This is a genomic window from Nocardia thraciensis (assembly GCF_054782435.1).
In genome coordinates, this window is sequence record NZ_BAAGSM010000050.1 from 56,117 (window position 1) to 113,787 (window position 57,671).

General features: G+C 70.4%; 50 protein-coding genes (2 of these 50 running past the window's edge). 21 read left to right on the forward strand and 29 right to left on the reverse strand.

The window, feature by feature from the left end; genetic code table 11:
* The 3 genes from ACYVLQ_RS30025 to ACYVLQ_RS30035 form a co-directional block, all read right to left on the reverse strand.
* Window positions 1–52: the 5' end (the start) of a hypothetical protein gene (locus ACYVLQ_RS30025; protein WP_460700905.1), read on the reverse strand. The gene continues 152 nt to the left of window position 1, outside the view; the window shows 52 of its 204 coding nt (coding positions 1–52); it begins with the start codon at window positions 50–52; its stop codon lies beyond the left edge, outside the window.
* Entirely contained in the window at window positions 49–840 is a 792-nt protein-coding gene (locus ACYVLQ_RS30030) for a metallophosphoesterase family protein (protein ID WP_460700906.1), read from the reverse strand. The genes ACYVLQ_RS30025 and ACYVLQ_RS30030 overlap by 4 nt, the downstream gene beginning before the upstream one ends.
* 541 nt (window positions 841–1,381) lie before the next feature.
* A complete protein-coding gene (locus tag ACYVLQ_RS30035; protein ID WP_460701022.1) occupies window positions 1,382–2,137 on the reverse strand; it encodes an NAD(P)H-dependent oxidoreductase in 756 nt (251 codons plus the stop codon).
* Between the two features lie 191 nt (window positions 2,138–2,328).
* Here ACYVLQ_RS30035 and ACYVLQ_RS30040 point away from each other — a divergent pair, with 191 nt between their 5' ends.
* Window positions 2,329–3,756 (forward strand): lipase family protein, encoded by a 1,428-nt coding sequence (locus ACYVLQ_RS30040; RefSeq protein WP_460700907.1) that lies wholly within the window; start codon window positions 2,329–2,331, stop codon window positions 3,754–3,756.
* A 9-nt stretch (window positions 3,757–3,765) separates the two neighbouring features.
* On the opposite strand, the gene ACYVLQ_RS30045 is transcribed toward ACYVLQ_RS30040, so the two are convergent.
* On the reverse strand, window positions 3,766–4,875 hold the full coding sequence (locus ACYVLQ_RS30045; RefSeq protein ID WP_460700908.1) for a DUF4185 domain-containing protein: 1,110 nt from the start codon (window positions 4,873–4,875) through the stop codon (window positions 3,766–3,768).
* A gap of 161 nt (window positions 4,876–5,036) precedes the next feature.
* On the reverse strand, window positions 5,037–7,220 hold the full coding sequence (locus tag ACYVLQ_RS30050; protein ID WP_460700909.1) for a malate synthase G: 2,184 nt from the start codon (window positions 7,218–7,220) through the stop codon (window positions 5,037–5,039).
* A gap of 146 nt (window positions 7,221–7,366) precedes the next feature.
* Here ACYVLQ_RS30050 and ACYVLQ_RS30055 point away from each other — a divergent pair, with 146 nt between their 5' ends.
* The 3 genes from ACYVLQ_RS30055 to ACYVLQ_RS30065 all read left to right on the forward strand — a co-directional run bounded on the left by ACYVLQ_RS30055 (window position 7,367) and on the right by ACYVLQ_RS30065 (window position 10,189).
* Window positions 7,367–8,113, forward strand: a complete 747-nt coding sequence (locus ACYVLQ_RS30055; RefSeq protein ID WP_460700910.1) for an SDR family NAD(P)-dependent oxidoreductase — start codon at window positions 7,367–7,369, stop codon at window positions 8,111–8,113.
* Window positions 8,114–8,180: 67 nt separating this feature from the next.
* Window positions 8,181–8,894, forward strand: a complete 714-nt coding sequence (locus ACYVLQ_RS30060; RefSeq protein WP_460700911.1) for a TetR/AcrR family transcriptional regulator — start codon at window positions 8,181–8,183, stop codon at window positions 8,892–8,894.
* Window positions 8,895–8,896: 2 nt separating this feature from the next.
* The gene (locus ACYVLQ_RS30065; protein ID WP_460700912.1) at window positions 8,897–10,189 is read left to right on the forward strand and encodes an acyl-CoA dehydrogenase family protein; all 1,293 of its coding nucleotides are present in this window, start codon (window positions 8,897–8,899) and stop codon (window positions 10,187–10,189) included.
* Window positions 10,190–10,510: 321 nt separating this feature from the next.
* Here ACYVLQ_RS30065 and ACYVLQ_RS30070 read toward each other — a convergent pair whose 3' ends face one another.
* From ACYVLQ_RS30070 to ACYVLQ_RS30080, 3 genes are all read right to left on the reverse strand, one after another.
* Window positions 10,511–12,409 carry a vWA domain-containing protein gene (locus ACYVLQ_RS30070; protein WP_460700913.1) on the reverse strand — a complete coding sequence of 633 codons (1,899 nt, stop codon included), beginning with the start codon at window positions 12,407–12,409 and terminating at the stop codon, window positions 10,511–10,513.
* Between the two features lie 222 nt (window positions 12,410–12,631).
* Complete coding sequence (locus tag ACYVLQ_RS30075; protein WP_460700914.1) at window positions 12,632–13,345, reverse strand: PaaI family thioesterase; 714 nt, start codon at window positions 13,343–13,345, stop codon at window positions 12,632–12,634.
* Between the two features lie 53 nt (window positions 13,346–13,398).
* A complete protein-coding gene (locus ACYVLQ_RS30080; protein WP_460700915.1) occupies window positions 13,399–15,075 on the reverse strand; it encodes an FAD-dependent oxidoreductase in 1,677 nt (558 codons plus the stop codon).
* A 123-nt stretch (window positions 15,076–15,198) separates the two neighbouring features.
* Between ACYVLQ_RS30080 and ACYVLQ_RS30085 the strand changes: the two genes are divergently transcribed.
* Window positions 15,199–15,840, forward strand: a complete 642-nt coding sequence (locus ACYVLQ_RS30085; protein ID WP_460700916.1) for a TetR family transcriptional regulator — start codon at window positions 15,199–15,201, stop codon at window positions 15,838–15,840.
* Window positions 15,841–15,855: 15 nt separating this feature from the next.
* Here the strand turns inward: ACYVLQ_RS30085 and ACYVLQ_RS30090 are convergent, their stop codons facing one another.
* The 13 genes from ACYVLQ_RS30090 to ACYVLQ_RS30150 all read right to left on the reverse strand — a co-directional run bounded on the left by ACYVLQ_RS30090 (window position 15,856) and on the right by ACYVLQ_RS30150 (window position 29,975).
* Complete coding sequence (locus ACYVLQ_RS30090; RefSeq protein ID WP_460701023.1) at window positions 15,856–16,503, reverse strand: DUF305 domain-containing protein; 648 nt, start codon at window positions 16,501–16,503, stop codon at window positions 15,856–15,858.
* The gene (locus tag ACYVLQ_RS30095) at window positions 16,503–18,041 is read right to left on the reverse strand and encodes an LVIVD repeat-containing protein (protein ID WP_460701024.1); all 1,539 of its coding nucleotides are present in this window, start codon (window positions 18,039–18,041) and stop codon (window positions 16,503–16,505) included. Before ACYVLQ_RS30095 ends, ACYVLQ_RS30090 begins: the two co-directional genes overlap by 1 nt.
* Window positions 18,042–18,287: 246 nt before the next feature.
* A complete protein-coding gene (locus tag ACYVLQ_RS30100) occupies window positions 18,288–19,178 on the reverse strand; it encodes a 3-methyladenine DNA glycosylase (RefSeq protein WP_460701025.1) in 891 nt (296 codons plus the stop codon).
* A gap of 32 nt (window positions 19,179–19,210) precedes the next feature.
* Entirely contained in the window at window positions 19,211–20,275 is a 1,065-nt protein-coding gene (locus tag ACYVLQ_RS30105) for a hemolysin family protein (protein WP_460700917.1), read from the reverse strand.
* Window positions 20,268–21,638: a hemolysin family protein gene (locus ACYVLQ_RS30110; protein WP_460701026.1), complete on the reverse strand. Its 1,371-nt coding sequence runs from the start codon at window positions 21,636–21,638 to the stop codon at window positions 20,268–20,270. Before ACYVLQ_RS30110 ends, ACYVLQ_RS30105 begins: the two co-directional genes overlap by 8 nt.
* A gap of 269 nt (window positions 21,639–21,907) precedes the next feature.
* Complete coding sequence (locus tag ACYVLQ_RS30115; protein WP_460700918.1) at window positions 21,908–23,344, reverse strand: GuaB1 family IMP dehydrogenase-related protein; 1,437 nt, start codon at window positions 23,342–23,344, stop codon at window positions 21,908–21,910.
* 124 nt (window positions 23,345–23,468) lie between these two features.
* On the reverse strand, window positions 23,469–23,957 hold the full coding sequence (locus tag ACYVLQ_RS30120) for a DnaJ family domain-containing protein (protein ID WP_460700919.1): 489 nt from the start codon (window positions 23,955–23,957) through the stop codon (window positions 23,469–23,471).
* A gap of 94 nt (window positions 23,958–24,051) precedes the next feature.
* Complete coding sequence (locus ACYVLQ_RS30125; protein WP_460700920.1) at window positions 24,052–25,485, reverse strand: DEAD/DEAH box helicase; 1,434 nt, start codon at window positions 25,483–25,485, stop codon at window positions 24,052–24,054.
* A complete protein-coding gene (locus ACYVLQ_RS30130; RefSeq protein ID WP_460700921.1) occupies window positions 25,475–26,422 on the reverse strand; it encodes a M56 family metallopeptidase in 948 nt (315 codons plus the stop codon). The genes ACYVLQ_RS30125 and ACYVLQ_RS30130 overlap by 11 nt, the downstream gene beginning before the upstream one ends.
* Window positions 26,423–26,517: 95 nt before the next feature.
* Window positions 26,518–26,934: a BlaI/MecI/CopY family transcriptional regulator gene (locus ACYVLQ_RS30135; protein ID WP_460700922.1), complete on the reverse strand. Its 417-nt coding sequence runs from the start codon at window positions 26,932–26,934 to the stop codon at window positions 26,518–26,520.
* Between the two features lie 100 nt (window positions 26,935–27,034).
* Window positions 27,035–27,856 carry an ABC transporter ATP-binding protein gene (locus ACYVLQ_RS30140; RefSeq protein WP_460700923.1) on the reverse strand — a complete coding sequence of 274 codons (822 nt, stop codon included), beginning with the start codon at window positions 27,854–27,856 and terminating at the stop codon, window positions 27,035–27,037.
* Window positions 27,853–28,941 carry a FecCD family ABC transporter permease gene (locus ACYVLQ_RS30145; RefSeq protein WP_460700924.1) on the reverse strand — a complete coding sequence of 363 codons (1,089 nt, stop codon included), beginning with the start codon at window positions 28,939–28,941 and terminating at the stop codon, window positions 27,853–27,855. Before ACYVLQ_RS30145 ends, ACYVLQ_RS30140 begins: the two co-directional genes overlap by 4 nt.
* Entirely contained in the window at window positions 28,938–29,975 is a 1,038-nt protein-coding gene (locus ACYVLQ_RS30150) for a FecCD family ABC transporter permease (RefSeq protein ID WP_460700925.1), read from the reverse strand. The genes ACYVLQ_RS30145 and ACYVLQ_RS30150 overlap by 4 nt, the downstream gene beginning before the upstream one ends.
* A 106-nt stretch (window positions 29,976–30,081) precedes the next feature.
* Between ACYVLQ_RS30150 and ACYVLQ_RS30155 the strand changes: the two genes are divergently transcribed.
* From ACYVLQ_RS30155 to ACYVLQ_RS30185, 7 genes are all read left to right on the forward strand, one after another.
* Window positions 30,082–30,789 (forward strand): hypothetical protein, encoded by a 708-nt coding sequence (locus ACYVLQ_RS30155; RefSeq protein ID WP_460700926.1) that lies wholly within the window; start codon window positions 30,082–30,084, stop codon window positions 30,787–30,789.
* A 197-nt stretch (window positions 30,790–30,986) separates the two neighbouring features.
* Window positions 30,987–31,379, forward strand: coding sequence for a PaaI family thioesterase (locus ACYVLQ_RS30160; RefSeq protein WP_460701027.1), 393 nt, complete (start codon window positions 30,987–30,989; stop codon window positions 31,377–31,379).
* Window positions 31,380–31,519: 140 nt separating this feature from the next.
* On the forward strand, window positions 31,520–31,822 hold the full coding sequence (locus ACYVLQ_RS30165) for an urease subunit gamma (RefSeq protein WP_460700927.1): 303 nt from the start codon (window positions 31,520–31,522) through the stop codon (window positions 31,820–31,822).
* Between the two features lie 28 nt (window positions 31,823–31,850).
* A complete protein-coding gene (locus ACYVLQ_RS30170; RefSeq protein ID WP_460701028.1) occupies window positions 31,851–32,210 on the forward strand; it encodes an urease subunit beta in 360 nt (119 codons plus the stop codon).
* Window positions 32,203–33,924 (forward strand): urease subunit alpha, encoded by a 1,722-nt coding sequence (locus ACYVLQ_RS30175; RefSeq protein ID WP_460700928.1) that lies wholly within the window; start codon window positions 32,203–32,205, stop codon window positions 33,922–33,924. The genes ACYVLQ_RS30170 and ACYVLQ_RS30175 overlap by 8 nt, the downstream gene beginning before the upstream one ends.
* 61 nt (window positions 33,925–33,985) lie before the next feature.
* On the forward strand, window positions 33,986–34,612 hold the full coding sequence (locus tag ACYVLQ_RS30180; protein ID WP_460700929.1) for a LysE family translocator: 627 nt from the start codon (window positions 33,986–33,988) through the stop codon (window positions 34,610–34,612).
* Between the two features lie 19 nt (window positions 34,613–34,631).
* Window positions 34,632–35,294 (forward strand): O-methyltransferase, encoded by a 663-nt coding sequence (locus ACYVLQ_RS30185; RefSeq protein WP_460700930.1) that lies wholly within the window; start codon window positions 34,632–34,634, stop codon window positions 35,292–35,294.
* A gap of 9 nt (window positions 35,295–35,303) precedes the next feature.
* Here ACYVLQ_RS30185 and ACYVLQ_RS30190 read toward each other — a convergent pair whose 3' ends face one another.
* Both ACYVLQ_RS30190 and ACYVLQ_RS30195 read right to left on the reverse strand, forming a co-directional pair.
* Window positions 35,304–36,086: a VOC family protein gene (locus tag ACYVLQ_RS30190; protein WP_460700931.1), complete on the reverse strand. Its 783-nt coding sequence runs from the start codon at window positions 36,084–36,086 to the stop codon at window positions 35,304–35,306.
* Between the two features lie 114 nt (window positions 36,087–36,200).
* Complete coding sequence (locus tag ACYVLQ_RS30195) at window positions 36,201–36,860, reverse strand: TetR/AcrR family transcriptional regulator (protein WP_460700932.1); 660 nt, start codon at window positions 36,858–36,860, stop codon at window positions 36,201–36,203.
* Window positions 36,861–36,949: 89 nt separating this feature from the next.
* Between ACYVLQ_RS30195 and ACYVLQ_RS30200 the strand changes: the two genes are divergently transcribed.
* Entirely contained in the window at window positions 36,950–38,464 is a 1,515-nt protein-coding gene (locus tag ACYVLQ_RS30200; RefSeq protein WP_460700933.1) for an MFS transporter, read from the forward strand.
* Between the two features lie 159 nt (window positions 38,465–38,623).
* Window positions 38,624–39,487, forward strand: a complete 864-nt coding sequence (locus tag ACYVLQ_RS30205; RefSeq protein ID WP_460700934.1) for an SDR family NAD(P)-dependent oxidoreductase — start codon at window positions 38,624–38,626, stop codon at window positions 39,485–39,487.
* A gap of 11 nt (window positions 39,488–39,498) precedes the next feature.
* Here ACYVLQ_RS30205 and ACYVLQ_RS30210 read toward each other — a convergent pair whose 3' ends face one another.
* Window positions 39,499–40,485, reverse strand: a complete 987-nt coding sequence (locus ACYVLQ_RS30210; RefSeq protein WP_460700935.1) for a zinc-binding dehydrogenase — start codon at window positions 40,483–40,485, stop codon at window positions 39,499–39,501.
* A gap of 120 nt (window positions 40,486–40,605) precedes the next feature.
* On the opposite strand from ACYVLQ_RS30210, the gene ACYVLQ_RS30215 reads away from it, so the two are divergent.
* The 4 genes from ACYVLQ_RS30215 to ACYVLQ_RS30230 all read left to right on the forward strand — a co-directional run bounded on the left by ACYVLQ_RS30215 (window position 40,606) and on the right by ACYVLQ_RS30230 (window position 44,523).
* Window positions 40,606–41,238, forward strand: coding sequence for an urease accessory protein UreF (locus ACYVLQ_RS30215; protein WP_460700936.1), 633 nt, complete (start codon window positions 40,606–40,608; stop codon window positions 41,236–41,238).
* A gap of 111 nt (window positions 41,239–41,349) precedes the next feature.
* Window positions 41,350–42,054, forward strand: coding sequence for an urease accessory protein UreG (gene ureG / locus ACYVLQ_RS30220; protein ID WP_460700937.1), 705 nt, complete (start codon window positions 41,350–41,352; stop codon window positions 42,052–42,054).
* On the forward strand, window positions 42,044–42,733 hold the full coding sequence (locus tag ACYVLQ_RS30225; RefSeq protein WP_460700938.1) for an urease accessory protein UreD: 690 nt from the start codon (window positions 42,044–42,046) through the stop codon (window positions 42,731–42,733). Before ureG ends, ACYVLQ_RS30225 begins: the two co-directional genes overlap by 11 nt.
* A 71-nt stretch (window positions 42,734–42,804) precedes the next feature.
* A complete protein-coding gene (locus ACYVLQ_RS30230; protein WP_460700939.1) occupies window positions 42,805–44,523 on the forward strand; it encodes a tetratricopeptide repeat protein in 1,719 nt (572 codons plus the stop codon).
* Window positions 44,524–44,829: 306 nt separating this feature from the next.
* Here the strand turns inward: ACYVLQ_RS30230 and ACYVLQ_RS30235 are convergent, their stop codons facing one another.
* The 3 genes from ACYVLQ_RS30235 to ACYVLQ_RS30245 form a co-directional block, all read right to left on the reverse strand.
* The gene (locus ACYVLQ_RS30235; RefSeq protein ID WP_460700940.1) at window positions 44,830–45,603 is read right to left on the reverse strand and encodes a hypothetical protein; all 774 of its coding nucleotides are present in this window, start codon (window positions 45,601–45,603) and stop codon (window positions 44,830–44,832) included.
* Window positions 45,604–45,832: 229 nt separating this feature from the next.
* Entirely contained in the window at window positions 45,833–47,272 is a 1,440-nt protein-coding gene (locus tag ACYVLQ_RS30240; protein ID WP_460700941.1) for an NAD(P)/FAD-dependent oxidoreductase, read from the reverse strand.
* A 64-nt stretch (window positions 47,273–47,336) separates the two neighbouring features.
* Window positions 47,337–48,029, reverse strand: a complete 693-nt coding sequence (locus ACYVLQ_RS30245; RefSeq protein WP_460700942.1) for a TetR/AcrR family transcriptional regulator — start codon at window positions 48,027–48,029, stop codon at window positions 47,337–47,339.
* A 53-nt stretch (window positions 48,030–48,082) separates the two neighbouring features.
* Here ACYVLQ_RS30245 and ACYVLQ_RS30250 point away from each other — a divergent pair, with 53 nt between their 5' ends.
* Window positions 48,083–49,546, forward strand: coding sequence for a cytochrome P450 (locus ACYVLQ_RS30250; protein WP_460700943.1), 1,464 nt, complete (start codon window positions 48,083–48,085; stop codon window positions 49,544–49,546).
* Here ACYVLQ_RS30250 and ACYVLQ_RS30255 read toward each other — a convergent pair.
* The gene (locus ACYVLQ_RS30255; RefSeq protein WP_460700944.1) at window positions 49,543–50,418 is read right to left on the reverse strand and encodes a serine hydrolase; all 876 of its coding nucleotides are present in this window, start codon (window positions 50,416–50,418) and stop codon (window positions 49,543–49,545) included. The genes ACYVLQ_RS30250 and ACYVLQ_RS30255 overlap by 4 nt on opposite strands.
* Before the next feature lie 110 nt (window positions 50,419–50,528).
* Entirely contained in the window at window positions 50,529–50,735 is a 207-nt protein-coding gene (locus ACYVLQ_RS30260) for a hypothetical protein (RefSeq protein ID WP_460700945.1), read from the reverse strand.
* Between the two features lie 356 nt (window positions 50,736–51,091).
* Between ACYVLQ_RS30260 and recC the strand changes: the two genes are divergently transcribed.
* The gene (gene recC / locus ACYVLQ_RS30265; protein WP_460700946.1) at window positions 51,092–54,502 is read left to right on the forward strand and encodes an exodeoxyribonuclease V subunit gamma; all 3,411 of its coding nucleotides are present in this window, start codon (window positions 51,092–51,094) and stop codon (window positions 54,500–54,502) included.
* Window positions 54,499–57,671, forward strand: the 5' portion of a protein-coding gene (locus ACYVLQ_RS30270) for a UvrD-helicase domain-containing protein (RefSeq protein WP_460700947.1). It continues 622 nt past the right edge of the window; 3,173 of the gene's 3,795 nt are visible here — the first part of the coding sequence; its start codon is at window positions 54,499–54,501; its stop codon lies beyond the right edge, outside the window. The genes recC and ACYVLQ_RS30270 overlap by 4 nt, the downstream gene beginning before the upstream one ends.

Consider the following 57,671-nt stretch of genomic DNA (forward strand, 5'->3'; position numbering starts at 1 on the left):
GGGTCTTGTAGAAGTTGGCCATGTAGCCGCCCTCGTGAATGCGCAGCATCATATAGCCGCCCGGATACTCCTTGACCGCGCCGACCTCGAGAAATTCGACGGCGATACCGGAGTCGGGGCGGCCGAGGCGGTTCGGTGCGTATGCCCGCTGTGATGCAGGAAGACGCCGGGCGCGCGACGGTAGAGCGCGTGCAGCGCGGCCCCGCTCGCGCGGTCGAGCACGAAGCCGGGCCCGCACGGATTGCTCACCGCCGCCGACGAAGTCGCCGGATGATGTCCGAAAACCAGAGTGGGACGGTCCGGTTCGGCGGTCAACCGCTCGCGCAGCCGTGCGACCTGCGCGGTGGCGAGGGTGCCGCCGGAACCGCGGGGCCGGGTGGTGTCGAGCCCGATGAACCGCAGTCCGTCGGCGGTATGGCTGGTCAGCTGCTGATGGTCGTGGAACACCGCGCCCCAGTGGTCGTGCTCGCGCGGTGCGTCGTGATTGCCGCGGCAGGCGAAATAGTCGCTGCCCAACTCGCCCCACGCGTCGAGGCGGGCGCGGACCGCGCGCGACTGCGGCAGGGTTCCGGAATCGGTGAGGTCGCCCGCCAGGACCAGGTGGTCGGCCGCCCGATCGGGGCGGCGCAGATCCTCGAGCAGGGCGTCCAGCATGACGGTGGCGTGATTGTCGGTGTCGTGCCGCAAGCCGGTCGGCAGGCCCGGGAGCAGCAGGCCGCTGATCCGCTCGCCGACATGGACGTCGTTGGCGAGCGCGACGGTGCGCAGCAACCGGCCCGGCGGCGGCGTCAGCGTCGTGAAGACTCCGGTGCACTCCGGCGCCTCCCGCCCGCGTGTCACCAGGGTGCGGGGCGGGCGTGGCGCGGCGGCCGTCGGAGTACGCCTCGAACCGGTACGCGCGTCCCGGCTCCAGGCCGCCGATCTCGGCGTGGTGAAAGGGCGTCCGCGGGGTGTCGAGGTAGCGCGGCCGAGGGGTGGCGCGGCCGTCGGCGGCGGCGATCCGGACCTCGGTGTCGGCCGCGACCGGCCGCGGTATCCCGGCGCGGTCGCCGGCCCGGGTCGTCCAGGTGAGTCCCACCGACCGGTCGGTGACGGTGACCACCTCGAGCTCGGACGCCACCATCGAATGCCGAAGTGTCCGAACGCGGCCGGAGCGGTGCACGGCGAACACCGACGGCGCACGCGCCGTCGTGCCCACCGCCACGGCCCCGGCCGCGACGTTGACCAGCCACCGACTGCGCAGTCCCGCATCGAGCATGGCGACCTCCGCCCGAGTTCCAGCGTCGTCCCCCCGACGGTAAACACGCAGGTTGAACACCCCGGTGCCGGTGTATGACGAATCAGCCGACGGGGCCGGACATCTCGGCGACGGGAGCGCGGCTCAGGCGAGGTGCAGGTCGAAACCTCTCGAGCCCGGACGTTCCAGGCCCTCGCGCAGGCGCAGGGTGCGGTCGTAGTCGCCGCCCGCCTGGGGGCGGTAGCCGATCGGCTCGGTCTTGTCGATTTCCGAAAGGCGTTGCCGGAGGGCGTCGGCGGTCTCCTCGAAGCGCTCGTCGTCGACGCGCAGCGTGCCGTAGACGGGGAAGGGCGGGAGTACGTCCATCCCCGGGTAGTACAGGATGCCGTGGTTGATGGGATAGAGCAGGTCGTCGATGTGGCCGTTGATGCCGCGGTCGGAGTACGAGGGCTCGCGGCCGCCGATCGAGACGACCAGCATGGCGCGTTTGCCGCTGAGCACGCCCGCGCCGTAGCGGGGGATGGCCGTTCCGCCCGCGCCATAGGCGAATCCGCAGGTGAACACGCGGTCCACCCAGCCCTTCAGAATCGCGGGCATGGAGAACCACCACAGCGGGAAATGCAGCAGCACGGCATCGGCCCACAGCAGTTTCTCCTGTTCGGCGCGGATGTCGGCGGTGAGCGTCCCGTTGTCGAAGGCCTCGCCCGAGGCGAGCATGAAATTGGTCTCCGCGACCTCGCCGAAGTCGTCGGGGTCCGCGTGTGCCTTCCAGCCCATCGCGTACAGGTCGCTCACGGCGACCTCGTGTCCATCGGACCGGAGTTGTTGCACGGCAACGTCCTTCAGGGCGCCGGTGAGGGAGTCTGGTTTCGGGTGCGCGTACACGATCAGAATGTTCACATCCGATGCCAACGAAGCGTCATATCGAAGTATTCCGAAGTATAGGTTCGAAAGTGTGTTCTCGGTGATGGCGAACAATGAGACGGCGTCACAGTTGTGCCACTACACTATGGAAGCTCAAGCCGCGGTTGGTGTCTCGGGGTTGGTCGCGCACGACGCCACGGTCGGATCGGTTCAGGTGATCGTGGGGTATGCCCATGTGGGCGTGGCGTTTTGTCGTTGCGGTGCTGCTCGTCGCCGGGGGATCGGTCGTGGTCGCGCGCGCCGATCCGCCCCCGGAGGTCTCCGGCTCCGGTCCGGCGGCGCCGCCCGTCGGCCTGAATCTGCCCGACCTGCAACGGTGGATCGATGCGGTGGTGCCTCGACCGGCGATCCCGGCCGCACCGGCGGAGGCGGCAGGGTCCGGGGAGTCCGGGGGTCGCGCGCTGGCGGGACTTCCGGCGGAGACCGCGGCGCTGCGGGCGGCGGTACTGCCCGACGATGTCGGCGATCCGCTGTTCGATGTCTGGCCCCCGTGGCTGGAGGTCCTGCGCCCCGGCGACATCGTCGAGACCCGCGATGTCACCCCGGCGGCCGCGCCGCTGTTCGCGATGCCGCTGTCGCTGCCGCCCCGGCAGGTGCTGCAACTGAAGTACCGCACCTCGGACTCGCACGGCGCACCCTCCTTTGCCACCGCCTCGCTCGTGCTCCCGGCGGTACCGTGGGCGGGCGGGGGCGCTCGCCCAGTGCTGGTGAACAATCTCGCGATCGACGGTCTGGGCCGCCGGTGCACCCCGAGCTACACACTGGCGCACGGATACTCGGACACCACCAACTCGGCGGACTTCTTCCCACCGCTGAGCCAGCTGGCGCTGCTGCGCGGTTACGCGGTGCTGATTCCCGATCACGAGGGCCCGCAGATGGCCTACGCCGAACCGTATGTGGCCGGTCACGCGGTTCTGGACGCGGTGCGGGCCACGCGCGGGCTGCTCCCGGGCGAGCTCGGCGACAGCGGCTACGTCATGGCCGGATACTCCGGTGGTGCCATCGCGACCCGCGCTGCCGCGGCGCTGATCGATTCCTACGCACCGGATTTGGCGAACTCGATCACCGGCGCCGCGGTCGGCGGCGTGCCCGCCGATTTCCGCATGCTGGCGAACACCATGAACGCCAACCTCGCATCGGGTGTCTTCATGGCGGCGGTATTCGGCATCGCCCGCGAGCGGCCCGAAATCCTCACGCGGATGAACAATCTCGCCCAGCAGGTCACCACCTCGCCGTTGAAGAACGCGTGCATGAATCTGATCGAGCTGCCTGGCGCCGTACTGGCGCCGATCGATATCGTCGCCAACACGCCCGATCCGCTGCGCAGTCCCGTCGCCGAGCAGGTCTTCCGGGCGACCGATATGAGCGATATGAAATCGGCTGTGCCGCTGCTGGTCTACAACGGCGCGCACGATATCTGGATCCCGGCCGCCGGTGCCGAACAGCTGTACCGGCAGCAGTGCGCGATGGGAGTCCCGGGGATCTACCGCAGCGTCCCCGGCGAGCACTTCCTCGCCGGGGACACCGGCTGGCCGCTGCTGATCGACTGGCTGGACCAGCGGCTGCGCGGCATTCCGGCGCCCGACGAGTGCTGACCGGCCCGGCTAGACCCGCTTGCCGGACCCGGCGGCCGGACCGGGGTCGATCCCGTCCCACTGGGTGACCGTATAGGGCGGTTCCCCCGCCTTGCCGGGCCAGCGGCTGATGATCAGTGTCAGCGAGTCGGCGGAGGCGCTGCCCGGGTGGATGTAGCCGCCGTAGAGGTTGGGCAGGTGTGGTTTGCCCCAGTGGCCCATCGGCCAGGTGTTCTTGCCGACGACCTGGGTCTCGGGCTCGGACCAGGCGCCGTCGGGACGCGGCGAGGTGCGGGTGCGGATGCTGTAGTCGTCGACGTCGAAATAGGCCATGCAGTACACACCCTGGATGTTCTTGACGCTGAACTCTCCGATGGCGTTGCCCGTCCCGAAGATCGGTCCGGGTGGGGCGTCTCGGGTCCACTGCCACTTGTCGTCGAGGAACGCCCAGTTCTCCTGTGCGTCGAACCGTCCGTGGAAGAAGTCGCGCGGGTCGAATCGGAACAGCTGGATGAGCCCGGCGTCGGCGGCGTAGTGGTGGCTTCCGTTCCACGCCTTGGAGAAACAGTAGAGGTGGCCGTCCGCGTCGACTCCCGCGAAGGTCCACATCGAGTACAGCGAGCCGTTGTTGCCGAGTACGTCGCCGTTCCAGATGTGGTCGAAATCCTTCCAGCTCGCGCCGTGGTCGTCGGAGTAGGCGATGGCGCCGAACGCGGAACCGTCGTTGGGGCTGCCCTCCGGGACCCAGGCGTGCACCGACGTGTACTGGATGAACAGCCGATCCTGCCCGTCGTCCTGTAAGGCGATGGCGTCGTTGGGAATTCGGGTGAACTCGACGACGCCGCGCCCGTTGTCGGCCTCGTGCCGGTAGTCGAACAGCTGGGCGCACTTCGGACTCGGCTGGCTGCCGGTGAATTCGATCGCGGTGTTGCCGGAGCTGTCGAATCTGTCCTGGTACAGCAAGACCGGCGAGCCGATATAGGGCTGCGTGGCGGCCCGTCCGACGTTGGCATCACCGAACACGTACCCCCAGCCACCGTCGTGGCGCCGGTAGGGGATAGCCAAATCCCCCGAGCCGAGCCCGAACCGGCTGGCCGAGTCTCCGTCGCTGTCGCACAGCATCGTCCCCCGCTGGGGCATGGTGGATTTCCTCCCTGACGTCCGATCCATGTCGAACCCCCACCCTCGCACGAAGAGGTACCGGCCGCACCAGACGCGAAATCCCCTGGCAGGGAAGGATCTGCCAGGGGATTCGCTCGGATCGTCTTGTCGACCAGCGGTTTCGGTGGCCGGAGCCCGACTCAGATCTCGGCGGCCAGGGCCTTGGCCTCGCGGCGGCGGCGGTGCAGGATCGGCTCGGTGTATCCGTTGGGCTGCTTGGCGCCCTCCAGGATCAGCTCCTTGGCGGCCTGGAAGGCGACGCTGCCGGTGAAGTCGGGGGCCATCGGCCGGTAGCCGGCGTCGCCCGCGTTCTGGCGGTCGACGACCGGGGCCATGCGCTCGAGGCTTTCGGTGATCTGGTCGGCGGTCACGACTCCGTGGCGCAGCCAGTTCGCCATCAGCTGACTCGAAATGCGCAGGGTCGCACGGTCTTCCATGAGCGCGACATCGTCGATGTCGGGCACCTTGGAGCAGCCGACGCCCTGATCGATCCAGCGCACCACGTAGCCGAGGATGGACTGGGAGCTGTTGTCCAGCTCGTTGCGGATCTCCTCCGGCGTCCAGTCGGTGTTCGACGCGAGCGGGATCTCCAGGATCTGGTCGACGGTGGCGCGGGCGCCGCCCTTGGCGATCTCGGCCTGCCGCTGGAACACGTCCACCAGGTGGTAGTGGGTGGCGTGCAGGGTCGCGGCGGTCGGCGAGGGCACCCAGGCGGTGGTGGCGCCGGAGCGCGGGTGGCCGATCTTCTGCTCGAGCATGTCGTGCATCAGATCCGGCATGGCCCACATGCCCTTACCGATCTGCGCCTTGTGCGGCAGTCCGGTCGCCAGGCCGGTGTCGACGTTCCAGTCCTCGTAGGACGCGATCCACTGCTGCTTCTTCATCTCGGCCTTGCGGACCATCGGCCCGGCCTCCATGGAGGTGTGGATCTCGTCGCCGGTGCGGTCGAGGAAGCCGGTGTTGATGAACACCACGCGGTCGCGGGCGGCCGCGAGGCAGGCCTTCAGGTTGACCGTGGTGCGGCGCTCCTCGTCCATGATGCCGATCTTGAGGGTGTTGCGGGGCAGGCCCAGCACGTCCTCGACGCGGCCGAACAGCTCGTTGGTGAACGCCACCTCGTCCGGGCCGTGCATCTTCGGCTTCACGATGTAGACCGAGCCGGTGCGCGAGTTCGACACCCGGGCGTCGCCGCGCAGGCTGTGCACGGCGATCAGCGAGGTGAACAGGGCGTCGAGGATGCCCTCGGGGACCTCGTTGCCATCGGAGTCGAGGATCGCGTCGCTGGTCATGAGGTGACCGACATTGCGCACGAACAGCAGCGAACGGCCGTGCAGCACAAGGTCTCTGCCATCCAGGCCGGTGTAGACCCGGTCCGGGTTCATGGTGCGGGTGAAGGTCTTGCCGCCCTTGCTGACCTCTTCGGACAGGTCGCCCTTCATCAGGCCCAGCCAGTTGTGGTAGCCGAGCACCTTGTCCTCGGCGTCGACCGCGGCGACCGAATCCTCGAAATCCATGATCGTGGTGACCGCGGACTCCAGCAGCAGGTCCTTGACCCCGGCGCCGTCGGTCTTGCCGATCGGCGACTCCGGGTCGATCTGGATGTCGATGTGCAGCCCGTTGTGGCGCAGCAGCACCGATGTCGGAGCGTCCGGCTCGCCGCGGTAGCCCACCAGCGCGGAGGCGTCGGCCAGGCCGATGTCGGTGCCGTCCTCGAGGGTGACCTCCAGCTCGCCGTCGACGATCTTGTAAGCCTGCGAGCCCACGTGCGAGCCGGTGATCAGCGGCACGGCGTCGTCGAGGAAGTTGCGGGCCCACTCGATCACCTTGTCGCCGCGGACCTTGTTGTAGCTCGTGCCCTTCTCGGCGCCGCCGGTCTCCGGGATGGCGTCGGTGCCGTAGAGGGCGTCGTAGAGCGAGCCCCAGCGCGCGTTGGCGGCGTTGATCGCGAAGCGGGCGTTCATCACCGGCACGACCAGCTGCGGACCGGCGGTGGTGGCGATCTCGTCGTCGACGTTCTGGGTGCCGATCCGGAAGTCGGCGGGCTCGTCGCGCAGGTAGCCGATCTCGGTGAGGAACTGCTTGTAGGCGGCCTTGTCGTATCCGGCGCCCGGGTTCTCGGCGTGCCAGGCATCGAGTTTGCCCTGGATCTCGTCGCGCTCGGCCAGCAGGGCGCGGTTGCGCGGAGCCAGATCGTTGATGACTCCTTCCGCACCGGACCAGAACGCGGCGGAATCTACGCCGGTCCCGGGCAGCGCCTCATTCTCGACGAAGTCGTGGAGAACGCTCGCAACCTGAAGCCCGCCGATCTGAATCCGCTCTGTCATCTACTGCCTCATTTCGAGATAGCCGGATCGAAAAAGTACGCCTGTCATGTTACTCGGCGGTAGAAAGCGGCGGTGCCTCGGCCTTGATTGTATCGCTCGGTACATTTAATGTACTGGGTGGAACATTTCGGCGGAGAGGTGTGGCCGTGGGGCAGTTGTCGGATCGGGTCGCGGTGGTGACCGGCGGGAGTCGCGGGCTGGGGCGGGAGATGGTGCTCGCGTTCGCCGCGGCCGGTGCGGAGGTGGTGATCGCCAGCCGCAAGATCGAGGCCTGTGCGGCGCTGGCGGGGGAGGTGCGTGAGAAGTTCGGGCGGCGGGCGCTGCCGGTCGCGTGCAATGTCAGCGACTGGTCGCAATGCGACGAGCTGGCCGAGGCCGCGCACGCGGAGTTCGGCCGGGTCGACGTGCTGGTCAACAACGCCGGACTGTCGCCGCTGTACCCGAGCCTGGACCAGGTGAGCGAGGCCTTGTTCGACAAGGTGATCGGGGTGAATCTCAAGGGCCCGTTCCGGCTCTCGGCGCTGATCGGGGCGCGGATGGCGCGGGCGGGCGGCGGTGCGATCATCAACATCTCCTCGATCGAGGCGGTGCGCCCGGAGCCCCTCGCGGTGCCGTATGCGGCGGCCAAGGCCGGATTGAACGCGCTGACACTGGGTTTGGCGCAGACCTACGGTCCGTCCGTGCGGGTCAACACGATTCAGTGCGGGCCGTTCGCCACCGATATCTCGGCCGCCTGGCCGGACGGGCTGCGCGAAGAGTTGAGCAAGCACACCGCCGCGGGCCGTGTCGGCGAGCCGCACGAGATCATCGGCGCCGCATTGTTTCTCGCCGATCCCGCCGCCTCCGGCTTCTGCTCGGGAGCCACGATCGCCCTGGACGGAGGCTGGCGATGAGCCCCTGCCCCAGGGTTGCGCTGTCCACCTCTCGTTTCCCGGCATGCTTTCGGTCGGGATCTGCACGATGACCTCGGCCCCGGCGCGCAGGCGGGGGCGGCCGCCCGCGGCGGTGGCGGCGGAGACGCGTGAGCGAATCGTGCATGCCGCGGTGGAACTCTTCGCCGAGAAGGGATTTCATGGCACCGGTGTGGCCGAGATAGGCGAGCGCGCCGATGTGCGGCGCGGTGCGCTGTACTACCACATCGGCTCCAAGGAAGAGCTGCTGTTCCAGATCCTGCGCGACTACATCGACCTGATGTACGTCGAGGCCCGCGCGATCGCCGACGGGCCCGACGACCCGGTCGCCAAGCTGCGCAAGCTGATTCACAGTCACGTCCGCCTCATCGTCGCCCACCGGCGCGAGGTGGCGATCCAGCTCCGCGACGTCTCCGCGCTGACCGGGGATCGCGCGGTCGACCTGCAGAGGCTGCGGGACAGCGTGCAGGAGTGCTGGCAGCGGGTGATCGACGCCGGGCACGCGGAGGGACTGCTGAGCACCGCCGACCATGTTGTCACCAACAGCATGCTGGGGATGCTGAACATGGTGACCTTCTGGTACCGCCCGCACGGCGATCACACCCCCGACGAGATCGCCGACATCCTGGCGGCGACCGTGCTGGACGGAATCGTCCGCCCGCCGCCCGTCGCCCGCCATCCCGACCCCACTCCCCGTCCCGTCCCCGCTCCCCGTCCTCCCGGCGAACGCCGGGACGACGACACCGACCGCACGAAAGGCTGATCATGGCTTGGGATTTCGAGACCGACCCGGAGTACCAGGAGCAACTCGACTGGGTGGCGGAGTTCGTCCGCACCGAGGTGGAGCCGCTGGATCTGCTGCCCGACCTGAACCCCTACCACCGCGACGACCCGCAGGTGCGGGCACTGCTGCGCCCGCTGCAGGAGCGGGTCAAGGAGCGCGGGCTGTGGGCCTGCCACCTCGGGCCGGAACTCGGCGGCCCAGGCTACGGGCAGCTGAAGCTGGCGCTGCTCAACGAGGTGCTGGGCACCTCGATGTGGGCGCCGCTCGTGTTCGGTTGCCAGGCGCCGGATTCCGGCAATGCCGAGATCCTCGCCCACTTCGGCACGCCGGAGCAGAAACAGCGGTATCTGCGGCCGTTGCTCGACGGTGAGATCGGCTCCTGCTACGTCATGACGGAGCCGACCGGCGGCTCGGATCCGACGGCCTTCCGGTCCCGCGCGGTGCGCGACGGCGACGACTGGGTCATCAACGGCGAGAAGTGGTTCAATACCGCGGCCGAGTACGCCGCGTTCCATATCGTCATGGTGGTCACCGATCCCGAGGCCCCGCCGCATCAGCGGCTGTCGATGTTCATCGTGCCCGCGGGCACGCCCGGCCTGGAGATCGTGAAGAACTTCGAGGTGCACGGATTCTCCAGTCACGAGGGGCATCTGCGGTTCACCGACGTGCGAGTGCCCGCCGATCACCTGCTGGGCGCGGAGGGGCTCGGGTTCATCGTTGCCCAGACTCGCCTGGGCGGCGGCCGCGTGCACCACGCCATGCGCACGGTGGCCATGGTGCGCAAGGCCTTCGACATGATGTGCGAGCGCGCGGTGTCGCGGCCCATGGGCAACGGCGTGCTGGGCGGCAAGCAGATGACGCAGGAGCGCATCGCCGACAGCTGGATCGAGATGGAGCAGTTCCGGCTGCTGGTGCTGCGCACGGCCTGGCTGATCGACAAGGAGCAGGATTATCGCAAGGTGCGCAAGGACATCGCCGCGATCAAGGTGGCGATGCCGAAGGTGATGCACGATATCGCGCGGCGCGCGCTGCACCTGCACGGCGCGCTGGGCGTGAGCGAGGACCTGCCGTTCGTCGACATGATGAACTACGCCGAGGTGATGGCGATCGCCGACGGGCCGACCGAGGTGCACAAGATCACCCTCGCCAAGCAGGTGCTGGGGCAGTACGCGCCCGCGGATCCGGTGTACCCGAGCGGCTACCGGCCGGCGCTGCGCGACCGGGCGCGGCAATTGGTGGCGCGGAAGCTCGAGCACACGGTCGGGAATCTCTGAGGGCGGCCGCCCCTGTCGGCGTCGTTATGCTTCCGTTACCCTGGGCGGCGCAAGTGAATCACCTGATGTGAGGAAGTTCGATGGGTAGTACCGCTATCGACTTGGCCAACGTGCTCATCGCGCACGCCACCGCGTTCTGGAACTGGTTCTCCACCGGTTCCTCGGGGTTCCCGCCGCTGTGAGGCGTCGGCGCATCGGCCGCCGAGCGCGAACAGCGTGAATTCCGCTGGGCCGTAGCCACAACGGACGACAGTACGGCCCCGCACCGAAGGCGGCTCCCGGGATCGGGAGCCGCCTTCGGCATGTCAGCAGGGGTCGGCGTCAGCCGCGTCGGCGCCTGGCGACGAGCCACCCGATCAGCGCTCCGGCCACGAGCACGACCACCGCGGCCGCCGCCGCGATGGCGATCGGCAGGACCGAGGACGAGCCGTCGGTCGAAGCGGCCTCGGATTGGGCGGTGGCGCGGTCGGATCCGCCACCCGTCGCCTTACCGTTGTCGCCGACGATCCCTCCGTCCACCTCCGAGGTGTACTTCGGTCCCGGCTCGGGCGTCCCGGCGACGGTGAGGTCCAGCCGCACCGATACGGGGAGGTTGTCACCCTGCGAGTGGGTCGGACTGAGTTTGACCGCGATGTAGTACCACCCGGCCTGCGCCTGGTTGCGGGCCTCCGAATGGGCGGCGTTGCGGTTGTTGTACCGGATCGGCGAGGTCGCGATGGCCGGATCGTTCGTCGGCAGCACGATGTCTGCGCCGGTGTAGGCGGTGGTGTCCGAGTCGATCTCGATGGCCAGCGGCGAGTACAGGGTGGTGGCGATATTCGAGATGACATCGGTGCCGCGGCCGCCGTTGGCGTCGTAGTGGACCCGATAGGCCAGGCCCTGCCCCCAGTCCAGCTTGACCCGGTAGAAGACGAACTCACCGGGACGCAGTGTGTCGGTGAAACGGCCCGAGCCGGGGAGCGTGGCCGCGGAGGTGACCGAACCGCCGCCCGTCACCGGAGCGCCCGCACCGGTGGGTTCGACGAACGTGGTCGGCGGGGCCACCGCCTTCGGCCCCGGATCCGTCACCGCCGGTTCGATTCCCACGAGCACTTCCAGCGGCAGGCGCTCAGGAATGCCCGCCGAGACGTTGTTCCAGGTGAGCGCGAAGTAGTAGCGCCCGCCGCCCCGGCACTTGTTGGTGCTGGGGCTGCTTCCGGGCTCCTTGGCGGCCCCGTCGAAGGCCGTGCCGACGGTGAGCGTCGTGCCGTCGCTGGAACGGCTGGCCTGCTCGGATTCGAAGGCGTGGCAATCCTCGCCGTCCCGCCCGTACACCCGCAGTTGGACGCCGTTGAAATCGTCGGTGACGCTGATGTCGGGCAGGCGGGGGAAGGACATGATGCCGGTGAAATAGGCGGTGGCGCCCGCCGGGACGTCGACCGCGTAGTACCGCTTCTCCTTCTGGCCCAGGGTGTCCAGGTAGTGACCGGAGGTGGCGACGGGTGCGGTGTGGTACTTGTCGGTGCCGGTGATCGGCGTTCCCGTGGCCTGGTAGTTGCGCAGCGCGGCGCCGCTCACGCGCGGCAGGACGCGCTCCAGCGCGGGCCCGTCGACGGCGTCGGAATAGGTGCCGCCGGTGGCCTGCGCCATGCAGCTGAGCTGGGTGCGCGCCTTGGCGTCCACGGCGAAGCCGATCGAATGCACGACGAGGTCGAGGCCCTGCTTCTTCAACTCGCGCGCGACATCGCAGGGCTCGGGTGGCGAGCAGGTGTCGTCGCCGTCGGAGACCAGCACGATCGAGCGCGGGCCGGAACTCGGGAGCGCCTCGGCGGCCTCGCGCAGCGCGGTGCCCATCGGGGTCCAGCCGCTGGCCTTGATACCGTCGGCCGCGCCGACCAGCGCGGCCCTGTCGATGGTGTCGGGGCGGCGGAGCACCGACACGTCGCGGCAGCCCGCGGTCTTCTCCGCCTCCGAGTTGCCGGTGCTGGTGCCATAGGTCGTGAGCCCCACCTTGGCCTCGGCGGGCGCGGAACCGACGAAGGTGCGCACCGCGTTCTTGGCGGCGTCCATCATGGTGCCCGCCGGGTCGGGGCGCTGCATCGATCCGGAGGCGTCCAGGATGAGCATGGTGGGCGCGTACTGCGGGGTCTGATCCGCCTGCGCGGTCGCCGGTAGTCCGGCGGGCGTCAGAGCGATGAGACCGGCGGCCAGCGCGGCTGCCAGTCGTCTGAGCTTCGTCATTGTCCTCGTCTATCGATCATGCGGTCGAGCGCGAACGACACTACAGACAATTCGGACGCATACCCACTGCTGAGATCCCCACGGACATACGCGAGCGTCCAAAGACGCATAAGCGACAATGACCATTCCGCGCAGCCGTCACCTTCCCAACGCCGACCGAACGTTCCCGGGCGCCGCCTCAATCTCTCTTCTTCCCGGCGTGCTCTCGACCGGGACCCGCGGTCAGTCCTTCGGGCCGATCCAGAGGGCCTCGGCGAGGGCGCACAGGTCTCCCTCGGGGGTCGAGAGTGCTACGCCCACGGTGTGTTTGCGGCCGTCGGCGCGGATCGGCCAGGCGTAGGAGATGTATTCGTCACCGGCGAGCAGCGGCCGCAGTTGCGTGGCGGTGAGTGCGGCGGTGAAGGCGCCGTAGCGCATGCCGCCCAGCGCGATACCCGCGACGCCGCCGGGGCAGTCGAGCGCCGACCACACGATTTCCGGTGGCAGCACGCCGTTGTCGGCGGCCAGGCCCGGATCCGGTTGCCAGGCGGCCGCGATGAGGTCGCGCTCGGGCAGCAGCCAGGGAAACAGGCGCAGGCCGCGGCCCGGGGCGCAGACCGCGCCGCATCCGTAGCAGTCGGTGACCTGCCGTTCCGGGCTGGTGACGGCGGCATCGGTGGCGAGCTTCGCCTCGGCCCAGGAAGGGGGCGTAGGGGTTTCGATGGTCACGTCGGCCGGTGCGGCCTCCACCAGCAGACGGCCGTCGGCGGCGGTGAGTGCCCAGCCGGTGTCGGTGGTGCCGAGACCTACCTCGGTCGCGACCGGCACGATGCTGCGGAAATCGACCCGGACGACCGGGGATCCGGTGCGCCGCGCCAGCATTCCCGCCACGTATCCGCCGAAGGCCACATCGGGGTAGCCGTGCACATGCTCCGGAAGGATCACTGTCTCGGTCATCCTCGGCCCCTCCCTCTGCGTTGATCATCCTGGACGATACCGAGGCGCGGCCGTCACCCGAAATCGGTGCGCCCGTCGTTGACGTCGACCTCCTGGCCGCTGACATCGGCGCGGTCGAGGATTCGAGTGAGCGTTCGCAGCAGTTCGCCCTCGGGCTGGGATGGCAGGGCGGGGGAGCGCCAAGCGGTGAAACCGTCGGGGCGGACGAGGGACGTGCCGCTCTCCGTGATCCCGTAGGCGGCGTGGAATCGGCCGTCGACGTCCTCGAGATCGGTACCTATGCGCAGTACGCGCAGATCGAGACCCAGTGTCGCGGAGACCTTTTCGGTCGCCGCGGCCCAGTCGCCACCGTCCGGCCCGGTCAGCAGTGTGAACGCGTCGTGGAACAGGTCGATGGTGGACAGCTCGCTACCGCCCCGGCGCAGCCGGACGTGCGGGGCGCGCAGGCCCGGTCGTCCGCTGGCAGCGCGGGGATCCTCGACCGGCTCGGCGGACGCGACGTCCGCAGCGCGGACGGCCTCGGACCTGTACCGGTAACCGAAGATCATGGTCAGGTCGTCGATACTCGCCGCGGCGTCGCCGGAGCCGTGATGGCGCCCCCGCAGCCGCTGCATCGCCTGGTCGAGGGTGACCAGTGCCACCGGACGGCGTTCGTCCTCGTAGCTGTCCAGCAGCGCGTTCCCGGCGCGGCCGTCGAGTACGGCGGCGAGTTTCCAGGCGAGGTTGTGGGCATCGGCGATGCCGGTGCTGGCGCCGAAGGAGCCGGTGGGCGGCACGACGTGGGCGGCGTCGCCGACGAAGAAGATGCGTCCGGCCCGGTACCGCCGGGCGACCCAACCGCCGATCCGCGTGGTGGTGACGGTCTGGTCCGAGCCGGGAGTGGCTGGCACGAACGTCAATTCGAGGTCCGGATCGCCGATCGCCGTGCGCGCCAGCTCGATACAGCGCTGCTCGGTGAAATCCTCGGCGCTCTCACCCGTTTCGGGGCTGAACGGCACGCCGAACGCCCAGCGGCCGGGTTCGCGGCCCGGCACGAGAACGGTGCCCGTCGTCGGCCGGTCGAAGTAGGCGAGCAGGAAGTGGCGTCCGCGCAGGGCGGTGCTCAGGTCCGCGTCGCACAGGAAGTTCGCGACGCGGACGAGTTCGCCCGGACCGTCCGCGCCGACACCGAGCCGGGCGCGGACTCCGGCGCGATTGCCGTCGGCGGCGACCAGATAGTCGGCGCGGATGCGGTATGCGGTATCGCCGCGGAGGTCGCGCACGGTCGCGGTGACACCGTCGGCGGCGGGATCGACGGCGATCAGCGCGGTGCCGAATCTGATGTCGGCCCCGTGGTACTCGGCGGCGGCGCGCACGATGCGCTCCAGTTCGTCCTGGTCGATCATCGCCCAGTCGGTGGGGCTCAGCGCGGCGGGCGGACGCACCTGGGCCAGCACGTCGACCCGGAAGTGCTCCGCGCCCGCGAGGGTGTCCACGCCGATCATCTCCGGCAGGTCCGCCAGGATCGACGTGCGGTCGCGGATCTGCCGCTCCAGTCCCAGCGATCGGTAGATCTCCATGGTCCGGGGGTTGAAGGCGCGGGCCTGCGGGTGCAGCGCCGTGGCAGGGTGCCGCTCCACCAGCACGGGCCGGATGCCCGCGCGAGCGAGCAGCAGTGCCGTGGTGAGGCCGGTGATGCCGCCGCCCACGATCAGGACTCGGGTGTCGACGGTGTGCGCTGGTGCGTTCATGACGGTTCTCCCTCGGGGATCGGGCTTCCACCAATAGTCAGTCGCATGCTCGACTTTGTCAATCAGGTACATGATTAAGTCAAAATGACAGTTGAAATTGCCATTCGCATGTACGATCGAGGGGTGCCGTCCTCGAAACCTCGCAGGTCGCCCAAGCCGCAGGAGCGGCAGCGCGATCCGGAACGCACCCGGCAGTTGATCCTCGACGCGGCCGCGGCGGAGTTCGCCGCGCGCGGGTACCAGGGGGCCCGGACGGCCGCCATCGCCGCGCGCGCCGGGGTGAACCAGCAGTTGATCTCGTACTACTTCGACGGGAAGGAAGGCCTGTACCGGGCCATGGGGGAGCGCTGGCAGGAGCGCCGGAACCAGATCGCCCCGCCCGGAACGCCGCTCCCCGAGCAGGTGCGCCGCTACGCGCTGCAGGCACTGGAAGACCCCGACGGAGTCCGGCTGCTGGCCTGGACCGGGTTGGAATACACCGGACCCGACAGCGATCCCGGCCTGGAGTCGCGCAAGCACCTGCTCGAGCAGAACGTCGAGGAGGTGCGCGAGCTGCAGGCGGCGGGTCGGCTGCCCGCCGAGCTGGATCCCGCCTGCCTGCAGGTCATGCTGATGGCCGCGGCGATGGCGACCACCACGCTGCCGCACGTCATCGCCGGGGTGTGCGATGCCGACGCGCACTCCCCGGAGTTCGTCGAACACTATGCCGGACAGGTCGCCTTGCTGGCCCGGCTGCTGGAACGCGAGGCCCCGGCGTCCGGCTGAGGATTGCGGCGCCGCTCAGGGGAGTGGCTGGGTGCCGCGCTGTGACAGCAGCACCGCCATCAGCCCGCACTCCTGGCTCTGGCTGACGATCATGCCGCGCACGGCCTCTTTGACCGCGCCGGAGGCGATTTCGCGGTCCGCCGCCTGCGCCATCGCGATGCCGCCCTGATGATGGCGGTACATCAGCTGCAGGAACAGGATTTCGGCGTCGCGACCGCGGGCGGCGGAGAGGGCGTCGAGTTCGGCTCGCGAGGCGAGGCCCGGCATGCCCCCCGGCGCGGGCTGCGATGTGACCGAATGATGGTGCGCGGCAGCGTTGTCCGGTGTCGTGGGCAGCCACGCCATGGGATGCTGCGACATGGGGGACGCCTCGGCCAGGCGCAGCCAGCCCAGCATCGTCCCGATCTCCACCCGCTGGGCCTGGTCGATCTGCTGGGCCAGCTGCTGCACCAGCGGATCGACGCCGGGATCCACGCGCTGTACGATCTGGACCGCCTGCTGGTGATGCGCGGTCATATCCTGGGCGAAACCGATCTCGGTGTCGTTCAGAATCCGTGCCGCGGAGTGTGTTTCGGCCCAGATCAGCGGGCGCAGGGCGGCGCCGACGACGAGCAGGATCAGCACGCCAGCGACCAGGCAGGCCGCGGTGAGCAGACGGCGCATCACGACCCCACGATCGAACGCTGGTCCGCCGGTGGTGAATACACGTCGTTGTCCAGCCGCAGCACCATGAAGCCGTTGTCGTTGCAGGTGGTCCACAGCTGGTTGCCGTGCCACTCCGGCGGTGCGAAGCACCAGTCGGTGGAGATGTCGCCGAAGGCGAGCATGCCGGTGCGCGGCGACAAGGCCTGTGCCGGATCGAATTTGCCCTCGAGCATGGCGCGGGCGGTGGAGAAGCTCTCCATGGCGGGCGGCCCGATCAGCGATGCCAGCGCGTGCGGCGAATTCCAGAGCTGCAGGTTCTGCCCGGTCCGCGCGGGCGGGTTGTAGTAGGCGATCTCGCGCACGTGGAACGGGTCGCGCACATCGAATACGCGGATGCCCGAGGACTCCCAGCCGCACGCCAGCGCGGTGGGGTCGTTCGGGCGGTCGGCCGCGCAGTAGTGCACGTCGTAGGAGAAGACCGATCCGCCCATCGCCGAGGCGAGCATGCTGTCCTGGTGCTCGGGGAGGTTGATCTCCAGCTTGATCTTGTTGACGACCTCCGGATCGGTGTCCTCGGAGACGTCGACGAGTTTCACGCCGCCGGATCCGCCCTCGTCGGCGGTGAACAGGTACGGCTTACCGGCGTAGGTGACCGGGATGCTGTGCTGGGTGGCCCAGCCGTCTGTCCAGAACACCCGGCCCAGGTGCCCCACTTGCGGATTCGGGTCGCGGCGCTGCACCGCGCTGATGTCGAGCGTGGTGAATCCGCCGAGCGCCGACAGGTACAGCCGGTTGCCGTCGGCGCTGACGCCGAAGCCGTGCGCCTCGATACCGGTGAGGCCCTGCCAGATCACGCGCGGATTCGCCGGGTCGGTGAGATTGACGGCGCTGAGGAAACCCGGTGCGATGCCGGAGGCCCAGTAGGTGCGGCCGTCGGGGGAGAAGCCGCCCTCGTGTGTCGTGATCGGCAGCGGCATCGCGAGATTCGATCCCGGCCCCGGGTTCAGCAGCCGCGGATGGGCGCAGTCGGAGATGTCGTACACCGACAGGTAACCGACGCCCGTGCCGACCGGAACACCGGTACCCACCAGCAGTTTTCGCTCGGTGTTGACCTTCAGGCTCTCCCATGTCCCGGCGAGCATCGCCGGTTCGGTGAGCGTGGCGGTGAGCACCGGGTGGGCGGGATCGGACGCGTCGAGCACCTGCACGCCCTGCGCCGGTCCGAGCAGATTGCCCGGGAAGAACGAACCGGTGTAGGAGCAGTGTTCGAAGGTGGTGGAGGTGATGCCGCCGCCGCGCCCGGCGTGCCCGCCGACGAACGACATATTGCAGGTGTAGCCCTGCGTGCTGCGGCCGCTGTTGCGATCGGCGGCCGGAACATCGCCTTGCAGACCGGGTTCCGGCCGCGAGCCCGGCCCGCAGTCCGCGCGCGCCGCCGATACCCGTCCCACGTCGAGGAACTGCCGCACCTGGTCGTCGATATCGGACCGCAGGTCGGCCGACGCACCGCCGACCGGGAGCGCCGCCGCCAGCAGCGCCGCCGCCAGCACCATCATCGGCCTGGACCGCCGAAACATCTGTACCTGCCTCATCGCGGAACCCCCGCCTTCCCAGCCGACCCGATACCCGCCGTGACGGACCGAGCGGTACCCAGTACCGCCGGTCACGACAATGATCGAAACGGTAACGCGTTCACTGTCTCAGGAGGACGGTTTTCGCAAAACAACTCGTGTCGGTCCAGGTGGCCCCACCTCTCGTCGTTCCGGCATGCTCTCGGCCGGAATCCACTGAGCGGTCGGATGCTATGGCGCCGAGGAAGTCTCCTCGAGCAGTGCGTCCGCGGCGGTCAGCAGGCGGGCGCGCAGTGGTGCGGCCCGCTCGGCCAGCTCTACCTGGCCGCGTACGTATTCGGCTCTGCCGGAAGGAGTTTCGATGGTGACGGGGGTGTAGCCGTACTCGGAGAGGTCGTACGGGCTGGCGCGCATGTCGAGTTCGCGGGCGGCGCAGGCCAGTTCGAAACAGTTCAGGAGCAGGTCCGAGTCGATGAGCGGGCTCAGCTTGAAGCCCCACTTGTACAGGTCCATGTTGGCGTGCAGGCAGCCGGGCTGCTCGCGGCGGGGCTGGTCGTCGCGGGTCAGGGGAACGGCGTTGCGGGGTGTCGCCGCGGGGGTGAAGAAGCGGAAGGCGTCGAAGTGGGTGCAGCGCAGTGACATCGACTCCACCACCGCGTCGGTTCCCGCGTTCCCGAGCCGCAGCGGCACCTGCCGGTGGCGGACCTCGTCGCTGCGGTACACCATCGCCCACTCGTGCAGCCCGAAGCAGGACAGCCGCGCGGGCCGGGACGCGGTGGCGCGCAGGAGGTTCGAGACGAATTCGACGGTGTGGCGACGACGGTCCAGGAAGGCGGGGGCAGCGGTGTACGCGCGGGGGACCGCGGGTGCGGTCGGCAGCGTGACACCGCGATATCCCCGCGAATTCGCGTATTCGGTCGCATTCTCCAGTGCGACACCGTATCCCGGGTGCCAGCGCCGCAGCTGGGCGGGCTTGTGCCCGTAGTAGGTGAACAGGAAGTCGATCACCGGATGCTTCGATCCGTGCGCGCGCCGCTCGAGGTACGGGCTTATCAGCTCGTCGACCCGGGCCCGATGCGCGGCGGCCCGGGCCCGCCAGTCGGGCTCCACCAGCAGCCGGATGTCTCGCTCCGCCGTGGCCGTCGCTGCCCGGCTCATTCCGCGATCCGGTGGGTGGCGTCGCGCACCGTGCCGACGAACTCCTCCACCAGATCCTCCAGCGCGACGATGCCGACGGTGTTGCCTCGGCTGTCGACGGCGCGGCCGAGATGGCTGCTGGTGCGCCGCAGTCGCGACAGCGCCTCGTACAGCGTGGTGCCGATGCTGACGGTGGGCAGCGGCCGGATGTCAGTGCGCGGGATCGGCGTGGACGGTCCCGCCGAATCGTCGGCCACCTTGTCCAGCACGTCCTTCACGTGCAGGTACCCGACCAGCGAGCCGTCCGCGGTGCGGACCGGATAGCGGGAGAACCCGGTCTCGGCGACGGCGGACTCGATATCGCCCAGTGTCGTCCCGTCGCCGCGCAGGGGTACGCAGCGCGTCTTCGGCAGGGGCACCATGACATCGGCGACGATCCGGTCGGTGGTACCCAGCGCGCGCGCCAGCCGTCGATGCTCACCCTCCTCGAGCAGGCCCTCCGAACGCGATTCGCCGATCATCTCCGCCAGCTCCAGCGACGATACGGTGGCGTCGAGTTCGTCCTTGGGCTCGATGCGCAGCGCGCGCAGCGTGAGGTTCGCGGCGACGTTGTAGAGGGTGATCAACGGCCGGGCCAGCCGCAGGAACCACAGCAGCATCGGAACCAGCAGCAGCGCCACGCGTTCCGGCCCCGCAAGGGCGATATTCTTCGGGATCATCTCGCCCAGCAGCATGTGCAGCACGACGACGAGACTCAGCGCTAGGGCGAATCCGACCGGGTGCAGCAACTGGTCCGGCAGTCCGGCCAGTTCGAAGGGCCGCTCCAGCAGATGCGCGATCGCCGGTTCGCCGACGCGGCCCAGCAGCAGCGAGCAGATGGTGACGCCGAGCTGTGCGGCCGCCAGCATCATCGACAGGTGTTCACCGGCCTTGATGACGGTGTCGGCGCTGCGTTTGCCCTGTGCCGCAAGGGTTTCCAGCCGATCCCGGCGGGCGCTGATGAGGGCGAACTCCGCGCCGACGAAGAAGGCGTTGCTCGCCAGCAGCACCACCGTGAGCAGCACACCGTACAGGTCACCCATGGTGCAGCTCCCAACTCGCGAGGGTGTCGGCGTCGACGGGTTGCAGGAGTACGCGGTCGATGCGCCGACCGTCCATCCGTTCCACGCGCGCCACCCAGCCGCCGTCGGTGTGGGGCTGGTGCCCGTTGCGATGATTCGGCAGCAGCACCTCGTCCCCGGCCTCGGGGATCCGGCCGAGCATGGTGAGCACCAACCCGCCGAGGGTCTCGTACTCGCCCTCGGGCGCGTCGTATCCGGTCGCGCGGGAGAGTTCGTCGACGCGCAGCAGGCCCGAACAGTTCCAGCCGGAGGCCGTGCGGCGCACGTCGAGCTCCTCCTCGTCGTGCTCGTCGCGGACGTCGCCGAGGATCTCCTCGATGATGTCCTCCGTGGTGACGAGTCCCGCGGTGCCGCCGTACTCGTCGACCACCAGCGCGACCTGCATGCCGTCGGAGCGCACTCGCTCGAGGACGGCATCGCCGTTGAGGCTCGCGGGCACGATCGGCACCGCGTGGGCGATGGAGCGCAGCGAGATGGTGTGCCGCTCCCGGACCGGGTGCAGGAACGCCTGTTTGATATGCACGACGCCGACCGTGTTGTCCAGGTCGCCGTCGATCACCGGGAACCGTGAGAACCCGGTCCGCCCCGCGGCCTGGATGAGTTCGGCGATGGTGTCGTCCTGATCGAGTGATTCGATCTTCACCCGCGGCGTCATGAGCTCCTCGGCGCTGCGATCGCCGAAGGCGAGCGACCGATCCACCACGAGCGCGGTGCGCAGATCCAGCGCGCCGCGGCGGGCCGAGGTGCGCACCAGCGAACCCAGTTCCTCGGGGGAGCGGGCCGAGCGCAGCTCCTCGGCGGGCTCGATGCCGAAGCGCCGCACCACCCAGTTGGCGGTCCCGTTGAGCAGGTTGATCAGCCACTTGAAGAAGACGGAGAAGGCGATCATCGGGCCCGCCGTGAGTCGGGCCGCGGCCAGCGGGTTGGCGATGGCCATGTTCTTGGGCACCAGTTCGCCGTAGGTCATCGACAGGGAGGTGGCCAGCACCAGCGCGAGGACCAGCGAAACACCGTGAGCGGCAGCGGAACCCAGTCCGAGCGCGGAGAACGGCGGTTCCAGCAGGCGGGCCAGCACCGGTTCGGCGATGTAACCGGTGACGAGTGTGGTGATGGTGATGCCCAGCTGCGCACCGGACAGCTGGAACGACAGTGTGCGGTGCGCGTGGCGGACCTGGCGGGCCCGCCGGTCGCCGTCGCGGGCGTGCGCCTCGACGGTGCTGCGCTCGAGTGCGGTGAGCGAGAATTCGGCGGCGACGAACAGCGCGGTGCCCAGGGTGAGCGCCACGAAGCCCACGAGGCTGAGCAGTGTGAGCACGACCGACACTGTCAGCACCGCCCGGACGGGGGAGGAGCTGGGATAACGGAGGCGCCGGGTTTGTCACCCGGCTCGGTAGAGGAGCCCTCCTGAGTGGCGCCCTTGGACGCGGGTGACAACTGGTTCCTTTCGCAAACGGCCGTGTGAATGTGCTGTACCCGGCCGCGAGACAGGTATACCCGCGGCCCGGCAATTCTTATGCTACCGGGTCGCGCGCGGGACTCCCCGGGCGCGCCGCACCACGCGCCGGGAACAACGAGAAGGAGATCGAGGTTGGCTCACCAGCCTGACGGCAGTGGGCGGCCCTCGGCGAAACCGGCGGCCGACTGCACGCCGAGTACGGCCTTGTCGTGCAGTTCGCCCAGGGTGCGGGCGCCTGCGTAGGTGCAGGCGCTGCGCACGCCGGAGCAGATGTGGTCGATGAGGTCCTCGACGCCCGGGCGCTCCGGGTCCAGGCGCATGCGCGAAGAGGAGATGCCCTCCTCGAACAGTCCCTTGCGGGCGCGGTCGAAGCCGCTGTCGGAGGCGGTGCGGGCAGCGACGGCGCGCTTGGACGCCATGCCGAAGCTCTCCTTGTAGGAGTTGCCGGAGGGATCCGTGCGCAGGTCGCCCGGCGATTCGTAGGTGCCCGCGAACCACGAGCCGATCATCACGTTGGACGCGCCCGCGGCGACCGCGAGCGCCACATCCCGCGGGTGCCGGACGCCGCCGTCGGCCCAGATGTGCACGCCGAGTTCCTTCGCGGCCGCCGCGCACTCGGCGACGGCGGAGAACTGCGGGCGGCCCACGCCGGTCATCATGCGCGTGGTGCACATGGCGCCCGGACCGACGCCGACCTTGATGATGTCGGCGCCCGCCTCGGCCAGGTCGCGCGTGCCCTGCGCGGAGACCACGTTGCCGCCGACCAGCGGGACCCCGAGCTTCAGATCGGCGACCGCGCGCAGCGCCTCCAGCATCTTCACCTGGTGGCCGTGGGCGGTATCGATGACCAGCACGTCGGCGCCGGCGTCGACGAGGGCCTTGGCCTTGGCGGGGACGTCGCCGTTGATGCCGACGGCGGCCGCGACGCGCAGCTTGCCGTGCGAGTCGACGGCGGGGGTGTAGATGCCGGTGCGCACCGCGCTGGTGCGGGTCATCACGCCCGCGAGGGTGCCGTCCGCGTGGACCAGCACGGCCAGTTGGGCGTGCTCGGCGTCGAGCAGTTCGAAGATCTCGCGCGGCGACGTGTCGGCCGGGGCGGTGACGAAATCGGTCGCGGCGACGGTGTGCAGGCGCGCGAAGCGGTCGACGTCCGCGCAGGCGTCCTCGGTGACCACGCCGACCGGCTTGCCCTCGTCGATGACCACGACGGCCCGGTGGGAGCGCTTGTGCACGAGCGCCAGCGCCTCGGAGACCGAGTGGTCCGGGCCGAGCGTCACCGGCGTATCGGCGGTGAGCGATCGGCTCTTGACGTAGGAGATGGTCTTGGTCGCCGCGCTGATCGGCAGGTCCTGCGGCAGCACCGTGATGCCGCCACGGCGGGCGACCGTCTCCGCCATGCGCTTACCCGCGACCGCCGTCATATTGGCGACCACGATCGGGATCGTCGTGCCGGTCCCGTCGCTGGTCGACAGGTCGACATCGAAGCGTGACGCCACGTCCGTCCGGTTCGGGACGAGGAAGAGATCGTCGTAGGTCAGGTCGTACGGCGGCGTATGGCCGGGAAGAAACTGCACTTACACGATTGTAGGGGAATGCCGGTGGTGTGCGGACACGCCGGGTCCCGGGGAACGCGCCTGGTCACGACCCGGTCGCACGATCGCTCCGGGTACGCGACAGCGTTGCTGTCGCCGCGGGATGTCAGCGCCCGCCGAACACCCGCCGCCACCACGGCGCCCGCGGGGTCTCGGGCGTTGCCGCTGCCGGTTCGGAGGCGTCGTCGGTGGTGCGCCGTCCGCTGCGCCACTGCTGCACGACCTCGTCGGCGTCGACCGGCGCGACGTGCACGTGCGGGCCGGTCGGCATGCGCTGCCACTCGGTGATGCGGGTGTTGAGCTCGGAGACCAGCTCGCGGACGTCGCGTTCGAAACGCAGCCGCTGCACGCGTTCGGGCAGGCGCTCGAGATCGCGGCGCAGCAGCAGCGACGGTGGCAGCACGCCGTCACCCGTCACGCCCTCGCGACGCAGGTAGTCCTTCAGCCACCAATCGTCGTCGAGCGGATGCCCCGCCCCCGGAATCGGCTTGCCCGCGCCCGGCAGATCGTCGAATTCGCCGCGGGCGGTCGCCTCGCGAATCTGCTTGTCGATCCATGACTCGTGGGTCGTACCCGCCGGTTTGCGCTCGGTCATCGCCATCCCCTTCGACAGTCGACGTCTACCCGCCATCGTATCGTCCTGGCACGCAGCCGAGTTGGACACAGCAACCGACCGCGGGGAGCGGCGGCTAGTTTGCCGAACGATTGCGGCGACGCTTGGGGTGGGGCGGAGAAGGGTTGCGGCGCCGCCGGTTTCCGGGCGTGTCACCGCCCGGCGGGCCGTCGGCCGGGGACGGTGCGGCGGGGTCCGGGACCGGCCGGCTGGAGGGTTCGCGCGCTCCGGTCAGGGCGGCGAGCGCGCGGTCGCCGGGGCGGACGTGTAGTTCGGCGGGAGCGATACCGAGCGCCCGCACGAGCCGGTCGATCTCGGCGCGGTCGTCCTCGGTGACGAGGGTGACGACGGTGCCCGTTGCTCCGGCGCGCCCCGTGCGGCCGGTGCGGTGCAGGTAGTCCTTGGGCTCGGCGGGCGGATCGACGTGCACGACCAGCGAGATGTCGTCGACGTGGATCCCCCGGGCGGCGACGTCGGTGGCGACCAGCGCCGAGGCCGCTCCGTGAGCGAAGGCCGCCAGCGCCCGAGTGCGCTGGTTCTGCGACTTCCCGCCGTGCAGTTCGGCCGCCGCGACCCCCGCCTCCCGCAGCCGCCGCGCCAGCTTCTGCGCCCCGTACTGCGTGCGGACGAACAACAGCGTGCGCCCGGACCGCGCGGCGATCTCGGCGACAACCTTGTACTTGTGGGCCTTGCGCACGGACAGCAGGTGGTGGTCGATCCCCGGGACCTGTGAACCGGCCGCATTGTGCTGCGGCGCAGGCGAATCCGGCGGGGTGACACATGAACCGGCAGCAGCGTGCCGCGCCGCCCGCGGACCGGAGTCGGTGGCGATGTGCGAATCGGGTTGCGGGGTCGCGTCGGAGAGATCTGTCCCGTGTACCGAATGTGTCACCGGGGCACGGAGGTAGCGCTCCACGAGGGTGCCGACGAGCTCGTCGAGGGTGGCGGAGAACAGCAGGTGCTGGCCGTCGGCGGGCAGCAGGTCCAGGAGGGTGGTGACCTGGTCGAGAAAGCCCAGTGCGGCCATGTGGTCGGCCTCGTCCACGGCGGTCACGCGCACCGCGTCCAGGCTTACGGCGGCCTGGGCGACGAGATCGGTGAGGCGTCCCGGGGTGGCGATGAGCACGTCCACGCCGCGGTCCAGCCGGGACCGCTGCCGCTTGATGGGCACGCCGCCGACGGCGGACCCGAGCCGGACGCCGAGCGCGAGCGCCGGTTCGCCGAGGGCCTGCTCGATCTGCAGGGCGAGTTCGCGGGTGGGCGCCAGGATCAGGCCGCGCGGTCGGCGGGGCGCCGCCGCCCCGCGCATCACCCGGACCAGCAGCGGCAGCCCGAAGGCCAGTGTCTTGCCGGAACCGGTTGCGGCCCGGCCCAATACGTCGCGCCCGGCGAGAATGTCGGGGATTGTGGCGGCCTGGATGGGGAAGGCGGTCTCGAGGTCCGCGCGGCGCAGCGCCTGTACCAGGGCCACCGGCAGGCCCAGCTCCGCGAAGCGGATCTCAGGCGGCACTGAACAACCGGCTCAGCTCGACCAGCCACGGAATCGCGACCGCGAGGGTCGGCACCACCAGGATCGCCGCGGCCGCCAGATAGGCCGCGGCGGCGATGCGCAGGTCGCCCAGCGGACCGGCCAGCCGCTGGATCCGGATCAGCGTGGTGGGCCCGCCGACGGCCATGGCCCCTTGCGGCGCGGTCGAATTCGAGCACGCCACCAGGGCGCGGGCCAGCGGCGTCGGACCGGTGACCTTCACCGCGGAATCGTCGGCCAGCAGCTCGATCAACAGCTTCACCGCGTCGAGCGCGGACTTGCTGCGCACGAAGCGCGGGAATGCCTCGTGCGCGGCGGTGAACGCCTCCAGGACCAGGTCGTGGCGGGCCCGCAGGTGCGAGCGCTCGTGGCTGACGATCGCCTCGAGTTCGGAGACGGACAGGTTGGCGAACGTGCCCTGGCTCAGCACCACCCGCTGGCGCAGCCCCGGCAGGCAGTAGGCGATCGGCTCGCTGGCCGCGAGCACCCGGATATCGCTGGCCCGGTGCTGGGTGTATTCGGCGCCCTGGTCGAGCAGGTCGACGAGCATCCGGTGTCGCGCCCGGCGGCGCCGGGTGTGCACGCCCACCCGGATCGACGCGTAGATCAGGCGCGCGCCCACCAGCAGGGTGAGGGCGAAGACCACGACATAGGCGAGCCACAGCGGCAGGCCGAGCGCGTCGATCTCCCGGGTGGGCGAGGTGGTGGGACGCCCGTTGTGGCCGGGCACCAGCAGTTCGCTGGCGATGGCCAAGCCGGAACCGAAGGCGCTGAGCACGGCGGCGAGGGCGACCGCCTGCCACAGCACCAGGGCCGCCCGCGGCGTCCGGAACGGCCATCGGGCCCGGCTGAGCAGGGCCGGAACCGGTCCCGCGAGAAGCAAAGCGAGACCGGCGAATACCGGCGCGGTTGCGTTCATGCTCAGCTCACTGCGTTGTGGGGCCAGGGCCCGAGATCGCGGCGCTCCCGCTGGTAGTCGTCGACTGGGCCCCGACGACCGGAGCGCCGCAGCAACTACTGCGGCGGGGCGGCTCCTTTGTCGTCGGACGCGGTGCGGGCGGCCTCGGTTGCTTCGAGCTTAGCGAGTGCCTCCCGCAGTGCGGCAGCCCCGTCGTCTCCTACCTGTTCGACGAAGTGCACGAGCGCCGCCTGCCGACTGCCGACCTCGTCGGCCTGCTGCAGCGCGTCGACCATCAGGCTGGCGACGAGTTCGTCGCGGCTGTGCACCGGCGCGTAGCGATGAGCGCGGTCGTCACGCTGCTGGACGACCAGATTCTTCTTGGCCAGCCGCTGCAGAACCGTCATCACCGTGGTGTACGCGAGCTCGCGGCGCGCCGCGAGGGCCTCGTGAACCTGCCGGACCGTCTGCGGTTCTTCGGCCGACCACAACTGGTCCATGACCGCTTTCTCGAGTTCACCAAGACCTGCCATCCCACCAGTTTACGGAGACAACGACACAAATGCGTACTACAGATCGTCGTAACCGGCCGATAGCTGTGTGGGATTTTTCATACGGGCACGCCGGTTGCGCCTAACCCGCCGTGCGCGCGGGCAGGACGTGACGGGTCCCGATCGGCACGATCATCGGCCGTCCGGAGACCGGATCGTCCAGCACGCTGGCCTCGAGGCCGAAGACCTCGCGCAACAGATCGGCATCGATGATATCGGCGGGCGCGCCCTGCGCGACGATCCGGCCGTCCTGCATGACGACCAGCCGGTCGCTGTAGCGGATGGCGAGGTTGAGATCGTGCAGCACCATCACCACCGTGCGGCCCAATTCGTCGTGCAGCCGGTCGACCAGGTCGAGGACCTCGAGCGAGTGCGCCAGGTCCAGGTAGGTGGTGGGCTCGTCGAGCAGCAGGATGTCGGTGCCCTGTGCGAGAGCCATGGAGATCCAGGCGCGCTGGCGCTGGCCGCCCGAGAGTTCGTCGAGGGTGCGGTCGGCCAGGTCGTCGATGCCGGTCTGGGCGAGCGCGGCCGCGACCTCGGTCTCGTCGTCCGCCGACCACTGGCGCAGCCAGGACTGGTGCGGGTGGCGCCCGCGCGCGACGAGGTCGGCGACGGTCAGCCCCTCGGGCGCGACGGGAGTCTGCGGCAGCATGCCCACGATCCGCGCGACGTCGCGGGTCTTCCAGGTGGCAATGGCCTTGCCGTCCAGCAGGACTCGCCCGGCGCGCGGGCGCAGCAGCCGTCCCAGCGCCCGCAGCAGGGTGGACTTGCCGCAGCCGTTGGGGCCGATGACCGTGGTGATCACCCCGGGCTCGATATCCAGCGACAGCCCGTCGACGACGACGCGGCCGCCGTAGCCGAGCGTGACGTCCTCGACGGTGAGGTGGTGGGGGGTGGCGGTCATGCGAGGGTCGCCTTCCGGTTCGTGCGCACGAGCAATAACAGCAGGAACGGGCCGCCGAGAGCGGCGGTGACGATGCCGACCGGTAGTTCGACAGGCGCCACGGTACGCGCGATGACATCCGCGCCGACCACGACGACCGCGCCGACCAGGGCCGATCCGAACACCGGTTCGCCGGGCGCGCGCAGCAGTCGGCGCGCGATCTGCGGGCTGGCGAGTCCGACGAAGGCGACCGGTCCGACCGCGGCGGTGGCCAGCGACGCGGCGATGACGGCGGCCCCGAGCAGCAAACCTTGCTGGGCCTGCAGCCGGACGCCCAGCGCGCGCGTGGTGTCGGTGCCGAAGCGCAGCGCCGCGAGCGTGCGCGCCGACCCGGCGGTGACCGCGAGCACCAGGACGAGTCCGATCGCGGCCGGGACCGCGCGGGCCCAGTCGGCGCCGTTGAGCGAACCGGTCAGCCACATCTGGGCGCGGCTGGCGTCGGTGAGGGTGGCGCGGGTGAGCAGCCAGCTGACTCCCGACAGCAGCAGGGCGTTGATCCCGATTCCGATGAGTACCAACCGCATTCCGGTCGTGCCCGCCGCCCCGTCGCCGGTGCGGCCCAACGCCAGCAGGTAGATGACCACCGCGGTGAGCAGCCCACCGGCGAGCGCCGCGAGCGGAACGCCGATCGCCGCGGCCGCGCTCACGGTAGCGCCGCCGGTGCCGGTCACCGCGGCGACGGCGGCGAAGCTGGCGCCCGAGGTGATTCCGAGCAGGTCGGGGCTGGCCAGTGGGTTGTGCAGGATCGACTGGGTGACCGCGCCCGCCAGGCCCAGCGCCGCGCCCGCGATGACGGCGGTGACGGCCCGCGGCAGCCGCGACTCGAAGATGATGAACCGCTGCGACCGCGTGCCGCCGCCCGTGAGCACGTCCACCACCCGCCCCAGCGCGATGTGGTACTCGCCGACCGCGATATCCAGTGCGAACAAACCGACTATCGCGACCGCGAGCCCGATCACGGTGAGCAGCATCGTGATGCGCAGCACGGCGGAGAACGGGCCGACCCGGGCGGCGGGCCGGACACGGGAGAGCGGCGGAACAGTCACAGTCCCACCATCTTCCGTCGCCGGACGAAGGCGATGAAGAACGGGGCCCCGATCGCCGCCAGCACGATGCCGGTCTGGAGTTCTCCGGGCCGGGCGACGACGCGTCCCGCGATGTCGGCCAGCAACAGCAGCAAAGCGCCGAGCAGACCCGAATAGGGAAGCAGCCAGCGATTGTCGGGGCCGGTGAACAGGCGCGCGATATGCGGGACCACCAATCCGAGGAACGAGATCGGGCCCACCGCCGCGGTGGCGGCCCCGGTGAGCAGGACGACGGCGGCGAGCCCCAATGCCCGATTGCGGCCGACGCGCACGCCCAGCCCGCGGGCCACGTCCTCGCCGAGTCCCAGCGCGTTCAGCCCCGGCGCGGCCACCAGCGCGAGCAGCGCCCCGAGGACGAGGAACGGCAACACCTGCCGCAGCACGCCGACATCGTGGCCCGCGACGGTGCCGACGACCCAGAAGCGGTAGGTGTCCAGTGCCATCGGGTCCAGCAGCACCACGGCATTGGTCAACGCGGTCAGCAGTGCGGTCACCGCCGCACCGGCCAGCACCAGGCTCAGCGGGCTCGCCGCGCCGCCGCCGACCGACGAGACGCCGAAGACCACCAGGCCCGCGATCAGCGCGCCCGCGAAGGCGAACCAGATGTACTGGTCCGGCCGGGTGAGCGCGAACAGATGCATGGACAGCGCGGCCAGGAACGCCGCGCCCGCGTTGAGGCCGAGCAACCCGGCGTCGGCGAGCGGATTGCGGGTGTAGCCCTGGATGAGCGCGCCCGCGACGCCCAGTGCCAGCCCGGTGAGCAGCGCCAATCCGGTGCGCGGCAGCCGCAGTTCACGCACGATCTGGTCGGCGGGCGAGCTCGACGGACAGCTCAGCGGCCAGCCGTCGGGGCAGGTGAGCGCGTGGTACACCGCGTCCAGCGGCAGTGTTCGTGCCCCCACGGCGATCCCGGCGACCGTGGCCAGCAGCAGTAGGAGCGCAAGGATCAGCAAACCCGCGACGCGGCGCCGTTTGAGGGTGACTGCAGCGGGCACGGCGACGAATAACTCCTGACGTGATTCGATTCATTGCTCGGTAAGTCTGGTAAGCCTAACCTATCTTCCGTTTCGGCCCGCAGTGCCAACCCGATGAGGAGGTTCGATGTCAGAACCGATGACCGCCAGCCCGGCCCGCCGCTCCGACGAGGCATTCGGCTACGCCTGCGCCCGCCTGCGCGCGCTGCAGCCCGAGCATCCGCGGGTGTACGCCGTGGCCGATATGGCCGATCAGGGCAGACGGCGGTGGTGGCGGCTGGCCGATGGGGTGCGCGAGGGGCGGATCGAACTGATGTACCGGCGCCACGCGGCCGAGATGATCAGCGCCGACATCGCCGCCGAGGTGGTGGCGACGGCCCTGATCCACGCTGTGGTCGGGCGGGTCGTGGCGCTGCTGGTCGCGGAGGGCAGGGCGTGGGACCCGGGCCTGGAGAACCTGTGGGTGCACACCGACAACGACGGCGGCATCGACTGGGCGGGCCTGTCCGACACCACGATTCGCGTGGTCGACGGCGACCGGCTGGCGGGCCGGAACGGCGTGGTGACGCTGCCGTGCGAGCGGGCGATGCACGTGTGGCTGGCGCATCGCTGCGAGGCCGCGCTGGTGCTGGTGCAGCACGCGATGCTGCGCTGCGCGGGACTGAGCGCCCGGCGGTTCTGGGCGCTGGTCGGCGAGACGATCTCCGGCGCCGCCACCTACGTGCCGGATCTGGCTCGGACCTCCTCGACGGTCGGCGCCCGGCGCGGGCAGGCGCTGCTGGCCGCGATGGAGGAGCGCGGAATGCCGGTGCGTCGCGCTTGCCTTGTTAGGTAAGCCTGACCTACACTCATAGGCGGCGTTAGGATCCGCGAGAGTCCCGAGGGCTGCGGTCGACTCCCGATCCACTGCCGCGGCGGGTCCCATCTCCCGGATGGGGCCCGCCGCTTTCATTTCGGCGGTCTCGTGTAAATCTTGATTTCATGACGCAAGATCACGCGGGGAGCTCATCGTACGCGGATGTCACGCCGGAGATGATGAACAAGCTCAGCGAGGGCACGTTCACCGATCTGATCGGCCTGAAGTACACCGAGCTGAGTCCGGACCGGATCCGTGCCGAGTGGGCCGTGAGCCCGCAGCACCACCAGCCCGCCGGGATCGTGAACGGTGGCCTGTACTGCACGGTCATCGAATCCCTGGCCAGTGTCGGCGGTGCCGGGTGGTACGGCGAGCGGGGCCAGGTGGTCGGGGTGAACAACAACACCGACTTCCTGCGGGCCGTACGCGAGGGCCTGCTGCGCGGCGAGGCCACGCCGATCCACCGCGGCCGGACGCAGCAGCTGTGGCAGGTCGTCATCACCGACGAACAGGGCCGGACGGTGGCGCGGGGCCAGGTGCGGCTGCAGAACCTGCCCAACCCCTCCTGACCCCTCCTGACGCGGCGCGGCCGCGGGCCCGCGCGCCATGCGGGGCACACCGTGCCAGAATGTCGCCCACGAACATGGCCCCGGGTGCCGACGATGTCGCCCGGTGGCGGGCACACCATCCGATTCGCCGAGGAGCACGCATGCGATTGTCGCCGCATGAGCAGGAACGACTGATGCTCAGCTACGCGGCCGAGCTGGCGCGGCGTCGGCAGCGGCGCGGACTCAAGCTCAACCATCCGGAGGCGGTGGCGGTCATCACCGATCACGTGCTCGAGGGCGCCCGCGACGGCCGGACGGTGGCCGAGCTGATGGCGTCCGGCCGGACCGTGCTGACCCGTGGCGACGTCATGGACGGGGTGCCCGAGATGATTCACGACGTGCAGGTCGAGGCCACCTTCCCGGACGGCACCAAGCTCGTCACCGTGCACCACCCGATCGGCTGAGGCGGCGATGGCAGAACACGGTACCGGCATCGTCCCCGGTGAAATCCTTTATGCCGCAGAGCCCGTCGAGATCAACGCGGGTGTGGTGCGGATCGAGCTCGATGTGGTCAACACCGGGGACCGGCCGGTACAGGTCGGCAGCCACGTGCACTTCCCGCAGGCCAATACCGCGCTGGAGTTCGATCGCGAGGCGGCGCACGGCCATCGGCTCGACATCCCGGCCGGAACCGCCGTTCGCTTCGAACCCGGTCTGGCGCAGCGGGTTTCGCTGATCCCGCTGCGCGGGTCCCGGGAGGTGTACGGCATCAGCCTGAACGCGCCGGGGTCGCTGGACGCGCCGCGACCCGGGTCGGCGTCCACCGAATCCTGGACGGGACACCATGAGTGAGTTGACACGCGCCCGGTACGCCGAACTGTTCGGTCCGACCGTCGGCGACCGAATTCGCCTGGCCGACACCGATCTCCTGATCGAGATCACCGAAGACCGCAGCGGGGGACCGGGTTCGGCGGGCGACGAGGCGGTCTTCGGCGGCGGCAAGGTACTGCGCGAATCGATGGGCCAGGCCCGCGCCACCCGCGCCGAGGGCACTCCCGACACCGTCATCACCGGCGTGGTGATCGTGGACCACTGGGGAATCATCAAGGCCGACATCGGCATTCGCGACGGTCGCATCCGCGCCATCGGCAAGGCCGGGAATCCCGACATCATGGACGGGGTGCATCCGGACCTGGTCGTGGGCCCGTCGACGGAGATCGTCGCGGGCAACGGGCGCATCGTCACCGCGGGCGCCATCGACTGCCACGTGCACTTCATCTGCCCGCAGCTGCTCGAGGAGGCGCTCGGCGGCGGCATCACCACCATGGTCGGTGGCGGCACCGGACCGGCCGAGGGCAGCAAGGCCACCACCGTCACGCCCGGATCCTGGCACCTGGGTCGCATGCTGGAGGCCACCGACGGGTGGCCGGTGAACATCCTGCTGCTGGGCAAGGGCAACACCGTGCGGCACGACGCGCTGTGGGAGCAGTTGCGCGGCGGCGCGGGCGGTTTCAAGCTGCACGAGGACTGGGGGACCACCCCGGCGGCCATCGATGCGGCGCTCACCGTCGCCGACGCGGCGGGCGTGCAGGTGGCGCTGCATTCGGACACCCTGAACGAGGCCGGATTCGTGGAGGACACCCTCGCGGCGATCGCGGGGCGGGCCATCCACTCGTATCACACCGAGGGCGCGGGTGGCGGTCACGCGCCCGACATCATCACCGTCGCGGCGCATCCCAACGTGATGCCCAGTTCCACGAATCCGACCCGGCCGCACACCGTCAACACCCTGGACGAGCATCTGGACATGCTCATGGTGTGCCACCACCTGAATCCGGGGATCCCGGAGGATCTGGCCTTCGCGGAGAGCCGGATTCGGCCGTCCACGATCGCCGCGGAGGACCTGCTGCACGACCTGGGCGCGATCTCGATGATCGGCAGCGATTCGCAGGCGATGGGGCGCATCGGCGAGGTGGTGATGCGGACCTGGCAGACCGCGCACATGATGAAGCGCCGCCGCGGCGCGCTGCCCGGCGACGGCGCCGCCGACAATCTGCGGGTGCGGCGCTATATCGCGAAATACACCATCGCCCCGGCGGTTACGCACGGACTCGACCACGAGATCGGTTCGGTCGAGGTGGGCAAACTGGCGGATCTGGTGCTGTGGGAACCCGCCTTCTTCGGCGTGCGCCCGCACGCCGTGCTCAAGGGCGGCGCGATCGCGTGGGCGGCGATGGGCGACGCCAACGCCTCCATCCCGACCCCGCAGCCGGTGCTGCCGCGGCCCATGTTCGGCGCGGCCCCGGTGGTGGCGGCGGGCACCTCGCTGCATTTCGTCTCCGAACAGGCGATCGAGGACGGCCTGGCCGACCGGCTGCGAGTGAATCGGACACTGGTCCCGGTGGCCAACGTTCGCAAACGCACCAAGTCCGATCTGCCGCACAACGACGCCATGCCCCGCATCGAGGTCGACCCGGACACCTTCACCGTCCGCGTCGACGGTGAGGTCTGGGCGGAGGCCCCCGCCACCGAACTCCCCATGGCCCAGCGCTACTTCCTGTTCTGACGCGCGGTGTGCCGATCGAATTCGGTGGCGACGCCGGGGGATGCTGTGATGTCATGGCGCGATGACCTCCGGTGCGCTGCTCGGCTTCGTCTTGATCACCTCGCTCGCTGTCATGACACCCGGGCTGGACACCATGCTGGTGTTGCGCAGCGCCGTACTGGGCGGGCGGCGGCGCGGGCTGGCGGCGGTGGCGGGGATCAGCATCGGGTGCCTGGTGTGGGGGACCGCGAGCGTACTCGGGCTGACGGCGTTGCTGACCGCGTCGCGGCTCGCCTATGACGTGGTGCGCTTCCTGGGTGCGGCGTACCTGCTGTGGCTGGGTGGGTCGGCGTTGTGGAAGAGCCTGCGGCGCAACAGGGATGCTGCGCCGGAGCCGGAGGCGGCCGTGGTGGCGAGCAGTTGGGCGGCGCTGCGGGCGGGTCTGCTGACCAATCTGCTCAACCCGAAGGTCGGCGTCTTCGCCATGAGTCTGCTGCCCCAGTTCCTGCCCGCGGGCGCGCTCGCATGGGGTGCGCTGCTCGTCGCGATGCACATCGGCATCGGCATCGTGTGGTACACCGTGCTGACATCCCTTGCGGTCCGCGCGAAGTGGCTGCTCACCCGCGCGGCCGTCAAACGCTGGCTGGACCGGGTGACCGCCACGGTCCTGATCGGCTTCGGCATCAAGCTGGCGACCGAGGGAACCTGACGGTGGCAGACTGGCCGGTATGACAAAGGGCGCATGGAGTGCGGTCGACCGGTATCTGGTGGACACGATGGTCGGGGACGGAGATTCCGATGTGTTCCAGGAGAATTCGGCGGCGGGATTGCCGTCGATCGACGTGTCGCCGCCGCAGGGGAAGTTCCTGCATCTGATCGCGGTGTCGATGGGGGCGCGGCGCGTGCTGGAGATCGGGACGCTGGGCGGATACAGCACGCTGTGGCTGGCGCGGGCGGTGGGACCCGAGGGCCGGGTCGTCACCCTGGAGTACGCGCCCGAGCACGCCGCGGTGGCCCGGAAGAACCTGGACCGCAAGGGCGTCGGTGACCGGGTGGAGATCCGCGTCGGTGCGGCGCTGGACAGCCTGCCGGTCCTGGCCGAGGAGCATCCGGAACCGTTCGACCTGGTGTTCATCGATGCCGACAAGGTCAACAATTCGAATTACGTGCGCTGGGCGCTGCGGCTGACCCGCACGGGATCGGTGATCGTCGTCGACAATGTCATCCGCGACGGCGGCATCGCCGACGCGGAGTCCGGCGACGCCGCCGTGCGGGCCAGCCGCGAGGTGCTCGCACTGCTCGCCGCGGAGCCTCGGGTGGACGCGACCGCGCTGCAGACGGTCGGCGGAAAGGGCTGGGACGGTTTCGCTTACGCGGTCGTCACCGGTTGACCGTCGTCCCTACCGCCCGCCGAAGGCCATCAGCGCCACCGTGGCCCCGGCGGGGTCGGCGATGACCGCGATGCGGGACGGGCCCGGCATGTCGGCGGGTTCGCTGATCGTCTTCCCGCCCAGTTCGGTGGCGCGGGCGACGGTGGCGTCACAGTCCGGCACGTGGATCGTCATGGCCCAGAACGGGGCAGGTTCGCCCGGCCGGGCCGCCGCGGCGCCGCCGAACTCGCCGCCGCCGCTGCCGGGGGTGAGGGCCTGATACGGCTTGTCGACGGCGGTCTCCCAGGCGGCGTCGCGGTAGCTCCAGCCGAGCACCGTCGCGTAGTGCGCCATCGCGTCGGCGGGGGCGCCGACTGCCGTGTACTGCACCCAGCACGGGTTGTTCGGCTGGGACCACCGCTCGGTGCCGGGGTGGCCGGTCAGGTGGGCGATGCCGTAGCCCGCGCCGTCCGGATCGCCGAGGATGGCGAACTCGAGCTGGCCGGGCACCTCGGTGAATTCGCAGAACGTGGAGGCACCGGCGGCGGTGGCGGTCTGGACGGCCGCGCGGACGTCCGCGACGGCGAAGTACGGCAGCCACATCGCGGGCTTGACGTCGCCGTCGGGCGCCGTCGCAGACGCGATGCCCGCGACCTGTGCACCGCCCTGACGCAGTGCCGTGTAGTGCCCGTTCTCCGCGCCGGTGTCCGCGGCGGTCCAGCCGAACAGGCCCGCGTAGAACTCGGCGGCGGCGGCGATATCGGGTGCGGTGACATCGAACCAGCAGGGCGCGCCGGAGTCGAAGGAAGGCATAAAGGTCTCCTCGGAGTCGTGACGGCCACCGGAACGCGGCCGCCCAAGCACGTGCACAGGTACAGACGGAGCCCGTTGCGCCGATTCATCGGTACGGCCGAACTTCGCACCCGCTCAGTGTCCGGCGGCGAACCCGTCACACAGCGCCGCCAGTCCCGTCTGCAGCATCCGCTCGGGATCCAGCAGGTCGCCGCCGCCGGTGCCCTCCAGTGGCGCCAGCGCGGGCGGCGTCGGCCAGCACGGGGAACCCTCCAGCAGCGCGGTGAGCCCGGAGACCTCCTCCTGCTCGCCGTCGCGCTTGGCCAGCATCGCGGCGCTGACCTGCTGCAGCGCGATGCCCGCGATGTAGCTCCACACCGACAGCGACATTCGCGTGGCCTGTCGCGGATCGTCGGTCAGCTCGCCGAAGCCCTCCACCAGCCACGCCAGGCAGGCCAGGCTGTGCGGTCCGAAGTTGTAGCGCGGCACCGCGAAGGTGAACAGCACCCAGGGGTGGTCCTGGTACAGCTGCCAGTCGATCTCGGCGGCGATGCGCACGCGGTCGCGCCACGTCCACTCCGGGCGCGGCGGCGGATAAGGGTCGCGACGCGCCACCTCGTCGGTCATCTCCGCCAGCAGGGCGTCCTTGTTGGGTACGTGGCGATACAGCGACATGGCGCCCACGCCCATCCGATCGGCGATCCGCCGCATCGACAGCGCGTCGAGGCCGTCCGAGTCGGCCAGCGCGATGGCCGCGTCGACGATGGCGGCGCGGGTGAGCTTGGGGTCGGTCACCGATAACTCGCTTTCGTTTTGCGGGCCGGGTGCGTACGCTGTACCCAGCTATTGAGCGTACGTCGTACGCGTGATTCGAAGGATAGGTGATGGTGGGTCTCGACACCCGTGCGACCACGACTCCGCGCCGCGCCTGGCTGGGCCTCGCAGTGCTCGTCCTGCCGGTGCTGCTGGTGTCGATGGATATGTCGGTGCTCTTCCTGGCGATGCCGACGCTCACCGAGCACTTGGACCCCTCGGCGTCGCAGCAGCTCTGGATACTCGATATCTACGGATTCATGATCGCCGGTCTGCTGATCACCATGGGCAATCTGGGCGACCGGATCGGGCGGCGCAACATTCTGCTGGCCGGGGCGGCGCTGTTCGGTATCGCCTCGGCGCTGGCGGCCTTCGCACCGAGCGCCGGGGTGCTGATCGCGGCCCGCGCGCTGATGGGCATCGGCGGCGCCACCCTGCTGCCGTCGAGCCTGGCGCTGATCACCAGCCTGTTCCCGGACCCGCGCACCCGCGGCACGGCGATCGGCGTGTGGACGGCGTTCTTCGCGGGCGGTTCCGCGGTCGGGCCGATCATCGGCGGCATGCTGCTGCACGGGTTCTGGTGGGGCTCGGTGTTCCTGATCAACGCGCCCGTGGTGCTGGTTCTGGTGCTGGCCGGGCCGTTCGTGCTGCCCGAGCACCGCGCGGCCGGGCGGGGACCGCTGGATCTGATCAGCGTGGCGCTGTCGATCGGCGGCATCCTGCCGACGGTGTACGCGGTGAAGCAGGCGGCCGCCGAGGGGGTCGACGCCGAGGTGCTGATCGCGGGTGTATTCGGGGTGGTCGTGCTGGTGCTGTTCCTCCGGCGGCAGCGGCATCTGGCCGAGCCGCTGCTGGATCTGGGGCTGTTCCGGCGCGGATCTTTCTCGGTGGCAATCGGTTCCAGCACGATCGGCATGATGTCACTGGCCGGGATGAGCTATATGACCAGCATCTACCTGCAGTCGGTGACGGGGCGGGACGTGCTCGAGGCGGCGCTGCTCGGGATCCCGATGGCGATCGCGGTGTTCGTGCTGTCGATGAGCGGGGCGCGCGTGGCGCAGCGGCTGGGTGTGCGGACGTCCTTCGTGCTGGCATTGTGCGCGGCCGCCGTCGGCAATCTGCTGCTGCTCGGGGTCGGCGTGGACGGCGGAGTCTGGTGGTACATAGCCGGTTCCACGATCGCGGGCCTCGGGTACGGGGTGGTCTTCACGCTGGTGTCGGAGGTGGCGGTGTCGTCGGTGCCGCCCGAGCGGGCGGGCTCCGCGGTGGGAATCTCCGAGACGAGTTTCGAACTGGGCAACGCGCTGGGCCTGGCGTTATTGGGTTCGCTCGCGGCGCTGGTGTTCCGGTCCGGCGGCGATTTCGCGCCCACGCTCGGCGAGACCCTCGTGCAGGCGGGCGGGGACGCCGGTCTGGTCCATGCGGCGCGCGAGTCGTTCGTGACCGGCATGCACGTGTCCATCGGGGTCGGCGTGGCGCTGCTGCTGGTGATGGCGGTGGTGGCGATGCGCGCGGCGCGGCCCGGGCGGACCGATGCGGGCGCGTCGGCCCGGGTCGCGGAGGCGGCGGATGCCGGGGGCAGCTGATCGGGCAGTGGGCCGCGCAGCGCGAGCGTCGATGGCCGCTTCCGCGAGTGGCATCGTGATCGATCCACGGAATGCGCTGCGGGGCAGCCGCAGTCCGCGGGGTTGCGATCCGGTGACGATTCCTGACGGAGATCACGGCGGGCGCACTACAGTCGACCTGTGACCGATAGCACGTCCAATGGTCGTCCGCTGGCCGAGCGGGTGGCGACGCGGCTGCTGTACCCGACCTCCCGACCGCGGGACCGGGCGTTGCGCGAGGCCGTCTCCGGCAAGGTGGTGCTGGTGACCGGCGCCTCGCACGGCATCGGGAAGTGCACCGTGCGCAAGCTCGCGGCCGCCGGTGCGGTGGTGCTGCTGGTGGCGCGATCGCTCGAGGATCTCGAGGAGGTCGCCGCCGAGATCGCCGCCGACGGCGGCGTGGCGCACGTCTACCGCGCCGACCTGACCGATATGGAGGCCACCGACCGGCTCGGCCGGGAGATCCTCGAGACGCACGGGCACGTCGATATCGTGATCAACAACGCGGGCAAGTCGATTCGGCGCGCGATCGACCGGTCCTACGACCGGTTCCACGACTTCACCCGCACCATCGACGTGAACTACCTCGGCCCGGTGCGGCTGCTGCTGACCCTGCTGCCGAGCATGCGCGAACGCGGGCAGGGGCATATCGTCAACATCTCCACCTGGGGGTTGCGCATGCCGCCCGCACCGCGCTGGGCGGCCTACGGCGCCTCGAAGGCGGCCTTCGACATGTGGCTGCGGACGGTCGCGACCGAGATCGCCAGCGACAATGTCGACACGACCTCTGTGTACATGCCGCTGGTGCACACCCGCATGAGCGCCCCGACCGACTTCGGCAGCATGCCCGGCCTCACCGCCGAGGAGGCGGCCGACGTGGTCTGCCACGCCGTGGTCGCCAGGCCGGTGGAGATCTCCCCGTGGTGGAGCGGTCCACTCCAGGCGTGGACCGACCTCACCCGCGGCCCGGCACAGCGCTTCATGTCCCGCAGCTTCCGCCGCTGAGGGCGCGCGGACTACGGGATCAGTACGACTTTGCCTGTGGTGGCTCGGGTTTCGAGTGCTCGGTGGGCCGCCGCGGCCTCGGCGAGCGGGAATCGCTGGACGCCCGGGCGGAGTCGGCCGGAGGCGGCCTCGGCCAGGGCCGTGGTCTCGAGGTTGCGGATGCCGCCCGCGCGTTCGAGCATCGGTGGGCCGAGGACGTATTTGTCGGTGATCGCGCGCTCGGTCAGGAACTTCTCGTCCGGTTCGACCTGTTCGCCGCCGCTCCAGCCGAACACCAGCCGAGTGCCGCCCGTGGCGAGGAGATCGATGGCGGTGCGGGCGATTTCGCCGCCGACGCCGTCGAACAGCAGGGCCGCGGGCCGTTCGCCGAAGCGTTCCCGGACCGTATCGGCCCATGCCGGCCGCCGGTAGTCGAGGGCGAGGTCGGCGCCGTTGGCGGTCACCAGATCGACCTTGGCCCGTCCGCCCGCCAGCCCGACCACCGTGAGCCCGTTGTTCTTCAGGTGCTGCACCAGCAATGTGCCGATGCCGCCCGCCGCGGCCGTCACGAGGGCGATATCGCCGGGCACGAGCGTCGCGAACTGAAGAATTCCGAACGTGGTTCGGCCGGTGCCGATCATCGCGACGGCGGCGGCCGGATCGAGGCCGTCCGGAAGTGCGTGCAGCTGTTGGACTCCGGTGACGGCCAGTTCGGCGTACCCGCCCGGCACGGGACCGAGATAGGCGACAACCGCTGTGCCGAGCCATTTTTCATCGACCCCCGGCCCGACGCGGTCGACCACACCGGCCACCTCCCGCCCAGGGACGGTCGGCAGCTCCGGTGGCGGAAACGGCCCCGGTTCACCGCCGCGAATCGCCGTATCGACGAAATGGACCCCGGCCGCGGCCACGTCGATGCGGACCTGTCCGGGGCCGGGCACGGGATCCTCGAGGGTCTCGTAGCGCAGATTCCCGGCCGGGCCGAACTCGTGAAGTCGAATCGCATGCATGTGCGTCATCCTGCAACCTCCACTTAGGTTCAGGTCAATCCGAGCCTGATCCGTGCGGTGGGCCCGCCGCGAGGATACGGGTGGGAGGGGCGCATAGGATCGGGGAGTGCGTGAGCGGGAAGTGCGGCTATGAGTCTGGCGGTATTGCTGACCCTGGCCGACTCGCGGCTGCCGATCGGGGGGCATGTGCACTCCGGCGGGGTCGAGGAGGCGATTTCGTCCGGGATGCTGCGCGATGTGGCTTCGGTCGAGGCTTACCTGCTGCGGCGGATCCGCACCTCGGGGCTGGTGGCCGCCTCGCTGGCCGCGGCCGTGTGCGGTGGAGAGCTGACGCCGGGACGGGCGGAGCTGGAGGCCGACGCGCGCACCCCGGCACCGGCCGCGCGCGCCGCCTCGCGAGCCCAGGGGCGAGGGCTGCTGCGCTTGGCGAAGCAGGTATGGCCCGGCGGCGACTGGTCCGTACTCGGGGCCCGCCCGCATCTGTCGACGGTGTTCGGCGTGGTCGGCAAGGTGGCGTGCGCGACACCCGACGAGATCGCCGGAGTCGTCGTCTACACCACCATGACCGGCGCCGCGACCGCCGCACAGCGCCTGCTGGCCCTGGACCCGGCCGCCGTGGCCGCCTGCACCATCCGTCTCGCCGAGTCCTGCGATCGCACCGCGGCGCAGGCCGTGAAAGGCCTTGCGGCACTGTCGGATCCACTCCAGGATGTGCTCGCCGAGCGGCACCTCGGCCGGGAAATGCCGCTCTTCGCCTCCTGAGAGGCCGCGTCACCCGGGCGCACATTGGGAGCTGTCCGCGACCGGGGGATCGGGAGGTGGGTAACACGGGGTTTACACGGGTCGGTCAGGATGGGGCGGAAAGGAGTGAGCATGCCACCTCATCTGATCGACGGTGAACCGCACGACCACGGGCACGACCGGCCCAAGCGGGAGCGCACCCCGGGGGAGCCGCTGCGGATCGGGGTCGGCGGCCCCGTGGGATCGGGTAAGACCGCCCTGGTGGCGGCGCTGTGCAGACAGTTGCGCGAGGAGCTGTCGCTGGCCGTGCTGACCAACGACATCTACACCACCGAGGATGCCGACTTCCTGCGGCGCCACGCCGTCCTGCCGGACGAGCGGATCACCGCGGTGCAGACCGGCGGGTGCCCGCACACCGCGATCCGCGACGACATCACCGCCAACCTCGATGCGATCGACGACCTGATCGAGGCGAATCCGCCGCTGGACCTGATCCTGGTGGAATCCGGCGGCGACAACCTGACCGCCACCTTCTCCTCCGGCCTGATCGACGCGCAGATCTTCGTGGTCGATGTCGCGGGCGGCGACAAGGTGCCACGCAAGGGCGGCCCCGGCGTCACGTTCTCCGATCTGCTGGTGATCAACAAGACCGATCTCGCGCCGCAGGTCGGCGCGGATCTCGGTGTGATGGACCGGGATACGACCGCCGTGCGGGAGGGCCGCCCGTTCGTGTTCTCCTCGCTGACCGACGATCCGGCCGCCACGCCGGTGCTGAACTGGGTGCGCGAACAGCTGCGCGCAGCGGCCGCACAGGACGCCGCCGCGGTTGCGCACTGAGCTGCGGATCCTGGCCCGGGCCGGGGCGCTGCCACACATCCACGCCACCGGCGGGCTGTCGGCGCGGTGCACCGGCCCGGCCACCGTGCACCTGATCGGCACGGCCGCCACCCCGCTGGGCGGAGACGAACTCGATATCGCCATCACGGTGGAGGCGGGCGCGCGCCTGTCGGTGCGGTCGGTGGCCGCCACCATCGCGCTGCCCGGGCGGCGGACGCGAAAATCGGTGGCGCACTGGCACTTCGAGGTGGGATCGGGCGCCGAGCTGGATTTCGACCCCGAGCCCACCGTCGTGGCGGGCGGGGCCGAGCACGAGACGGTCACCACCCTCACGCTGGCCGAGGACGCCCGGGTGCGGGTGCGGGAGCGGGTGCAGATCGGCCGCGCGGGTGAGGATATCGGACGGTGGCAGGGCGATCTGGTCGCCGATATCGCCGACGTCCCGCTGCTGCGCCACCGGCTCACGCTGGGCACCGGGGCGGTCACCGACGATAGGCTCGCCGCGCCGCGCGCGCTGTCGAGCGCGCTCACCTATCCGGACGAAAGACCTTCGGGAACACTCGGACTGGATGCCGCGCTGCTGCCCTTGGCGGCCGGTGGTTCGCTCTACACCTGGGTCGGACGGGACCTGTCCACGGTGTCGGCCGATCCGCCGCCGCCGCGGGATTCGGCGGCCTGATGTGGCGGTGCCGCGGCGCGTGCCCGGGATACGATGGCGGCCTGTGCTTCGGTAAGGATTGAGCTGGGCCGATGGACGACTACTACGATCTCGGCGGTTACTCCCGAGCCGTGACCACCGTCTCGCCGCAGGCGCAGGTCTGGTTCGATCGCGGGCTGCTGTGGCGCTACGCGTTCAATTACGAAGAGTCCGTGCGGTGTTTCCGGCGCGCGGTGGAACTCGATCCCGACTGCGCCATGGCCCACTGGGGGATCGCCTACGCGTACGGCCCGTACTACAACCGCCCGTGGGACGACTTCACGGCGACCGAACTGACCGACACGCTGGCCGACACCCGTGCGGCGATCGATACCGCGGTCGGGCTCACGGCCGGTGCGGTGCCGGTCGAGCGGGCGCTGATACACGCGCTGGCGCAGCGCTATCCGGCGGTGTCGGATCCGCCGCGGGAGGCATTCCGGGCCTGGGAGGACGCGTATGCGACGGCCATGCGCGAGGTGTTCGCGGAGTTCCCCGACGACCTCGACGTCTGCGTGCTGTTCGCGGAGTCGATGATGAACCGCACGCCGTGGGAGCTGTGGGATCTCGACGGCGGCGTGCCCGCCGAGGGCGCCGATACGCTGGAAACGGTTGCGGTACTGGAGCATGCGCTGCGGCTCGGCGCGTGGGCGGATCCACCGAATCCCGGCGTGCTGCATCTCTACATCCACGCGATGGAGATGTCCCCGCACCCCGAGCGCGCGCTGCGGGCGGCCGACGCGCTGCGCGAGGCGGCGCCGGACGCGGGCCACTTCCTGCACATGCCGTCGCATATCGACGTCCTGTGCGGCGACTACCATGCGGCCATGGTCGCCAACGACCGCGCGATCGCCGCCGACCGCCGATACGTGCGGCGGGAAGGGGCGTTCAACTTCTACACCCATTCGCGCTGTCACGACTATCACCTGAAGTTGTACGCGGCCATGCTGCTCGGGCGGTACGAACCCGCGCTGAGCGCGGCGGTGGAGATGGCGGAGACCATCCCCGAGCAACTGCTGCGGACGGCGACGTCTCAGATGGCGGACTGGCTGGAGGGTTTCGTGCCCATGAAGCTGCACGTGCTGGTGCGCTTCGGCAAGTGGCGGGAGATCCTGGACGAACCGTTTCCGGACGATCCCGATCTGTACCTGGTCACGACGGCGACGACGCATTATGCGCGGGGCGTCGCCCACGCCGTGCTCGGCCGGACCGACCTGGCCGCGGAGGAGAAGAAGCGGTTCGAGCACGCGCTCACGCGAATTCCCGTGCGGCGCAAGTTCTTCAACAACCGCTACGTCGACATCCTGGGCATCGCGGCGCGCATGCTGGCGGGCGAGATCGACTATCGCAAGGGCGAATTCGACAGCGCCTTCGCCCATTTGCGCGCGGCGGTCGAACTCAACGACACCCTGCCCTACGACGAACCGTGGGGCTGGATGCAGCCGCCCCGCCATGCGCTGGGCGCGCTGCTGCTCGAACAGGGCCGGGCGGCGGAGGCGGTCGTCGTCTACGAGACGGACCTGGGGCTGGCGCCCGCGGCCACACGAGCGGCGGTGCACCGGGACAACGTGTGGAGCCTGCTCGGCTACGTGGAGTGCCTGCATTGCCTCGGCCGCCACGGCGAGGCGGCACGCGAACAGCACCGCCTGGACCTGGCCCTGGCCCGGGCCGACCCCGAACTGCGCGTGTCCTGCTTCTGCCGGTTGGACGCACCACCCCAGGAGGCCTGCTGCCCGGTCGAGAAGGCGACCGGCCGCACCCCAAGCCGGAAATAAGGGAAGCGTGCCGAGCCAGGGGTGCGTGCCGGGACGGTGGTGCGTACCCGAGATAAGGGGCGCGTGCCGAGATAGGGGGAGCGTGCCGAGATAGGGGTGCGTGGCGAGATAAAGGGTGCGTGGCGAGATAAAGGGTGCGTGCCGAGATAGGGGGAGAGACGAGAATATTGAGGCTGGCTGTGGTGGGAACGTGGCGGTGCGGACTTGCTGGTCGGGGTGGGGCACGGGTGTTGTCGGGCGTGTTTGGAAACGGGGCGGGAGGCGGGCGTCGTCGACCGAACCCCGCCCCGTTCACTCGTCGCGTGATCAGTCGCCGACGACGCGGGGTGGTGCGTTGAACGAGTTGACCGCGCCGACGGCGGCGCCGGCGGCCGCGCCGATGGCGGCGGCCGGGACCGTGATGACGCCCGCGCCGAACGCGGCGCCCAGTGCGGGTCCCGCGACGACGCCGACCGGTACGAACGGCAGGCCGACCACCAGCCCGACCACCCCGCCGACCAGGCCGGAGGTGAGCGCGATCGGGGCGGCAGTGGCGGCGCCGGCGAGCGCGCCCACCGCGGCGGACCCGACGGTCTGGCCCGCGATGCGGTCGGAGCGGCTGCGCTCCATGCCGACCGAATCCAGGAACGTCGCCAGGTTCGCCTCGGCTTGGGCGGCGTTGTCGTTGATCTGGATAGCCTGCTCGCGGTCGATGAAGCCCGGCGCGTCGACCTGGACGTCACCGAAGCGGAACTTGCCCGGCGGCGGGGCGATCGGCGGCACCGGCGCCACCGGACCGGGCGGATGCAGCACCCCGACCGGCGCCAGGTAGTTCTTGTCGGGCATCGACCGGGCGGTCTGCAGCGAGCTGAGCGTGCTGTCGGGGATGTTCAGTCCCTCGTAGGGCTGGACGTTGGGCGCCTCACTGGCCGGCCACTGGGGCGCTTGGTCCTGGTGCGTCGCCGGGCTCGGCTCGGCGGGTGCGGCATTGGCGGTCCCGGTTCCGACGACCGCCAGCACTAGGGGGATCGCACCCGCCGCGACGGCGTTGCCCACCCGGTGGCGATGCGGATTCGGCGCTCTGTGTTTGCCTGCGGCCATAGCGACCTTTCTTCCGGCGAATATCGACGATCAACATTCGGATCCGCGGGCCGGGCGGATTGGTCGCATCCGCGACGCGCCGGAGGATGGGACATAGCCATGACATAGCTGAATTCGGACGAATCACCAAGTGGGGCAATGAAAAGAGCCGGAACCATGGACAACGGCTCCGGCTCTCTCACGAAACGGTGCTTGTCGCGTCGGCGAAGGCGCGAACAAGTCCGTAAGATTAGTTCGCCACGGATTTGCCAGAGTTGCTTGGGGTTTCACTCGCCGCACCGGCGGGGCCCTTGCCGCGGAGTTCGGCGCGCACCTCGCGCCCGTCGTCCTCGTTGCCGTTCATCGCCTCGAGGGCCAGCCGCGCGAACACCCACTGCTCGGTGGCGGCCATCTGCCCGCGGTTGCGGCCGATGAACGCCACGAACCACTGGAACACGGTGACGGTCCGGCTGCGGTAGCCGATGAGGTAGTACAGGTGCAGCACCAGCCAGATGAGCCAGGCGATGAATCCGCCGAACTCGAGCTTGCCGATCTGGCACACCGCGTTATACCGCGACACGGTGGCCATGCTGCCCTTGTTGAAGTACTTGAACGGCTTGCGCTGCTCCGGCGTCTGCTTACCGCCCTGTTCGGCCTTGATCTGCTTGGCCGCGTAGGTGGCGCCCTGGATCGCGCCCTGCGCCTGCCCGGGCACGTTCGGCACCGACATGAGATCGCCGACGACGAAGACATTCGGATAGCCCTTGATGGTCAGGTCGGGCTCGACGACCACGCGCCCGGCGCGGTCGACCTCGGTGCCCTTCGACTGGTCGGCGAGCAGCTTGCCCAGCTCGCTGGCCGCCACGCCCGCCGACCACACCTTGCACGCGGCCTCGATGCGGCGTTCGCTGCCGTCCTTGTCCTTCACGGTGACGCCGCGGGCGTCGACGCCGGTGACCATGGCGTTGAGCTGGATCTCCACGCCCATTTTCTCCAGCCGCCGCTGCGCCTTGCCGCCGAGCTTCGGCCCCATCGGCGCGAGCACGGCGCCCGCGCCCTCGAGCAGGATGACCCGGGCGTCGCGGGGATCGATGTTGCGGAAGGTGCCCTCGAGGGTGCGATCGGCGAGTTCGGCGATCTGCCCGGCCAATTCGACGCCGGTGGGACCGGCGCCGACCACCACGAAGGTCATGAACCGGTCGCGTGCCTCCTGGGTCTTGGCCAGCTCGGCCTCCTCGAACGAACCGAGGATGCGGGCGCGCAGCTCCAGGGCGTCGTCGATGGTCTTCATGCCCGGCGCGTAGGTGGCGAAATCGTCGTTGCCGAAGTAGGACTGCTGCGCGCCGGTCGCCACGATCAGGCTGTCGAAGGGGGTGACGGTGTCCTCGTTCAGCAGCTCCGAGGTGACGGTGCGGTTGATCAGGTCGATCGAGTGCACCTCGCCGAGGATCACCTGCACGTTCTTGTACTTGCGCAGGACGAGGCGGGTGGCGGGGGCGATCTCGCCGGTGGACAGGATTCCGGTGGCCACCTGGTACAGCAGCGGCTGGAACAGATGCGTGGACGTCTTCGAAATCAGTACGACGTCGACATCGGCGTGCTTGAGGTGCTTGCACGCGAACAAGCCGCCGAAGCCGGATCCGATCACCACCACGCGATGGCGGCGGGTCTCGACAGTCTCGGTACTCATCTCGGGCTCCTCGCCGGACGTACGGTTTGCGTCAGGTTCACGGTAGTCGGCTACCCATCGGCAGTCACGATGAACTCCCACTGTCGGCGAGTCTCGGCGCGGGGGCGGCGGCGGGGTCGACGACGATCGGCCCGACCAGTGATTCGGCGCCGATACTCTCGACGGTCGGCCACAGAAATGCCGCGAGGCGTTCGACGTAGTCCTCGCGCGAACGGGCCGGATCCTGCGCCCAGGCCTCGGCCGACATCAGGATGGCGCCGACGGTCGCGGTGGCCCAGATCCGCGCCAGGGCCGGGTCGGCGTCCAGGCGGCGCAGGATGGTGTCGAAAACGGCGGTGGCCCAATCGGATACGCGGCTGAAAAACGGGCGGTGCTCGGTATCGCCGCTCTCCAGCCGCTGCATCATCACGTGGTGCAGGTTCGGGTTGGACTCGACGAAATCGCACATCAGCCGCACCACGGCGAACAGCAGCCGCCGCGCGGGCAGCGGCTGGGCGAGGACGGCGTCCGCGGCGGCGATGATGTTCTCCATATGCCGCTGGGCGAGCGCGTCTATCAGCGCTGGGAGGTCCGGGAACACCGCGTACACGGCGGTGCGGGCGTAGCCCGCCTCGGCGGCGATCTGCGCGATGGTCATATGCGTGCCCGCGCGCTCGATCACGCGCTCGGCGGCGTCGAGGATCTCCGCGCGCCGCTGCCCGGGGGCGGGGGACGGCCCCGGCGGGCGGCCTCGCGGTCGTGCTGTGTCCCTTGTCACAGCGCCCACTCTACAGGTAATGTACAAGCCGTACTTTAAACGGGAGGCTTGCCATGGTCAGCGTCGACCCTCGAGCGCGTCGTGCCGAACGAGAGAACCTCGGCTTCATCGAAATTCCGGACCGCCATCCGATCGACCGGGTGCTGCGCCTGCTGCCCGCCCGCGAGCAGACCCTCGCGACGCCGCCGCGCGGCAGCGGGCGCCGGGCCGTGCACGGCGACGCCGGGCTGCCGTACCTCGGGCGCACCCTGCAGTATCTGCGCTGGGGCCCGGCGGAAATGCTGGACCGCTACCACCGCTACGGCCCGGTCGGCTACAACCGCTCGCTCGGCGTGGACCGGGTGCTGGTGGCGGGCCCGCAGGCCGTCGACGAGGTAGTGGGCAAGCGGCGCAACGACTTCGGGCAGGGCTGGGACTATCTGATCGGCCCGTTCTTCCGGCGCGGCCTGCTGCTGCTGGAATTCTCCGAGCACATGTTCCACCGGCGGATCATGCAGCAGGCGTTCACGCGCGAGCGGCTCGAGGCGCACCTGGCCGAGCTGGCGCCGGTGGTGGACGCCGCCATCGATCGCTGGGCGCGCACGGGATCGCGGCAGGTGCGGCTGTATCCGACGATCAAGGATATGACGCTCGACATCGCCGCCGAGACGTTCATGGGCGTGCACACCGGTCCGGAGCGTGAGCGGCTCGGACGGGCGTTCGTCGACGCTACGCACGCACCCCTGGCGCTGGTGCGGCTGCCGCTACCGGCCACCGCGTGGCGCGCGGGGCTGCGCGGGCGCAAGGTGCTGGAGGAGTACTTCACCAGAATGCTGCCGGAGAAGCGGTGCTCGCAGGGCGCCGACTTCTTCTCCGCGCTGTGCCACGCCCGCACCGAGGACGGGGAGACGTTCTCCGACGAGGACGTGGTCAACCACATGATCTTCCTGATCATGGCCGCGCACGACACCACGACCACCACGGCCACCGCCGTCGCCTACTACCTGGGGCGGCATCCGGAGTGGCAGCGGCGAGTGCGCGCGGAGGCGCTGGCGCTGCGGGAGCGCACCGGTGACGCACCGCCGACCATCGCGGACCTGGACCGGTTGCGCGATCTGGATCTGGTGATCAAGGAAAGCCTGCGGCTGGTGCCGCCGGTGCCGGGCCTGGTGCGCCGCGCGGTGCGCGATACCGAGGTCTGCGGGCACTACATCCCCGCCGGGACGCAGGTCGACGTCGCCTACGGCGTCAACCACCTGCTGCCCGAACTGTGGTCGCATCCGGCGCGTTTCGATCCGGAGCGGTTCGGCGAGGACCGCCGCGAGGACAAGTCGCACCGGCTGGCCTGGATGCCGTTCGGCGCGGGCGCGCACAAGTGCATCGGCATGCACTTCGGCCTGCTCGAGGTGAAGGTGATCCTCGCCGCGATGGTCCGCGACTACGAATGGCGAATCCCCGACGACTACCTGATGCCGTGGGGATTTACCACCATCCCGTTCCCGCGCGACGGGGCCCCGATGCTGCTGCGGCGGCGCTAGCGGAACAGCAACTCCGCCACGTGGGTCGTGGTCTGCTCGCCGTCGGTGTAGCCGCCCTGGTTGCCGACGTCGTTCATGATCGCGACCGTGAAGCGCTCGTCGGGACCGGCGAAGCCGACCGAGTTGACCACCCAGCCGCCCTGCTCGTCGGACCAGCCGTTCTTGAGGCCGGGCCGCATGCCCTCGCCCGCGCCCCAGACGCCCCAGTGCTGGTTGGTGTCCACGCTGCGCATGCGGTCGAGCAGGTAGGCGCGGTCGTCGGGGTGCATGGTGTCGAGCACGTTGTTCATCAGCCGGTCCAGGTCCGTGGGCGAGGCCTGCAGGAAGCCCCAGTCCGGGAAGGGGTGGCGGGGGTCGGTGGTCGGGTGCGGGGTCAGTCCGGTCATGCCGTTGGCGCGGAAGGCGTTGACGAACGCCATGCGGTCCGGCCCGGCGTACTTGTTCCAGAGGTAGTCGGCGGCGGCGTCGTTGGAGGTGGCCAGCATGGATTCCAGCTGGCGGCGGTCCTCCGGGGTGAACACGATGGCGCCGACGCGGGCGCGGTTGATGACATCCTCCGCGATGGCCAGCTTGATGGTGGACGCGGTCCAGAACATGGAGTCGGCGTTGCCGTTGGAGTACACGTTGCCGGTAACCCGGTCGCGCACAACGTAGCCCGTGGTTCCGGGCCTGCCCGCGAGATAGGAGTCGACGGCGGCGATGCGACTGCCGAGATTGCAGTCACCGGCACAGCTCTGGTGGGCGGGCAGTGCCGAGGCGGGGGCGGACTGCAGGACGGGGGCACCCGCGATCAGGACGACGGCAACGGCGCAGGCGCCGGCGGCCAGGCGGGTGGGACGAGTGGCGCTCGAGGCGGCCCGGGGATAACGCACGGTGAGCCAGGATAGCCACGGTGGCGCTCGTCTCGCACGTCTTGAGCTCAGCCGCCCGGTGTGCTAGCGGCGGCGGTGGTTGGGCCGCACCGCTTTTCGATGCGGTGGTTTCAGTGAAATGCGGCGAGCAGATCCTCGACGCTGCGTCCGTTGAGCCGGTAGCAGTGGGCGAAGGCCTCGGCGTGCGCGTCGCGGGGCCAGGCGTGTAGGACGGCGGCGCGGCCGTAGTGGCGCGAATTGACCAGCTCCCAGCGGTCACCGACCCGGCGGACCGTGAAGCCGGATCTCGGCAGCAGGGGAATCACCGTCGCAGACATGAACCGAACCAGCCTTTCGATACCGCTCTCCCGTTACCTCCCCGCCGAGCACTGTGGCACATCACACCGCGGCATCCGGTGTGACACGCGGGGGCGAAATGCGGTCATCGGAGACCGCCGGGCATGATGGGCGATTCGGTTGTGTTGCTGGTAATTTGGTGCTTCCGGCAATTTCGGCCAAAGCGGTGGTCAGCGACTGTGCGGTGGGGTAACCGAAAGAGGACCGGCGGGTATGTCGCCGGAAGTCCGAGTCGCGGCGGGGGATGGGGTCCGGGGGTTTGTAGGATCGGCCGGCGACAGGCAACCACGAGGCATCCGGGCGGAACAGGGACGGACCAGCGAGCGAGAGGCGGCCGATGGCGCTGCACATCCACCGAGCCGAGCGTGCGGACACGCTCGCCGGTGCGCTGGCGACCCTGCTGTCGGCGCCCCTGCCGGACCCCTTCACCGGCGAGGTGGTGGCGGTGCCCGCGAAGGGCGTGGAGCGCTGGCTGAATCAGCGGTTGTCGGCCGTGCTGGGCGCTACCGCGGGCGACGGGGTTTCGGCGAATATCGACTATCCATCGCCGTCGTCGCTGGTGGCGACCGTACTCGCCGGTGTGAGCGAGGTATCGGCGCAGGACGATCCGTGGGTGCCCGAACGAGTGGTGTGGGCGTTGCTGCGGGTGCTGGACGCGTCCGTGTCCGAGCCGTGGTGTGTGGTGCCCGCTCGTCACCTCGGCGCCGGGACGGACGGCGGGACCCATCGATCGGGGCGCCGGTTCGCCACCGCGGCGCGGATCGCGGCGCTGTTCGACGGCTACGCCACCCAGCGTCCCACCTTGATCGCCGACTGGACCGCCGGTGCGGACACCGACGGCTGCGGGTCGCCGCTGCCGGAGGACCTGGGCTGGCAGCCCGAACTGTGGCGGCGCCTGCGCGCGGAGATCGACAGCCCCAGCCCGGCGGAACGGCTCGAATCCGCCTGCGCGCGACTGCGGTCCGAGCCGTCGACCGTCGATCTTCCGCCACGGATCTCGTTCTTCGGCGTGACGCGCCTCACCGCCGACCAGTTGGCGGTCCTGTCCGCATTGGGGGAGGGTCGCGACGTGCACCTGTGGGTGGTGCACCCGAGTCCGGGGATGTGGGCGGAGCTGGAGTCGTTGCCGGACGGTGCGCGCGACGGTGACCACACCGATTCCACTGGAACGGAGGATGTTTCGGGGTCGATCGGGCTGCCTCGGGCCCTCGACGACAGCGCGCTGGTGGTGGGGCATCCATTGCTGGCGGCTCTCGGACGGGATGTGCGGGAGCTGCAGCAGCGGTTGCGAGCACTCGGGCCGGTCATCGACAACTACCACTCCGCGTACGGCGAAACGGGTTCGCGCACTGTGCTTTCCGCGCTGCAGGGCGGGATTCGCGGGGATGTGTGGCCGCCCGCCGAGGCGATCGCGGCCGACGGGACCGTGCAGGTGCACTCCTGCCACGGTCCGGCGCGGCAGGTGGAGGTGCTGCGCGATGTGCTGCTGGGGCTGTTCGCCGCGGACCCCTCGCTGGAGCCGCGCGATGTGGTGGTGATGTGCCCGGACGTGGAGAGCTACGCGCCGCTGGTGCGGGCGGCGTTCGGTCAGTCGCAGAGCGAAACCGGCGGGCGGGCGCCACATCCGGCGCACGGGCTGCGGGTCCGCATGGCCGACCGGTCGCAGGGCTCCGCCAACCCGGTGCTGGCCGTGCTGGAGGGACTGCTCGGCTTGGCGGACGGGCGGGTGACGGTCACCCAGGTGCTGGATCTCGCCGCGGCCGAACCGGTCCGGCTGCGCTGCGGGTTCGACGACGACGATATCGAGCGGCTGCGGGAGTGGGCCGCCGAGACCGGCGCGCGGTGGGGTATCGGGCAGCGGCAGCGGCAGGCGTTCGGGCTCGGCGACTTCGCCCAGAACACGCTCAACGCCGCCGTCGACCGCATCCTGCTCGGCGTCACGGCGGGCGAATCCTCCGAGGACTGGCTGGATCTGGCGCTGCCGCTCGAGGACGTCGACTCGGGCGACGTCGACCTGGCCGGGCGGTTCGCCGAATTCACCGACCGGCTCGCGGTGTGCGTGCGCGACCTGCGCGGGCCGACGCCCGGCGAGCCCGCCGGATCGCCGCGGCCGGCGAGCGAGTGGGCACAGGTGCTGGCCCGCGCGCTGGATCTGCTCACCGACGTCACCTACGCGCAGACGTGGCAGGCGGTGCAGGCGCGCCGGGAGCTGACCTCGGCTCTGGACCACGGGGGCGATATTCCGTTGCGGCTGACCGACATCGCCGCGCTGCTCCAGTCCCGCCTCGCCGGGCGGGCTCTGCGGGCCAACTTCCGCACCGGGGAGTTGACGGTGTGCACGATGGCGCCGCTGCGGTCGGTGCCGCACCGGGTGGTCGTGCTGCTCGGGCTCGACGACGACGTGTTCCCGCGCCCCGGCGGCGCCGACGGCGACGACGTGCTGGCGCGCGAGCCGCGGGCGGGCGAGCGCGATGCGCGCAGCGAAGACCGGCAGCTGCTGCTGGACGCGATCATGGCGGCGGGGGAGCGGCTGGTGCTCCTGCACACGGGCGCGGATCCGGTCACCGGCGCCTACCGGCCGCCCGCGATACCGGTCGCGGAGCTGCTGGACGTGCTGCGCGCGCACGCCGGTGGCCTCGACGGGGTGCTCACCCGGCATCCGTTGCAGGCCTTCGACAGTCGCAATTTCGACCCGGTGCGGCCGTTCAGCTTCGATACGGCGGCGCTGGCGGGCGCGCGGGCCGCGAGCCGCCCGGCGCGCGAGCGGGTGGCCTTCCTGCCCGAGCCGCTGCCCGCCGCGGTGCGCGCGGATGTGGAACTGGCGGAACTGGTGTCCTTCGTCGAACATCCGGTGCGCGCGTTCCTGTGGCAGCGGCTCGGCATCCGGGTGCCGGAGGAGGCGGAGGAGATCGACGAGCGGCTGCCGATCGAACTCGACGGGCTCACCAAGTGGAATATGGGCGAGCGCATGCTGGCGGCCCGGCTCACCGGGGCCGATCCGGCGGCGCTGCGGGCGGCGGAGTGGCGACGCGGCACGCTGCCGCCCTTCGGGCTCGGCGCGGCGGTGCTGACCGAGGTGGAGGACACCGTCGACCGGCTGGTGCGCGTCGCCCGGCCGATCCACGAAATTCCTTCCCGCACCATCGATATCGCGGCCGACCTGGGCGACGGGAGGCTGCTCAGTGGGACGGTGCCCGACGTGCACGACGACGCCATCGTGCGGACCACCTTCTCCCGGCTGGCCCCGAAGCATCGGATCGCCGCCTGGGTGCGGGTGCTCGCCCTGGCCACCACCGAACGGAACCAGACCTGGCGGGCGGTCACCATCGGCCGCGGCCGATTCGGCCGTCCCGCTTGGCGTTCCACGCTGACCGCGCCCAATGCCGCCGCGGCGCAGGCGATGCTGCGCGAGCTGGCGGAGTTGCGTGACGAGGGCCTGGTCGAGCCGCTGCCGATCGCGCCGACGGCCTCGTCGGTGTACGCCGAGCGGCGCTGCCAGGGCGCGAGCGCCGACGACGCGCTGCTGGCGGCGGAACAGGAGTTCCTCGGCGGCCCCAACGGCCCCAAGGCCTTCGGCGACCACACCGACCGCTACCTGCGCTACGTCTGGGGCCCGGCCCCGCGGCTGGAACACCTCGACACCCCCCTGCCCGAACCCGACCCCACCGGCGAGACCACCCGCTTCGGCGCCCTGTCCCGCCGCCTGTGGAACCCGTTGCTCGCCTGCGAATCCCAGGGGCAGCCATGACCGACGAACTCTTCTCTCTCACCGACCTCGACCAGCTCCCACCCCCACGCCGCCGCCCTCGCACTCCCCCCGTCGAACACCACGACGCTCCCCCGAACCCGACCGAGGACCTCTTCGCCCTCGACGAGCCGACGCCGGACCCCGAACAGCCGCCCGAAGCACCTTCGACCGATCCGACCGCCACCCGCCTCCCCACCGCAGCGGACCCGGTTCCCGCACGCCCTGCCGGCTCTCGCACCCGGTCCGAGGCCCCGCAAGGGGTGCGAGAACACGCGGAGGGTGCGGGAAGCGAGAGCGCGCCCGGGGCGCCCGCTGCCGCAGAGGAGGAGTACCAGTTGTCGACGCTGCCCTCCGAGGGCGTGCAGCCTGCAGCGTCGGCGCCTGATGGTGCGCAGGACGCGGTTCCCGAACTCGTCGATGGTTCGCGCGACCTGTCCGAGGCGCGGGCGGGGGCGCGGGAGCCGGCAGGAGCTGCGGGAAGTGTTGGGGGCGTGGGGGATCGGTTCGAGTTGTGCGGGGAGCTGCCTGCGGGGACGACCGTGCTGGAGGCGAGTGCGGGGACGGGGAAGACGTATGCGATCGTCGGGCTCGCGGTGCGGTTCGTGGCCGAGGCCGGGGTCGATATCTCGGAGTTGCTGCTGGTGACGTTCAGCCGGGCCGCCACGCAGGAGCTGCGGGAGCGGACGCGGGACAAGTTCGTGGCGGTGGCGGCGGCGCTGGCCGCCGCGGAGGCCGCCCGGGGCAGCGACGACGAGCTGATTCGGCACCTGGCTCGCGCCGAGGCGGCGGAGGTCGGGCGGCGGCGGGCGCGGCTGCTGTCGGCGCTGTCGGACTTCGACTCCGGCACCATCGCCACCACGCACAGCTTCTGCCAGCGGATGCTCGACGAACTCGGGCTGGCCGGGGAACACGATCCGCGGGTGCGCCTGGTCGAGAACGTCGACGACCTGGTCGCCACCGTGGCCGACGACCTGTTCCTGGCCCGCTATGCTCGCGGCGGCCCGCCGTTCTCGGTGAAGGAGGCGCATCAGCTCGCCGCCGCGGCGGTGCAGGACCGGCACGCCCGGCTGGTGCCCGACGAGGAGATCGGCGACCACCCGGCCGCGGAACGCGTCGCCTTCGCGGCGGCGGTGCGTGCGGAAACCGAACGGCGCAAACGGCTGTCGGGCCTACGCGACTTCGACGACCTGCTGGTGCTGCTGCACGACGTGCTGGCCGACCCGGAGCACGGCGAGCGCGCCTGCCGTCGCATCCGCCAGCGCTACCGGGTCGCGCTGGTCGACGAGTTCCAGGACACCGACCCCCTGCAATGGGACATCCTGCGGCGCGCCTTCCACGGCCACGCGACCCTCGTCCTGGTCGGCGACCCGAAACAGGCCATCTACGCGTTTCGCGGCGCCGAGGTCCTCAGCTATCTGGACGCCGTGGCACACGCCGACACCCGCCGCGAGCTGACCACCAACCGGCGCAGCGACGCCGGCCTGCTCGGCGCGCTCGAACACCTGATGGCCGGTGCCGCCCTGGGCCACAAGGAGATCACCGTGGCGCCCGTCGCCGCGGTCCGCCCGCACACCCGGCTGACCGGGACCGTCGAACCGCCGATCCCGCTGCGTCTGCGGTTGCTGCCGCGGGCGGGCGCCGGTCCCCGCAACGGCGCCGGATTCCCCGCGGTCGGCAGGCAGCGCGCCCGCGTGGCCGACGATCTGGCCGCCGACATCGTGCGCCTGCTCGATTCGGGCACGCATCTGGATGAGAATCCCCTCGGCCCCGGCGATATCGCGGTGCTGGTGCGCACCCGCGCGCAGATCGACCTCGTGCGCGCCGCGCTGGACAAGGTGGGCGTGGCCTCCGTACTGGCCGGGGGCGCCAGTGTTTTCGGCACCCAGAGCGCCGTCGACTGGCTGTGGCTGCTGCGGTCGCTGGAACAACCGCATCGGGCGGACCGGGTCCGTCTGGCCGCCGTGACGCCGCTGCTGGGCCTGTCGGCCCTCGAGATCGACTCGGGCGGTGCGGATCTGGTCGGCAGGCTGAGCCAGCAGCTGCGGGAGTCGGCCCGGCTGTTCGCCCGCTCGGGATTCGCGGCGGTCTTCGAGAAGCTCTCGGCCGAAACGGAGCTCGCGCCGCGGCTGCTCGCGGTGGCGGGCGGCGAACGGCAGCTGACCGACCTGCGCCACATCGCGCAGTTGCTGGACCGGGTGGCGCTGCGGGAGTCGCTGGGCCTGACGGCGCTGACCCGCTGGCTCGCCGACCGCGTGCGCGACCCGGCGTCGGGCGCGGTCTCCGACCGCAGCCGCCGTCTCGACCGCGACGCCGCCGCCGTGCAGATCGCCACCGTGCACGCGAGCAAGGGCCTGGAGTTCCCGGTCGTGTACGTGCCTTTCGCGTGGGACAGCGCGAAGAACCCGAATCCGGTGACGCTGCTGTTCCATGACGGTCCGGACCGTGTGCTGGATGTCGGCGGCCCGGAGGCCCCCGGCTACGGCGAGCGCAAGCGCCGCAGCGAGGCGGAGGAGGCGGGGGAGGAACTGCGGCTGCTCTACGTGGCGCTGACCCGGGCGCAGAGCCAGGTGGTGGCGTGGTGGGCGCCCGCCTACGGCACCGCGTTCGCGCCGCTGCACCGCATGATGCTGGGCCGGATGCCGGGCAGCGCCGAGGTACCCGGCAAATGCGAGGTGGCCCCGGATCCCGCCGTGCTGGAACAGCTTTCGGCCTGGGCCGGGTCGGCCGGGCCCGGCCTGGTCGCCATCGAACCCGTGACGAAGGCGCCCGCGGTGCGGCCGCGGTGGGATCGCGGCGAGTCCGAGGCGGGAGAGCTGGCGGTCGCGACCTTCGACCGCGTCGTCGACCCCGACTGGCGCCGCACCTCGTATTCCGCGCTGACGGCGGGCGCGCACGATGCCCACGTCGCCGCCGAGGAGACCCCGGGCTCCGACGAACCGGCCGCGCCCGTCGACTTCGATTCGGAGAGCGAAATCGCCGATGCCGCACCGTCGTTGATGAACGACCTGCCCTACGGCGCCGAGTTCGGCACGCTGGTGCACGGCGTCCTGGAAATGGTGGACACCGACGCGCCCGACCTGGCGACCGAGGTGCGGGCCCGCTGCGTCCACGCCATCGACGAGCTGATGGCCGACATCGATCCGGACGCCCTCGCCGACGCGCTCCTGGC

Bases quoted from the DNA above. Each gene is read 5' to 3' on its own strand.
- ACYVLQ_RS30040 (WP_460700907.1), top strand. From the start codon at position 2,329: ATGCCCATGTGGGCGTGGCGTTTTGTCGTTGCGGTGCTGCTCGTCGCC.
- ACYVLQ_RS30045 (WP_460700908.1), bottom strand. From the start codon at position 4,875: ATGCCCCAGCGGGGGACGATGCTGTGCGACAGCGACGGAGACTCGGCC.
- ACYVLQ_RS30050 (WP_460700909.1), bottom strand. From the start codon at position 7,220: ATGACAGAGCGGATTCAGATCGGCGGGCTTCAGGTTGCGAGCGTTCTC.
- ACYVLQ_RS30060 (WP_460700911.1), top strand. From the start codon at position 8,181: ATGACCTCGGCCCCGGCGCGCAGGCGGGGGCGGCCGCCCGCGGCGGTG.
- ACYVLQ_RS30065 (WP_460700912.1), top strand. From the start codon at position 8,897: ATGGCTTGGGATTTCGAGACCGACCCGGAGTACCAGGAGCAACTCGAC.
- ACYVLQ_RS30070 (WP_460700913.1), bottom strand. From the start codon at position 12,409: ATGACGAAGCTCAGACGACTGGCAGCCGCGCTGGCCGCCGGTCTCATC.
- ACYVLQ_RS30075 (WP_460700914.1), bottom strand. From the start codon at position 13,345: ATGACCGAGACAGTGATCCTTCCGGAGCATGTGCACGGCTACCCCGAT.
- ACYVLQ_RS30080 (WP_460700915.1), bottom strand. From the start codon at position 15,075: ATGAACGCACCAGCGCACACCGTCGACACCCGAGTCCTGATCGTGGGC.
- ACYVLQ_RS30090 (WP_460701023.1), bottom strand. From the start codon at position 16,503: ATGCGCCGTCTGCTCACCGCGGCCTGCCTGGTCGCTGGCGTGCTGATC.
- ACYVLQ_RS30095 (WP_460701024.1), bottom strand. From the start codon at position 18,041: ATGATGGTGCTGGCGGCGGCGCTGCTGGCGGCGGCGCTCCCGGTCGGC.
- ACYVLQ_RS30105 (WP_460700917.1), bottom strand. From the start codon at position 20,275: ATGGGTGACCTGTACGGTGTGCTGCTCACGGTGGTGCTGCTGGCGAGC.
- ACYVLQ_RS30120 (WP_460700919.1), bottom strand. From the start codon at position 23,957: ATGACCGAGCGCAAACCGGCGGGTACGACCCACGAGTCATGGATCGAC.
- ACYVLQ_RS30130 (WP_460700921.1), bottom strand. From the start codon at position 26,422: ATGAACGCAACCGCGCCGGTATTCGCCGGTCTCGCTTTGCTTCTCGCG.
- ACYVLQ_RS30135 (WP_460700922.1), bottom strand. From the start codon at position 26,934: ATGGCAGGTCTTGGTGAACTCGAGAAAGCGGTCATGGACCAGTTGTGG.
- ACYVLQ_RS30140 (WP_460700923.1), bottom strand. From the start codon at position 27,856: ATGACCGCCACCCCCCACCACCTCACCGTCGAGGACGTCACGCTCGGC.
- ACYVLQ_RS30155 (WP_460700926.1), top strand. From the start codon at position 30,082: ATGTCAGAACCGATGACCGCCAGCCCGGCCCGCCGCTCCGACGAGGCA.
- ACYVLQ_RS30160 (WP_460701027.1), top strand. From the start codon at position 30,987: ATGATGAACAAGCTCAGCGAGGGCACGTTCACCGATCTGATCGGCCTG.
- ACYVLQ_RS30165 (WP_460700927.1), top strand. From the start codon at position 31,520: ATGCGATTGTCGCCGCATGAGCAGGAACGACTGATGCTCAGCTACGCG.
- ACYVLQ_RS30175 (WP_460700928.1), top strand. From the start codon at position 32,203: ATGAGTGAGTTGACACGCGCCCGGTACGCCGAACTGTTCGGTCCGACC.
- ACYVLQ_RS30180 (WP_460700929.1), top strand. From the start codon at position 33,986: ATGACCTCCGGTGCGCTGCTCGGCTTCGTCTTGATCACCTCGCTCGCT.
- ACYVLQ_RS30185 (WP_460700930.1), top strand. From the start codon at position 34,632: ATGACAAAGGGCGCATGGAGTGCGGTCGACCGGTATCTGGTGGACACG.
- ACYVLQ_RS30190 (WP_460700931.1), bottom strand. From the start codon at position 36,086: ATGCCTTCCTTCGACTCCGGCGCGCCCTGCTGGTTCGATGTCACCGCA.
- ACYVLQ_RS30200 (WP_460700933.1), top strand. From the start codon at position 36,950: ATGGTGGGTCTCGACACCCGTGCGACCACGACTCCGCGCCGCGCCTGG.
- ACYVLQ_RS30210 (WP_460700935.1), bottom strand. From the start codon at position 40,485: ATGACGCACATGCATGCGATTCGACTTCACGAGTTCGGCCCGGCCGGG.
- ACYVLQ_RS30215 (WP_460700936.1), top strand. From the start codon at position 40,606: ATGAGTCTGGCGGTATTGCTGACCCTGGCCGACTCGCGGCTGCCGATC.
- ureG (WP_460700937.1), top strand. From the start codon at position 41,350: ATGCCACCTCATCTGATCGACGGTGAACCGCACGACCACGGGCACGAC.
- ACYVLQ_RS30230 (WP_460700939.1), top strand. From the start codon at position 42,805: ATGGACGACTACTACGATCTCGGCGGTTACTCCCGAGCCGTGACCACC.
- ACYVLQ_RS30235 (WP_460700940.1), bottom strand. From the start codon at position 45,603: ATGGCCGCAGGCAAACACAGAGCGCCGAATCCGCATCGCCACCGGGTG.
- ACYVLQ_RS30240 (WP_460700941.1), bottom strand. From the start codon at position 47,272: ATGAGTACCGAGACTGTCGAGACCCGCCGCCATCGCGTGGTGGTGATC.
- ACYVLQ_RS30250 (WP_460700943.1), top strand. From the start codon at position 48,083: ATGGTCAGCGTCGACCCTCGAGCGCGTCGTGCCGAACGAGAGAACCTC.
- ACYVLQ_RS30260 (WP_460700945.1), bottom strand. From the start codon at position 50,735: ATGTCTGCGACGGTGATTCCCCTGCTGCCGAGATCCGGCTTCACGGTC.
- recC (WP_460700946.1), top strand. From the start codon at position 51,092: ATGGCGCTGCACATCCACCGAGCCGAGCGTGCGGACACGCTCGCCGGT.